Here is a 57,671-nt window from a genome sequence, read left to right as displayed (position 1 = left end):
TCAGGTTACGCTCAATGTGCTCCAGTGAGACGTTTTTGGTCTCCGGGATCAGCACCAGCGTCAGGACAATAAAGAACAGGTTGAGGCCGGCGTAGACCCAGAAGGTCGGTGCGTTGCCCAGCGTGTTCAGCATAGTCAGGAAGGTAGCGCCCACGATCATATTGGCGATCCAGTTCGTGGTGGTCGAGACGGTGATCCCGAAATCGCGTCCTTTCAGCGGCTGAATTTCAGAGCAGAGCACCCAGATCAGCGGGCCGGCAGACATCGCAAAGCCAATGATAAACATCAGCAGCATCGCCACGGCGAAGTACTGTGCGCCCTGCGAGTGGATGCCGAGGTGCAGCATGGTTCCGAGAACGCCCATGCCGGCCGCCATGACCATAAAGCCCAGCACCAGCGTCGGCTTACGGCCCCAGCGATCGACCAGACCGATAGCGATGAAGGTCGCCAGGACGTTGACCAGACCAACAATCACCGTACCCCACATCTGCTGCGTGGTGTTAGCGAAGCCGGCAATTTCAAAAATCTTCGGCGCGTAATACATAATGACGTTCATACCGGTGAACTGCTGCATGACCTGCAGCAGCACGCCAAGGAACACCGCACGACGGAAGTTGCTATTGCCCTGGAACAGCTGCCAGCCAGACTGTTTAACTTTCAGGCTTTCACGGATCTCATCCAGCTCGCGTTTGGCCTGCTCGCTGGTATCACGCAGGCGATCGAGTACGCGCTGCGCATCACGGAAGTTACCTTTCGCAGCCAGCCAGCGCGGGCTGTTTGGCAGGAAGAAGACGCCCACCAGCAGCAGAATCGCAGGGATGGTGATCACGCCCAGCATCCAGCGCCATTCTCCGGAGGCACTGAACGCGGTATCAGAGAGGTAGGCACCCAGAATACCGATGGTGATCATCAGCTGATAGAGTGAAATCATACTGCCGCGAATTTTCTCTGGTGCAATTTCAGAGAGATAGAGCGGAGCGGTGTAAGAAGCCACGCCAACAGCCAGGCCCAGCACAACGCGGGCAGCAATCAGCATCTCCGGATTGGGCGCCATAGCGGACCACAGCGACCCGATAACAAACAGGACAGAGCCGGCCATCAGGCTCTTTTTACGACCCAGGTGCGATGACATCCAGCCGCTGCCGATTGCACCGACCGCCGCGCCAAACATCATTGAGCTGACAATCCACTCCTGCTGATGGGCAGTGACGTTGAAATCTTTAGCGATAAAGGGCAGGGCACCTGCGATGACACCGATATCCAGCCCGAACAGCAGGCCGGCTAACGCCGCCAGAAAGCAGACAAACAGGGTCATCGCCTTGTTTGAGGTTCTGCTTTTGTGAGTATTACCAGGCATAAAGCCTCCGAAAGTTATTTGTCTTGTTTTTTATTAATGCTAAGAGACCTGTACACGATAAAAAGTGAGGGCGATCACATGAATGTAACCGCTTACACACGCCGAAACCCTGTAATCCAGCATTTTTTGCCCGGAACAGTCTCTTCGCCAGTAAGGTATAGCACCCTACAAGTTTCTGACATCGCTTTAAATATTGCCTATCAGACGACGCTGAAAATAACGCATTTTCAGAGTGATGACTACGCTGAAAAATCTCTAAATTACAGATAAAAAAAGAGTTTTAGAATGTAATCGTTAACACTTTGTTATCACAGCGGTGAGTAGAGTGTAGTCAGTGAAAAATTTTATGCCTGAGAAAGCCGGAGGCCGGCCAGTACGAAGGATCTGGCACGGTACGCAGGGGGCGCATTACGCAGGGGGCGCATTCCGTAGGGGGCGCATTCATGCGCCCCTGGGTTCAGGTGATGTACGCGGCCAGGGCGGCATAAATGCCGCCCCTACAATGGCACGGCATGCAGGGGCGCATTCATGCGCCCCTGGGTTCAGGTGATGCATGCAGCCAGGACGGCATAAATGCCGCCCTGCAAAAATATTCCGTAGGGGGCGCATTCATGCGCCCCTGGGTTCAGGGGATGCACGTGGCCAGGACGGCATAAATGCCGCCCTGCAAAAATATTCCGTAGGGGGCGCATTCATGCGCCCCTGGGTTCAGGTGATGCACGCGGCCAGGGCGGCATAAATGCCGCCCCTACAATGGCACGGCACGCAGAGGGCGCATTCATGCGCCCCTGGGTTCAGGTGATGTACGCGGCCAGGGCGGCATAAATGCCGCCCCTGCAAAAATATTCCGTAGGGGGCGCATTCATGCGCCCCTGGGTTCAGGGGATGCACGTGGCCAGGGCGGCATAAATGCCGCCCCTGCAATGGCACGGCACGCAGGGGGCGCATTCATGCGCCCCTGGGTTCAGGTGATGTACGCGGCCAGGGCGGCATAAATGCCGCCCCTGCAAAAATATTCCGTAGGGGGCGCATTCATGCGCCCCTGGGTTCAGGGGATGCACGTGGCCAGGGCGGCATAAATGCCGCCCCTGCAATGGCACGGCACGCAGGGGGCGCATTCATGCGCCCCTGGGTTCAGGTGATGTACGCGGCCAGGGCGGCATAAATGCCGCCCCTGCAAAAATATTCCGTAGGGGGCGCATTCATGCGCCCCTGGGTTCAGGGGATGCACGTGGCCAGGGCGGCATAAATGCCGCCCCTGCAATGGCACGGCACGCAGGGGGCGCATTAATGCGCCCCTGGGTTCAGGTGATGTACGCGGCCAGGGCGGCATAAATGCCGCCCCTGCAAAAATATTCCGTAGGGGGCGCATTAATGCGCCCCCTGGAATCAGATGATTTACGAAATCAGAGCGGCGGGGTACGTTCAGGCACAAAAAAGCCCGCTCAGAGCGGGCTATTACATAAAGGAGTGTGCGCTTACAGGCCGGCGGCTTCGCGCAGCAGGGCGGCTTTATCGGTCTGCTCCCACGGGAAGTGCTCGCGACCAAAGTGACCGTAGGCGGCGGTCTCTTTATAGATAGGTTTCAGCAGATCCATCATCTGAATGAGACCATAAGGGCGCAGGTCAAAGAATTCACGAACCAGCAGCGTCAGCTGTTCGGTCGCTACTTTTTCAGTGCCAAAGGTTTCTACCATGATTGACGTTGGCTCTGCCACGCCGATAGCGTAGGAAACCTGAATCTCGCAGCGATCGGCCAGGCCGGCAGCAACAATATTTTTTGCCACATAGCGCGCTGCGTAGGCTGCAGAGCGGTCAACTTTTGACGGATCCTTACCGGAGAAAGCACCGCCACCGTGACGAGCCATACCGCCGTAGGTATCAACGATGATTTTACGGCCGGTCAGGCCACAGTCACCCATCGGGCCGCCAATAACAAAGCGACCGGTCGGATTGATATGGTATTTAGTGCTGGCGTTGATCCACTCAGCAGGCAGCACCGGCTTAATGATCTCTTCCATCACGGCTTCACGCAGATCGGCCTGAGAAACCTCTTCCGAATGCTGGGTTGAGAGCACGACAGCGTCGATACCAACAATTTTGCCACCGTCATACTGGAAGGTGATCTGGCTTTTGGCATCCGGACGCAGCCACGGCAGTGCGCCATTTTTACGCACTTCGGCCTGACGCTGCACCAGACGGTGCGCATAGGTCACCGGCGCGGGCATCAGTACATCGGTTTCGTTGGTTGCGTAACCAAACATCAGGCCCTGATCGCCTGCACCCTGTTCCAGCGGATCGGTACGGTCTACGCCCTGATTAATATCAGGTGACTGCTTGCCAATAGCGCTTAGTACGGCGCAGGAGTTGGCATCAAAGCCCATATCAGAATGAACATAGCCGATCTCACGTACGGTGTTGCGGGTGATCTCTTCGATATCGACCCAGGCGCTGGTGGTGATTTCACCGCCCACCAGTACCATACCGGTTTTGACGTAAGTTTCGCAGGCCACGCGCGCTTTAGGATCCTGTTCGAGGATGGCATCCAGCACGGCATCGGAAATTTGGTCAGCGATCTTATCAGGATGTCCTTCTGATACGGACTCAGATGTAAAAAGGTGTTTAGCCATTCTGTTCTTTACCTTAGAAATGGGTTGAATTCGACTGCATAGCGCCAGTGAAAAACCTGCTTAGCGCCCCTTCAGGCAAAGCCACGAGCAGCAGGGAGTGTCAGCACGCCAGGCTCACACCGCCTGGAACTTATTCAGTTTAGATGGAAAACCATCTGGACGGCTATTTTAGGTTACCCGATGTGCATTTTACCAGAGCTTTTTCTGATTCCGGTTGTTTCAAAAAGCGGCTTGCTGGAAGCTTTTGCTGACAGCGCGCGCAGGGCGGGGACAAAGATTTTGCAATTTTACGCGGCTGGCGGTATAAAACGCCGCTATTGTTGCCAGAACGCCGTCAGGCGTTGCACGATCAGATGCCGTGTCTGATTTTTTTCCGCTCCGTTTCCGCATGCTGCCCGCAGGCGCTGGAGGTGAGTAAAGTAATGAACCGTCCCGATCTGCTCTCTGGTTCACAGCGCATATTGTGCGCGCTGGCCTCTCTTTCTGCTGTTCACTCTTCCTGTTCTTTCTGTCGATGTTTGCCGTCGTGCAGTCACCCTTGCGACACGCATAGCCACTAAACTGCGGCTGATATCAGACGCCGGCACACGTGCACGGTTTACCCTTGCAGCCATACCAAATCCGCACGGATTTTTACTGACTGCAGCACGATGTTTTACACTTACTGGCAGTAACACCCAGGGCAACCTGATGAGGCGGGACACGCAGGATGAATAAGTTTTTAGCCGCAAACGCACCAGCAGTACCTGATAACTCTCTATTATTTCAACAGAAAACTGAGGTTCGCGATGTCTGACGACATGAAGAATATCAAGGGTTCGTCAGCTGGCGAACAGGGTGTCCTCCGCTCCATGCAGGAGGTGGCGATGAGCGATCAGGAAGCGAGCCGTATGCTGCGCACCTATAACATCGCCTGGTGGGGCAACAACTATTACGACGTAAACGAGCTGGGTCATATCAGCGTTTGCCCGGATCCCGATCGGCCCGAGGTGCGCGTTGACCTGGCAAAGCTGGTCAAAGAGCGCGAAGCAGACGGTCAGCGTCTGCCGGCACTGTTCTGCTTTCCGCAGATCCTGCAGCATCGCCTGCGCTCCATCAACGCGGCGTTTAAGCGCGCGCGTGAATCCTATGGCTATAAAGGCGACTACTTCCTGGTTTATCCGATCAAGGTCAACCAGCATAAGCGCGTGATTGAGTCACTGGTTAACTCCGGCGAACCCCTGGGCCTTGAGGCGGGTTCAAAAGCAGAGCTGATGGCGGTACTGGCACACGCGGGCAAAACGCGTACTGTCATCGTCTGTAATGGCTATAAAGATCGTGAATATATCCGACTGGCACTGATCGGTGAAAAGCTGGGCCATAAAGTCTACCTGGTGCTGGAAAAAATGACCGAGGTGCGTCTGGTACTGGAAGAGGCAGAGCGTCTGAACGTGGTGCCGCGTCTCGGTATCCGTGCGCGCCTGGCCTCGCAGGGCTCCGGTAAGTGGCAGTCCAGCGGCGGTGAGAAATCGAAGTTTGGTCTGGCAGCGTCTCAGGTGCTGCAGCTGGTTGATATCATGCGCAAAGCGGGACGCCTCGACAGCCTGCAGCTGCTGCACTTTCATCTTGGCTCGCAGATGGCGAATATCCGCGATATTGCCACTGGCGTGCGTGAGTCAGCCCGCTTCTATGTTGAACTGGCTAAGCTTGGCGTCAACATCAAATGTTTCGATGTGGGCGGCGGCCTGGGAGTGGACTACGAAGGAACCCGCTCTCAGTCTGATTGCTCGGTGAACTATGGGCTGAATGAATATGCCAATAATGTCATCTGGGCTATCGGCGACGCCTGTGAAGAACATGGTCTTGAACATCCTACGGTGATCACCGAGTCAGGACGAGCCGTAACGGCTCACCACACCGTGCTGGTCTCTAACATTATTGGCGTAGAGCGTAATGAATTCAGCACGCCGGTCGCGCCTGATACGGATGCACCGCGTCCGATTCAGAGCCTGTGGGACACCTGGCAGGAGATGCATGAGCCCAACGTGCGCCGCTCGCTGCGTGAATGGCTGCACGACAGCCAGATGGATCTGTTTGATATCCATACCGGCTACTCATCAGGCACCTACGATCTGGGGCAGCGCGCCTGGGCCGAACAGCTTTATCTGAGCATTTGTCACTACATCCAGCAGCATCTGGATCCGAGCAATCGTGCGCATCGCCCGATTATCGATGAGCTGCAGGAGCGTATGGCAGATAAAATCTACGTTAACTTCTCGCTGTTTCAGTCGATGCCGGATGCCTGGGGTATCGATCAGCTTTTCCCGGTAATGCCGCTGGAAGGCCTGAATAAGATGCCACAGCGCCGCGCTGTGCTGCTGGACATTACCTGTGACTCCGACGGGACAATCGATCATTACGTTGACGGTGACGGGATCGCCACTACCATGCCGATGCCTGAATATGATGTGGATAATCCGCCGATGCTGGGCTTCTTTATGGTCGGCGCCTATCAGGAGATCCTCGGCAACATGCATAATCTGTTTGGTGACACTGAAGCGGTGGATGTATTTGCTTTTGAGGATGGCAGCGTTGAAGTGCAGTTATCAGACGAAGGGGATACGGTGGCTGACATGCTTGAGTATGTGCAGCTCAACCCGAACGATCTCATGACCCTGTTCCGCGATCAGGTGAAGCAGCAGCAGGATATAGATGAAGATCTGCGATCGCAGTTCCTTGCCGAGTTTGAAAGTGGTCTGTATGGCTATACCTATCTTGAAGATGAATAATCGATAATTGATAATCGATAGCGGGCCCTGCGGGGCCCTTTTTTTTAACGTGAATTTTTTCTGATTTGTGACGTAATACGCTATTTACACAATTACTGCTTTTTATTTCCTGCCATTGTCTCTGCTTTATCAGTTTGGCTTAAAAATCAATATCCTCTGTCAGCAGTGCTCCCTGTGCTCATCCCTCTCCTGATTTAATGACAACTTTTTTAATGTTTCGCTTATTTTTATCTCAGCATTTATTTATGATTTTTATGAATGTTATCTTTTTTACGCACGGTTTTATCTGGCGTATTTATTGGAGCGCGCTTTCTGAAAGTAACACTGTTATTGCTCAGGCGCGCCATGGCTCACGCTACGTTTCCAGCACAAATTTAGCTTAAAATCAGCAATGTAGTCTGTTTTACGGCGCAGATGCTCAGGTTCAGCAGGATACGTGTCTTTATTTTTATGCCATTTATAGAAACTTACCGGAGCGGTTGTCTGAAAATGATTGGTTTTGACTATTGTTTCAGGGCCATTTTTAGCTGAAAAAAATTTTTCAAAATGTAAATTGCAGGCTAGTCTTCAGTTGCTATAGTAAGTTTTGTCGATATTTTATTTTGAATTACATCAGCAGGTCTGATCTTTCAGGCTTCGTCCGCAGCGTCTTCAGGAAGGGTGCCATGACCGAGCGTTTTAATCCGGTTTTCTTGCTGGAACCTGTTTACAGCCTGACTGGCGAGATTATTTCATGGGAGCTGCTGACACGTTTTAAAGCAAAAGAAGCGATAACTACACAATACGATCCCGACAGAGAAGAGCGTTTTTTCTCTCTGCTTTCTGCCGATGAAAAATGGCAGCTATTCCTTCACCAGGTCGAAAATATTATTCAGCTTAGTCAGCAGGGGTTTAACCAGGTTATCAGCGTAAACGTAGATAGAGATATTGTTGCCGGCATATTTGCAGACAAAGTCATTCAGGAAAAACTGGCGTCTGTTGCATTATTGCGGCTGGAAATTTCTGCATTTTTCACTTCGCGTTTTAGCAGCGAAGATCTGCTAACCCTGAAAGGCGTAGCAAAAATTACGCCGGCTCCTCTCTGGCTTGACAACTTTGGTCCGGGTTATTCAAGCCTGACCATGCTTGACAGCGGAATATTTGAGATCGTCAAGATTGATAAAGCGTTTTTCTGGCAATTCAGCGAAGACCGCACCTTTGACATTCTGCTTAATCACCTTAATCAATTATGCCGCGGCGTTATTGTTGAGGGTGTGGAAAATCAACACTATGTTGACCTGCTTGCGCGTAAGCCTGTTTATGGCATGCAGGGCTATCACTGGCCGAGTGTTTATCTTGATGATTTATTTGCGTAATTCAGCACACAGCTTTGCGATTATGGTCTGCGCAGAAAGTGATCTTTGGTGAAATGATAAGAGAACCTGCTTCGCTTATTACCCCGCCTGAATAACGCTTCTGTATCCCGCATAACGCCTGATGTCCTTTCTGAATCCGCAATTAAACCTGTTCAGCGCTGTGCTTATTCGCTTACTGAAATAAGAACGGCCGATGAAGAATGTGAGTAATTCCCTGAATTACTCGCGATAGCAAGCGGTATCTGATGATACCGGGCGTGCTATTCACGCTCATAAACTTATATCTGCGCGGGATCCCGATAACATGAACAATATCTCTATCACGCCTAAAGGCGGGACAATTGCTAATGAAGTGAGCGGTAATCAGATTACGCTGAACGCACCCAGTGTGGTTAAACTTAATCTGAATCAGGCTGACATTAAGGCTTTCACACGCAATGGCAATGATTTAGTAGTGACTACTAAATCGGGTGAAACACTTGTTATTCATGATTTTTACAGCGCCAATGGCGACAGCGATCTGGTCCTTCAGGACGATCGCGGTGCGCTATGGTGGGTTGAGGATCCCGGCACAGAGGGTTTTCAGTATGTGTCAATCGACAGCACAGAAGGCCTGCTGGCAGAAAACGTAACGGATAACGGCACGATTGCGGCCTTCGGTATCGGCGGGGCGGCTCTGGCAGGTATCGGGGCGCTGTTTGCGACAGGCGGTGGCGGCGGTGGTGGTGGCGGCGGTGATACGGATAATCCCGGCGGCGGCACCAATCCCGGTAACGGGGGCAACAATCCCGGTGGCGATCCTGGCAATGGCGGAACCGATCCCGGCAATGGCGATACCACAGCTCCTGCTCCGGCTGGCGATATCGTCGTCAGCGATAATGTCGGCAGCAGCCAGGGTCCATTACTCAACGGGCAAACCACCGATGATAATACGCCAACCCTGACCGGCACGGCAGAAGCGGGTGCCACTGTCAGGGTGTATGACGGGTCTGTTCTGCTTGGCAGCGTCACAGCAGGAGCCGACGGGCGCTGGAGCTTTACCACACCAGCACTGAATAACGGCAGCCACACGCTGAGCGTGACGGTCACCGATGCGGCCGGCAATGTCAGTCCCGCCACCAGCGGGTTCGTGATTAATGTAGCGGCAGGCATTGCACCGACCAGCAGCACCCTGGAGATTACTGACGACAGCAGCCCTGCGCTGCGTACGCTTCCTGACGGTGCCAGCACGCGTGATACCACGCCGACCCTGAGCGGGCTGGCTGGCGCCAATGAGCTGGTGACGCTCTATAACGGTACTACCGTGCTTGGCAGCACGCTGGCCGATGCGAGCGGGCAGTGGAGTTTTACGCCGGCAGCCCTGCCGGATGGCAGCTACGCCTTCCGTGCCGTTGCCACTGATGCCGCCGGGAATACCGCTTCCTCCGTCACGCTCATCATTACTATTGATACGGTGCTGCCGGCCGCCGCGGCCGATCTGCTGCTCAGCAGCGACAGCAGCGGCACTATTACCCCTATTGCCACTAACGGCGCTACCCGTGATACCACGCCGGTATTCAGCGGCAGCGCCGAACCAGGCAGCGTCATCACCGTACGCGACGGCACAACGGTACTGGGGAGCGCGATTGCAGACAGTGACGGGCGCTGGAGTTTTACCACCCCGGCGCTGAGTGAAGGAAACCATACGCTTACCACCACCGTGACAGACGCCGCAGGCAATACCGGACCCGCCTCCGCGCCTCTGCAGCTGACAGTTGATATCACGGCTCCGGAGGCGATAACCGATCTGCAGGTCTTTGACGACGCAGGCGACAGCCAGGTTGAGCTGGCGCAAAACGCCACCACCGATGACAATACGCCCGTGCTGAGCGGCAGCGGAGAGCCGGGTGCCTCGGTCAGCATTTATGACGGTAACGTGCTGCTCGGGGTTGCGCTGGTCGATGTTAACGGCAGCTGGCAGTTTACCACGCCTGCGCTCAGCAACGGCGCACACACCCTCACCGTTACCAGCACTGACGCGGCCGGTAATACGGGGCCGGCGAGTGCGCCTTTTGCGCTCAATGTTCAGGCGGATTTGCCGCCTGCGACGACACCGCTGGAGGCGACAGGCACCGGTGATAATACACTGCAGCCGCTGACCGATGGTGCGACCACGCGCAGTGATGAGATAACGCTGAGCGGCGTCAGCACACCGGGCAACCTGATTACGCTCTTTGACGGGACAACGGAAATCGGCAGTGTCGTAGCCGACAGCAACGGCCAGTGGTCGTTTGCCCTGCGCAGTCTGTTCCAGGGCCTGCACAGTTTCTACCTGCGCACCACCGATGCCGCAGGCAACTTTACACAAAGCGCGCCGCTGAATATCACCGTTGATAGCGTGGCGCCGGCGGCGGCTGACGATCTGACCTTAACCGGCAGCAACGGCAGCAGCGTGGTCAGCATTACGCCGGACAGCACCGTTAACGACGCCCGGCTGGTGCTGAGCGGCACGGCGGAGCCGGGGGCGCTGGTGACAATTCGTGATGGCGACACCGTGCTGGGCAGCGTAACCACCAACAGCGACGGCAGCTGGCGCTTTACCACGCCGCCGCTGAGCGAGGGCGGCCACAGCCTGACCTCCACCGTGACCGATCTGGCTGGCAACAGCAGCCCCGCCTCTGCGCCACTGAATTTTACCGTAGATACCGTCGCGCCAGCGGCAGTCAGCGATCTGCAGGTTACTGATAATGCGGGCAGTAATACCGGTCCGCTGACCTCAGGCCAGTTCACCGATGACAATACGCCAACGCTGAGCGGAACGGCTGAAGCGGGCAGCGTGGTGCGCGTTTATGACGGCGACGTGCTGCTTGGCAGCGCCGCCACTGATAGCGACGGCAACTGGAGCCTGACGCTGCCGGCGCTGAGCAATGGACAGCATAATCTCACCACCACCGTCACCGATGCCGCAGGAAATGTCAGTCCGGCGTCACCGGCGTTTACGCTGGCGGTTGATGCCGGCAGCGTGCCGGCAACCAGTTCGCTGGAGATAACGGATGACAGGGGCAGCACGCTGGTTACGCTGGCAGATAACGACAGCACTGGCGATAACACCCCGGTGCTGAGCGGCGTCGCCACCGCCGGTGATGTGGTCAGACTTTATAACGGCACCACGCTGCTGGGCAGCGTGGTCGCTGACGGAGACGGCCAGTGGCGCTTTACGCCTGACGCGTTAGCCGACGGCACCTATGCATTCCGTGCCGTGGCAACCAGCACGACGGGGGCAGAGACCTCCTCGCCGGTCATTAATATCACCATCGATACCACCGTGCCTGCCGCGCCGTCCGGCGTCCAGCTCGGCAATGAGAACGGCGATCCGGTTGCGCCTGGCAGCAGCACAAATCTCACTACGCCGACGCTGAGCGGCACCGCGGAGCCTGGCTCCACGGTGACTGTCCGCGACGGGGATACGGTACTGGGTACCACGACCACGGATGCCGACGGCAACTGGAGCTATACCACGCCGCCGCTCAGCGATGGCGATCACGCGCTGACCAGCACCGTCACCAATGCGGCCGGTAATACCGGCCTCGCCTCTGCTCCGGTGGCGGTCACAGTCGATACGCAGCCACCTGCCGCTACCAGCGGTCTGCAGCTGAACAACCAGGACGGTAACGCCCTGCCGGCGGGCGGCGCCACGAATGAAACCAGCCCGACCCTCAGCGGCAGCGCCGAGCCGGGCAGCATCGTTACCGTTTCAGATAATGGCGACGTGCTGGGCAGTGCCGTGGCAGACAGCGACGGCAACTGGAGCTTTACGCCACCGCAGCCGCTGGATGAAGGCCCGCACAGTCTCACCACCACCGTGACCGATGCGGCGGGCAACACCGGGCCGGTCAGTGCACCGGTTAATATGGTTGTCGATACCACTGCACCAGCGAGCGCCGGCGAATTGCTGCTGAGCAACGGGCAAAGCGGCAACGAAATTACCGGCATCACCAACAGCACCACGCCGGTACTCAGCGGAAGCGCAGAGCCGGGCAGTACCGTCACCGTCTCTGATGGCGATAACGTGCTGGGCAGCACCACCGCCGGCAGCGACGGCAGCTGGAGCTTTACGTCACCGGTACTGCAGCCGGGTGAGCATAGCCTGACCACGGTCGTTACCGATCCGGCTGGTAATAGCGGAGAAGCCTCCACGCCAGTGGTGTTTACCATCGATACGACTGCCCCGGCGGCGCCCGCTGCGCTGCAGGCGGCTAACGATGAAGGTAATACGCCGGTTCCGGTCAGCAATGGCGTGACGAATGACGCCACCCCGCGGCTGAGCGGCAGCGGCGTGGCCCCCGGTAGCGTAGTGACGGTTTCTGATGGTGATGAGGTACTGGGCTCCGTTACCGTGGGAGAAGGGGGAACCTGGAGTTTTGTGCCAGACGAACCGCTTTCTGACGGCGATCACAGCCTGACGGCCGTCACCACCTCACCGGCGGGGAACAGCAGTGCGCCTTCCGCACCGCTGGTGCTGACTGTCGATACCGCACCGCCTGCTGCGGCAAACGGCCTGCAGCTGAATAACGATCAAAACGGTAACGCCATTAATGCGGGTGGCGTAACTAACGATACGTCACCGGCGCTGAGCGGCAGCGCTGAACCCGGCAGCACGGTCCGCGTCTATGATAACGGCACGCTGCTGGGCAGCGTCAGCGCAGGCAGCGACGGAGCGTGGCGCTTTACGCCGGAAACGCCGCTGGCAGCCGGGCCACACAGCCTCACTACCACGGTCACGGATGCAGCGGGTAACAGCGGCGATGACTCTGCGCCGCTTAACTTTACGATTGAAACCACGCCGCCGGCAGCAGCGGATGAACTGGTGCTGAGCAATGACAGCAACGGCACGCTGGTGGCGGTCACCAGCGGTGCCACCAGCGATACCACGCCGGTGCTGAGCGGCACGGCGGCTGCGGGCAGCACGGTAACGGTACGGGATGGCACCACGGTGCTGGGCAGCGTGGTCGCGGAGGACGGCGGCACGTGGCGCTTTACGCCTGAGTCGCCGCTCAGTGAAGGTCAGCACAGCCTGACGGCTACGGTAACCAGCCCGGCGGGCAATGTCAGCGAACCTTCACCGGCGCTGGTGTTTACCGTCGATACCATTCCGCCTGCGGCTGCAGGCGGGCTGCAGCTCAGTAACAACGACGGAGAAACGCCGCTGCCGGTGAATAACGGCGTGACCAACACGACGTCGCCGGTGCTGAGCGGCAGCGCCGAACCGGGTGCGCTGATCACCGTTTCCGATGGCGACACGGTACTGGGCAGCGTGACCGCCGATACACAAGGCAACTGGAGTTTCACACCGGAGGCGGCACTGTCTGAGGGCGATTACAGCCTGACCACCACCGTCACCGATCCGGCGGGTAACGTCAGCGCACCGTCGGCACCGCTGAATTTTACCATCGATACCACGCCACCCGCCGCTGCGGGCGATCTGCAGGTCAGCAACGAGGCGGGCGGCGTGGCGCGCCCTGTCGACGAGGCAGGTGCGACGAATACCACCACGCCGGTGCTGAGCGGCACGGCGGAAGCGGGCAGCCTTGTAACCGTGTATAACAACGGCGAGGTGCTGGGCAGCGTGACCGCAGGCGATGACGGCAACTGGCGCTTCACGCCGGATGCGCCGCTGGCTGAGGGCAATTACAGCCTGACCACGCGGGTGACTGACACCGCCGGCAACACCGGCGCGGCGTCGCCTGCCTATAGCTTCACTATCGATACCACCCCCCCTGGTGCAGTGGTCAATCTGGCAGCGACAGATGACAATAATGCACCGCTTACCGGCGTAACCAATGACGCCACGCCGGTGCTGAGCGGCAGCGCGGAGCCGGGCAGCCTGGTAACGCTTTATGACGGAACAACCGCTATCGGCTCTGTGCGGGCGGACGCGAACGGGGCCTGGCGCCTGACCGACACCGCCCTGACCGACGGTGAGCATACTTTGCGTGCGACCGCGACCGATGCCGCAGGTAACGTCAGTGCCACCGGCAACTCGGTGACCCTGACGGTGGATACCAGCGTGCCGGCTGCACCTGTCTTCGCTGTTACCACCGGGGAAGGCGCGCCGGTCGCCAGCAACGGTTATACCAGCGACAGTACGCCGCAGCTCAGCGGCACCGCCGCCGCCGGCAGTCTGATCACGGTTTATAACGGTGATACGGCCATCGGCAGCGTAGTCGCCGATGGCGATGGCGGCTGGCAGTTTACGCCCGCTGCGCTGGATGACGGCAGCTATGCGCTAAGCATCACGGAGACCACCGCAGCAGGCAACGTCAGTCCGGCATCGGCGATAACCACAATCAATGTGGATACGCAGGCACCGGAAGCAGCGCAGAACGTGCTGGTTAACAACAATGAAGGCAGTACGCTGGTGCCGATCAACAGCGGTGACGTGACCAACGACGCGACGCCGCAGCTGATCGGTTCAGCCGAGCCGGGCAGCGTGGTGCTGATCTATGACGGCGCTACGCAAATCGGTTCGGTTACCGTGAACAGCAGCGGCAGCTGGCAGTTTACAGCTGGCGTGCTGACGCAGGGTGAGCACAACCTGAGCACCGTTGTCAGCGACGCCGCCGGGAATACCAGCCCCGCTTCACCCACGATAACCTTTACCGTGGATACGGTCGCACCGGGCGCGGCCACTGCGACCACGCTGGTGAACAACAATGGCGCCACGCCGCAGGTGATCGCGCCCGGTTCCACCACCGGTGACAACACGCCTGAGTTCTCTGGTCGCGCAGAGCCTGGCAGCACCATCGTTGTATCTGATGGCAATCTGATCCTCGGTACCACCACGACCGATGCGCAGGGCAACTGGAGCTTCTCGCCGATCCTCAGCGACGGCCCGCACAGCCTGAGCGTGACGGTCACCGATGCCGCCGGTAACAGCAGCGCGCCGGGTGCGCCGATCGCCTTTACCGTGGACACCACGGCGCCTTCCGCCGTTACGCAGCTGACGCTGAGTAATGATAACGGCACTGCACCGGTAGCCGTTCCCAATGGCGGTCTGACTAATGACGGCACGCCGCTGTTCAGCGGTCGCGGGGATGCGGGCAGCATTATTACCCTTACCGATCAGAACGGTACGCTGCTGGGTTCCGCCACGGTAAACGGACAGGGAAGCTGGAGCTTTACGCCTGCCACCGCGCTGGCGGACGGCAGCTACACCTTTACCGCCACGGCATCCGATACGCTTGGCAACGTCAGCGCACCGGTGACTTTCAGTGCGATCGTTGATACCACGCCGCCGGCGGTGGCAGCGAACATCGCGCTGACGAACAACGACGGCACCACGCCGGTGGCGATCGCCACCGGCAGCATCACTACGGATAATACGCCGTTCCTCAGCGGCACCGCAGAGCCGGGCAGCGTGGTAACGATTCTGGACGGAAACGACATTGTTGGCAGCGTGACCACCGGCAGTAACGGACAGTGGAGCTATCAGCTGCCGCAGCTGGACGATGGCAGCTACAGCCTCACCACCACGGTGACCGATACGGCCGGTAACACCGGTCCGGCTTCTGATCCTGTCGCCTTTACCGTGGACGCCACGCTGCCGGATGCCACATCGCTGGTGGTCAGTAACGACAACGGTACGACACCGCAGCCTCTGACAAACGGCGCGCTGACCACGGACAATACGCCACTGCTGAGCGGCACCGCGGAACCCGACAGCCTGATTACGCTGTATGACGGCGGAGTGGTGATTGGCTCCGTGACGGCGGACGGCGACGGCAACTGGAGCTTCAGCTCACCGGTACTGACCGACGGCCAGCACACGCTGAGCGCCACGGTCACCGATGAAGTGGGCAACGTCAGCGCACCGTCCGGTGCGCTGACCATCAATATTGATGCCACTGCGCCGCAGCCGGCAGGCGATCTGCTGCTGCAGAATGATATACAAGCGACGCCGGTAACCATCAATAGCAACAGCGTAACTCCTGACGCGACGCCGCTCATCAGCGGTACCGCAGAGGCAGGGGCGACCATCATTGTGTATGACGGTGCGCAGGAGGTTGGCAGAACCACCGCTAATCCTCAGGGGGCCTGGAGCCTCAACACCACTGCGCTGGCAGAAGGGGCGCACACTCTGACGGTGACCGCCACCGATGTAGCGGGCAACGTCAGCGAGGTGGCGTCGACGGTCAGCTTTACGGTCGATACCAGTACGCCAGCCGCGGTGCTGAGCTTTGATATCTACAACAACGCCAGCAACACGCCGGTGCTGGTCGCGAACAACGGCTTCGCCAGTGACAGCACGCCGGTGCTGCGCGGGACCGGCGTCGCCGGCACGGTGGTTAATATCATTCAGGATGGCGATATTGTCGGCAGCACCACCGTGGGTGAGAACGGCGTCTGGCGTTATGAATCCGCGGCGCTGGACGATGCAACCTACGCTTTCAGCGTCTCAGTCAGCAACGCGGCGGGCACCACTGGACCGGTTACCGGGCCGGTCAGCATCACTATTGATACGGCGGTGCCGGACGCTATCCCGGATCTGCTTGTCACCGACAGCGTCGGCGGCGCTGAAGGTCCGCTGACGTCAGGCGCGATCACTGATGATAATCTCCCGGTCTTCAGCGGCACGGCGGAAGCGGGCAGCACGGTAACGGTTTATGACGACAACGTGCTGCTGGGAACGGCCACCGCTGGCGAAAACGGCAGCTGGAGCTTTACGCCAGACACTGCGCTCTCAAACCGCGTGCATAGCTTTACGTTCACCGTGACCGATGCGGCGGGTAACGTCAGCCCGGCTACTGACGCCTTCACGCTGACCGTTGAAGCCAATCTGCCACCGGTCAACAGTACGCTGCAGATCACCGATAACAGCGGCAGCACGCTGGTAACGGTAGCAGACGGGGCCGATATCCGTGACAACACGCCGGTCCTGCAGGGAACGGGCCCGGCAAATGGCACTGTAACCATTTCTGATAACGGTACAGTGCTGGCTACTCTGCCGATAGACGCGAACGGACAGTGGAGCTATACGCCAGATCCGGTACTGGATGAGGGCGCGCACGCGATTTCTGTCGTCAGCACGGATGAAACCGGCAATCCTGGCGATCCGTCAGAGGTGATTAATTTTATCGTCGATACCGTTGTGCCTGATGTCGTAACCGATCTCGCGGCGGCCAATAACAACGGCGCCACGCCGGTGCCGGTAGCCGATAACAGCGTGACTAACGACAGTACGCCGCAGCTCAGCGGCACGGCGGAAGCGGGCGGCCTGGTGACCATCTACGATGGCAATACGGTAATTGCTTCGGTCACTGCTGACGGTGACGGCGCATGGAGCACCACGCTGCCGCTGCTGAGCCAGGGCGCGCACGCGCTTAGCGTGACGGTGACCGATGCGGCGGGCAACGTCAGCGATCGCTCCGGCGCGCTGAACATCACGGTCGATACGGTAGCCCCTGCGGCCGGCACGGTGAACGTCACCGCGGGTGATTCGGATACGCCGCTCACCAGCGGGGCAACCATCAATGACAGTACGCCAGCGCTGAGCGGCACCACGGAGGCAAACGCCACGGTCAGCGTGTATGACGGCACCACGCTGCTCGGTACCGCTATCGCCAGCGGCGCGGGCGCCTGGAGCTTTACCCCTGCCACGCTGGGCGAGGGCAGCCACGCCCTGAGCGTGCGCGTCACCGATGTGGCCGGTAATACCGGTATCGCCTCTGCCGTCACCACGGTGGTGGTGGATACCGTGGCGCCTGCGGCTATCTCCGGCCTGACGGCGGTCAATAACAACGGCAGCACGCCGCTGACTATCGCGGCTGGCAGCACCACCAGCGACAACACGCCGCAGCTGAGCGGCACCGCTGAGGCAGGCAGCATCGTTACCGTGCGGGACGGCACCACCGTGCTCGGCTCGGTAACCGCCGGCACCAACGGCGCGTGGAGCTTTACCACCGCCGCGCTGGCGGATGGTCCGCACACGCTGAGCGTGAATGCCGCCGACGCGGCGGGCAACGTCAGCCCGGTGAGCGATATCAGCTTTACCGTGCTGACCGCAGCGGTCGCACCGGTTACGGGACTGACGGTAACGGATAACGCCGGCGCAATTCAGGGCGTGCTGACCAGCGGTACGCCGACGGACGACACCACGCCAACGCTCTCCGGCAGCGCAGCGGCAAACAGCGTGGTAGTGATCAGCGAAGGCACTACGGTGCTGGGATCGGTAGTGGCAAACGGCGACGGAGCCTGGAGCTTCACCCCTGCCGCGCTGAGCGAAGGCACGCATCCGCTCAGCGTCACGGTACGCGATGCGGCGGGCAGCAGCAGTACACCGGTGAACTTTACCGTAGTGGTGGATACCACTGCGCCAGCGACCTCAACGCTGGTGGTGACTAACGATGTGACCAGCGCAACCATACCGGCGGGTGGCTACAGCAGCGATGCGACGCCGACCTTAAGCGGCGTGGCGGAAGCGAACGCCGTTGTCACGGTACGCGACGGCAACGCGGTGCTGGGCTCGGTGACCGCTGATGCGGACGGACGCTGGAGCTATGCCAGCACTACGCTGAGTCAGGGGCTGCATACCCTGAGCGTCACCGCCACCGATGTGGCAGGCAACGTCAGCGGCGCGACCAGCACCACGCTGATTGTTGATAACGTGGCGCCGGTTGCCGTAAGCGGTCTGAACGCGGCCAACAACAACGGCAGCGCGCTGGTGGCGATTGCCGCCGGCGGTACCACCAGTGACGCCACGCCGCTGCTCAGGGGAACGGCAGAGGCGGGCAGCGTGGTGACGATCCGTGACGGCAATACCGTGCTCGGATCGGTAACGGCGGGCAGCGGCGGGGCGTGGAGTTTTGTCACGCCGGCGCTGGCAGAGGGGGCACACACCTTTAACGTTACGGCCAGCGATGCGGCCGGTAACGTCAGCCCGAATGCAACGCTGACGCTGACGGTTGATACTACTCCGCCAGCCGCAGTGAGCAACCTGGTGGTCACTGATGACGCCGCGCCAAATACCGGACCTCTGGTTAACGGTGCCGTAACCAACGACGCCACGCCGGTGCTGAGCGGCACGGCAGAGGCGGGGGGCATTGTCACCGTCTATGACGGCACCGCGGTACTGGGGTCCGTTGCTGCCGACGGCAGCGGCGCGTGGAGCTTTACTTCGCCCGCGCTGAATAACGGCCCGCATGCGCTGAGCGTGACGGTCCGTGATGCGGCGGGCAACGTCAGCCCGGCGTCGCCCACGGTCGCGATCACCGTGGATACCGTGGCACCGGCTGCGCCAACGCTGGTTGTGACCAACGACGTGGCGAACACCACGGTGGCGAACGGCGCGGCAAGCGGCGACAGCACGCCAACCCTGAGCGGCAGCGCCGAGGCCAATAGCCTGGTGATTATCCGCGACGGCACCACGCTACTCGGTTCCGTCACCGCCAGCGGTACCGGCAGCTGGAGCTTTACGCCAGCTACAGCGCTGAGTGAGGGATCGCATACCTTCAGCATCACTGCCACCGATGCAGCAGGCAACGTCAGCAGCAGCGTCAGCTCAACGGCGATCATTGATACCGTTGCGCCAGGTGCGGTTACCGGCCTGGCTGCCGCCAACAACAACGGCAGTACGGCGATCGCTATCCCCAACAACAGTGTAACCAGTGACAGCACGCCGCTGCTGACCGGCTCCGGCGAAGCGGGCGCACGCGTGACTATCCTTGACGGGAATGTTGCGCTGGGTACGGCAATTGTCAGCAGCAATGGCAGCTGGAGCTTTGTCAGCCCGGTGCTGAGTGAAGGCATCCACACCCTGAACGTAACCCAGACCGACGCCGCCGGGAACGTCAGTCCGCCAGCCAGCATTACGCTGACGGTGGATACGGTGGCACCGGCAGCCGTCAGCAACCTGACGATCACGGATGATGTGGCGCCGGTGACCGGACCGCTGGCAAATGGCGCGGTCACTAATGACGCCACACCAACGCTGAGCGGCACGGCAGAGGCGAACGCGGTTGTTACCGTGTATGACGGCAGTACGACGCTGGGCTCTGTGGTGGCAGGCAGCGACGGTGCATGGAGCTTTACGCCAGGCGCGCTGAGCAACGGCGTGCATTCGCTGAGCACCACGGTACGCGATGCGGCAGGCAACGTCAGCCCGGCGACGCCGGCGGTAGCGATTACCGTGGATACCGTGGCGCCTGCTGCGCCTTCGCTGGTGGTCACGAACGACATCAACAATACAACGGTGGCAAATGGCGGCGCGACGCGCGACAGCACCCCAACGCTGAGCGGTACGGCAGAGGCAAACAGTCTGGTGATTGTGCGCGATGGCACTACCGTGCTGGGTTCAGTGACTGCCAGCGGCAGCGGCAGCTGGAGCTTTACGCCAGGAACAGCGCTCTCCGAGGGATCGCATACCTTCAGCATCACCGCTACTGATGCCGCGGGGAATATCAGCAGCAGCATCAGCTCAACGGCGATTATCGACACCACGGTGCCGGTTGCCGTAACCGGACTGACGCTGGCTAATAACAATGGCAGCACGGCGATCGCGATCCCCAATAACGGCGTGACCAATGACACCACACCGCTGCTGAGTGGATCGGGCGAGGCGGGCGCACGCATCAGCGTTTACGACGGTACTACGCTGCTGGGAACCGCGACCGTCGGCGGCAGCGGCAGCTGGAGCTTTATCACACCTGCGCTGAGTAACGGCGCTCATACGCTGAACGTGACGCAGACCGACGCAGCGGGCAACGTCAGTCCGCAGGCTTCGGTCACGCTGCGGATTGACACCGTGGCACCGGTGGCCAGCACGCTTACCATCACCGATGATGCGGGCAGCACGCCGGTGACGCTGACCAGCGGCGCCTTTACGCGTGATACCACGCCGACGCTGAGCGGCACGGCAGAAGCGGGCACGCTGGTGACCATTTTTGACGGCACGACTGCGCTCGGTTCCGTCACGGCGGGCACCGGCGGCAGCTGGAGCTTTACCACTGCGGCGCTGAGCAACGGGGCGCATACCCTGAGCACCACGGTGACCGATCCGGCAGGTAACGTCAGCAGCAGTAATGTGGCGACGACGGTTACCGTGGATACGGTGCCGCCGGCGGCGGTATCCGGGCTGCTGATCAACAGCGCCGGTACCAGCGTCACCGGCAGCGGTGAGGTCGGCGCAACGGTGACGGTGCGTGATGCCAGCGGTGCCTCGCTCGGGACCACCACGGTGGGCACCGGCGGCAGCTGGTCAGTGGCGCTGAGCACTGCGCAGACCACCGGTGCTACGCTCTCGGTGACGCAGAGCGACAGGGCGGGCAACGTTTCGCCGTCGGCGTCGCTGCTGGAGGCCATTCGCGTTGTGGCGACCAGCGATGTTAACGAGGTCGATTACACTACCACCCAGGCCACCGTTAATAACGGCACCGTGAACTCTTCGCACACTGCACTGCTTACTCTGGGAGTCGGATCCATACTGGGTGCCAGCGTGCTCAATAACGGCAACGCCTATATCTTCAATGTGGGTCAGGACGATTTCCGCACGGTAACGCTCTACGGTTCCGTAAACAGCATCGGGGTGGCGGCTAACTACTCGCTGAACCTCTACACGCAGCTGAGTAACGGCTCCTGGCAGCTGGTGAGTTCGCAGAGCAACTACATCAGTTCTCTGCTCTCAATCGGAACGATTCGCGGCGGTAACGTGACCTACAGCAACCTGGGGACCGGCAACTACGCGGTAGTGGTCGGCGCGAACACCAACCTCAGCATACTGCCCACCACTATCGTGAGCACGGTGTCAGACTACACCACGCTGGCGGTGACCACGGCGGCCACCGTCACCGGTAATCTGCTGGCGAATGACACCAGTTCGATAGCCGGTACGGTACCGGCCGGCGTGGCGGTTACAACGGCGGGCGGCGCAACGGTTGCCGGCACGGGTAATACGGTGATCACCAGCAGCTACGGTACGCTGACCCTGGATGCGAGAGGTAACTACACCTATGCGCTGAAAGCGGGCCTGAATATCGATACGCTGCCAGCGACGGATACCTTTACCTATTCGGTAAGGGACGCCAGCGGCACAGTGACCTCCGCCACGCTAACGGTAACGCTGCATAACGGCCCGGCGGCCACGCTGTTTGCCGCTACCAGCCTGCTGGCGGAAAGCAGCAGCGCTGAGCATGACGCGAGCGGCAGCATCTGGGCCGATAGCGCCGGTACGCACAGCGGAACCTTAACCATCACTAATGCTCTGGGGGCAGAAACCACGGTAGGAGCGGCCGGCATGACGCAGGTGGCCGGTGAGTTCGGCGTGCTGCAGGTCAGCGCCAGCGGAAGCTACACCTATTCACTGAATGCGGATGTTAACGTACAGAACATTACGCATAAGGAGGTGTTCAGTTACACCCTGGCGGGCCGGGACGGCACCCTGACCAGTCACAGCTTTACCATTGAGCTGCACCCGACCATTAACGGCACCCGCGGTAACGATACGCTGACCAGCAGCGCCTACGATGACACCATCGCCGGTGGCACCGGCACGGATACGCTGGTTTACCATCTGCTGGATCGCGCTGACGCCACTGGCGGCAACGGTCACGACACCTGGACCGACTTTAACGTCGCCCAGGGAGACAAGGTTGATATCAGTGAACTGCTGATCGGCTGGAATGATTCCACAAGTAATATTAATGATTTCGTGAAAGTGGACCATACTTCTGATGGCAACACCGTACTCTCAATCGATCGTGACGGTAGCGGGACGGGCTACAGCACTACGCAGCTGATTACGCTGGAAGGCGTTAACGTGTCACTGGAGGAGCTGCTGCAGCAACCGCACCAAAACCACACGGCATAGTGGTGTGTGACGCAGGGAAGCATCACGGGCACAGGAGGTGCCCTTTCTCTATACTGACTGGTGGATAATCGATGGATCTGATGCAATCCGGCGCACCCTTTCGCCGTTCCTCTCTGCCCGCCGCAGTAAGCGCGGGCTTTCTCTTGTTTTACAGTGTGCATCTCAGTGCCGCCAGTGACACGCTGATGCGTGCAGGTTCTATTACCCAAAGCGAGCTGGTTCAGCAGCAGGAACTGCCATCGCTTGCCGGTGAAGTCGCCGGACCCGCGCTGGCCAGCGTGCCGGATACCCTGACAATTGAACAGGCGGTACAGCGCGCGGTGCAGTGGCATCCGGATATTGCGCAGGCGATCGGCACCATGCTGGAGCAGGCGAATCAGGTCGACGTGGCCAAAGCAAAATATTATCCGCAAATCAGCGGGGGCATGAATAACGGCTATAGCAACAGTTACAGCGGCAGCGGCTTCAGTCCGTCATTTGTGCTGTCGGTGTCGCAGATGCTCTATGACTTTGGCAAAGTCAGCAGCTCGGTGCGCTCTGCTGAAGCGGGCGTGGCGCAGGAGCAGGCCAACGTGCTGGTGAGCATCGACAGCGTGGCGCACGATACCGCAGCTGCCCTGGTTCAGGTGCAGGGCTATCAGCAGCTGGTAAAGATTGCCCGCGATCAGCTCAGCGCCCTGAGCCGGATTGGTGTCCTCGCACGGCAGCGTAATGAGGAGGGCGCCGCTTCGCTCTCCGACGCGACCCAGACCGATGCGCGTATTGAAGGCGCGCGCACCACCCTGACGCAGTATCAGGCGAGCCTTAACCGCTGGCGCGCAACCTTAGCTACCTATCTGGGCTGGCCGCTGGTAAAGCAGGTCAGCGACCAGTTTCCCGCGACGCTGACCCGCGGCTGCGCCAGTGGCAAAGCGGATGACAAAAGCAACCCGGCGGTGCTGGCCGCGTGGGCGCAGGCCAGTCAGGCGCAGGCCAAACTTGATAATGCCAGCGCACAGAACCTGCCGACCATCTCGCTGGAACCGCAGGTCACGCACTATCTCAACGATCACTACGCCGGCAATCAGTCGCTGGATCGCACGCAGTACTCTGCTTTTATCAAAGTAGAGATGCCGCTTTATCAGGGGGGCGGGATTACCGCTGCGCGCGACGCCGCCGCCAGCGCGCTGCAGGCGGCGAACGCTGCGGTCAATTCCGCGCGGCTGAAAGCGCGTCAGCAGCTGAGTGAGTCGCAGAATGAAGCGCTTAGCCTGTCGCAGAGTCTGGCGATCATGGGGCGTCAGCAGGCGCTGGGCGAGAAAACCCGCCAGCTTTATCAGGATCAGTATCTGCAGCTCGGCACGCGCCCGCTGCTGGACGTGCTGAATGCAGAACAGGAGGTGTGGCAGACCCGCTTTACGCTACAGCAGACCATCAGCCAGCTGCGATCGCTGCAGCTCGACTGCCTCTACAGCACCGGACAAATACGTTCAGCCTTTACGCTTAATCATCAGCGCATCCAGACCGTGGAGATCCAGCCATGACCCAATTACCGATCCCGGACGCGCCTGAGGGCCAGCCCGCCAGCGGCGGCGGCGAGCTGCCGCTTAACGGCTGGGCCACGGCAATCATTCAAATCGCCACCCACTACCGGCTGCCCTGTTCGCCGGGCATGATCATGGCGGCGGCAGAGTGGCAGGGCAAACAGACGCGCGATAAAGCGCTGCGCCATCTGGCGCGCCAGGCGGGCCTGTCGCTGCAGCTGTTTGCAGAGGAGAGCCATGAGATCACGCGCTGGCGCCTGCCGCTGGCGGTAGAGCTGAATGACGGCCAGGTCGGCGTGATCACAGCATTTGATGGCGATGACCGCGTACGGGTCCACTTTTCCGGCGATGAACAGCCGACGCCGGTGATGCTCACCGATCTGCTGCCCGCCCTCAGCGTGGTGGCGGCGCTGCGGCCGGTGGCGGCGGCGAAAGATAGCCGGGTCGATCGCTATCTGGCTACCGTGCGCCCGGACTGGCTGCGGCGGCTGGTGCTGCACGATCTGCGTCCCTATGGCTACGTGATGCTGGCGTCCTTTTTGATCAACCTGCTGGCGCTGGTCGGGATCGTCTTTTCGATGCAGGTGTATGATCGGGTGATCCCGGCGCAATCCTACCCCACGCTCTATGTGCTCTATGCTGGCGTGATCATCTCCGTGGTGTTTACCTATATTCTGCGCGTGGGCCGCGATCACGTCACCGATCTGCTGGGCAAGCGCGCCGATATGCGCGTCTCCGATCGGGTTTTTGGCCATGCGCTGCGGCTGCGCAACAGCGTGGTGCCTCGTTCTACCGGAACTTTTATCTCTCAGCTGCGTGAGCTGGAGGCGATCCGGGAAATGGTGACCTCGACAACCGTTACCGCGATCGTTGATATGCCATTTTTCCTGCTGTTTCTGCTGGTGATGGCCATTATTGCGCCGCAGCTGGCGTGGATCGCCCCGGTGGCGGTGCTGCTGATGGTGCTGCCGGGTCTGCTCAGCCAGAAAAAACTGGCGAAGCTGGCGCAGCAGGCGCTGAAAGAGTCCACGCTGCGTAATGCGGTGCTGGTGGAGAGCGTGCAGGGGCTGGAGGATATCAAGCTGATGCAGGCGGAAGATCGCTTTCTGCAGCAGTGGAATAGCTATATCCGTATCACCGCGCAGTCAGGGGTCGAGATGCGTAAAGTGATGCACTCGCTCATCAGCTGGGGCGTAACGGTGCAGGGCCTGGTTTATGCCAGCGTCATTGTGGTGGGCGCACCGATGGTGATCAACGGTGATATTACGACCGGGGCAATTGTGGCGGCGTCGCTGCTCTCCTCACGCATGATTGCGCCGATGGCGACGCTGTGCGGCGTGCTGGCGCGCTGGCAACAGGTCAGGGCAGCGAAAACCAGCCTTGACGGCCTGATGCACCTGCCGGTAGAGAACAGCAGCGATGAGACGCGTATCCACTGCCCGGTGCTGTTTGGCCATTATCAGTTTACCGACGCCATGTTTCGCTACTACAGCGACTCGCTGACCCTGGCGCTGCGCATTAAATCCCTGACTATTCAGCCAGGCGAGCGTATTGCGGTACTGGGCCGCAACGGCTCCGGTAAATCCACGCTGCTGCAGGCGATGGCGGGCGGCATGGATCTGGTCAGTGGTGAACTGCGGCTTGATAACCTTAGCCTGCCGCATATTGACGTGGCTGACGTGCGGCGCAATGTCGGGCTGCTGACGCAAAACGCGCGTCTGTTTCACGGTACGCTGCGCGAAAATCTGACCCTCGGCGCGGCGCACGCTACCGATGACGCCATATTCTCTGCGCTGACGGTGAGCGGCGGGGCGGAGTTTATTCGCCGTCTGCCGCTGGGGCTGGATCACCCGATCATGGAGGGGGGAACCGGTCTTTCCGGCGGGCAGCGGCAGTCGCTGCTGCTGGCGCGTATGCTGCTGCGCGATCCCAATATTGTGCTGCTGGATGAACCCACGGCCGCGCTCGACGACCACACTGAAAAAGAGTTTATTGAGCGCCTCGGCGCGTGGCTGAATGGCCGCACGCTGATCGTTGCGACGCATCGTGCCGCGATTCTGTCGCTGGTGGATCGGATACTGGTGCTGAAAGAGGGGCAGCTGGTCATGGACAGTCCGAAAGAGAAAGCGCTGCCGCCGGCGCGCAGCGGCGGAAATCTGCCGGAGGTGAACGCATGAAGCAGCTGCCGGCAAAACTGCGGCTGATAACGGCTGCTGAAACAGACGCGTCAGACGATCTGCTGGGCGAACTGAAGTCGGAGACCCACTACAGCGGTGCCGTGCGGCTGATTGTGATCAGCGCCGCGCTGATGCTGGTCGCGCTGATCTGGGCGTGGTTTGGCGTGCTGGATGAAGTCTCAACCGGGACCGGCAAGGTGATCCCCAGTTCGCGCGAACAGGTGCTGCAGTCGCTGGAGGGGGGGATTCTGACGGAGCTGTATGTGCATGAAGGCGATCAGGTGCAGGCGGGTGAGGTGGTGGCGCGCCTCGATCCTACCCGTTCGCAGTCAAGCGTAGGGGAGAGTGCGGCACGCTACCGTGCCGCACTGGCGGCGGCGTCGCGCCTGCGGGCAGAGGTCAACGATACCCGGCTGACCTTTCCGGACGAGCTCAGCGGCTGGCCCGATCTGATCGCGGCAGAAACCCGCCTCTATACGACTAAACGGGCACAGCTCAACGACGCCACAAAGCAGTTTAAGGCGTCGCTGGCGCTGGCTAACCGCGAGCTGGCGATTACGCAGCGGCTGGCAAAGAGCGGGGCAGCCAGTAACGTGGAGGTGCTGCGCCTGCAGCGTGAGAAATCCGATCTGGAACTGAAGCTGACCGATATGCGCTCACAATATTATGTCCAGGCGCGCGAGGAGCTGGCCAAAGCGAGCGCCGAGGCGGACAGCCTGGCGGAAGTGATTAAAGGGCGGGAAGATACGGTGACGCGCCTGACGATTCGTGCACCGATGCGCGGCATCGTTAAAAATATCAAAGTATCCACGGTTGGCGGCGTGGTGCCGCCTAATGGCGAACTGATGAACATTGTCCCGCTCAACGACAGGCTGCTGGTGGAGGCGCGCCTCTCGCCACGCGACATCGCTTTTATCCATCCGGGGCAGCGCGCGGTGGTGAAGATCTCCGCCTATGATTACGCCATTTATGGCGGTCTTAATGGCGTGGTGGAGAGCATCTCGCCGGACACCATTCAGGATGAGGTTAAACCAGAAATTTACTACTATCGGGTGTTTATCCGTACCGATAACGACTATGTGCAGAACAAAGCGGGCCGGCGCTTTTCTATCACGCCCGGTATGGTTTCCACGGTGGATATCAAAACCGGCGAGAAAACCGTGATGGATTATCTGGTCAAGCCGTTTAACAAAGCCGAAGAGGCGATGCGCGAACGCTAAGCGGATGAGGATTGCAGGGGAGAATATTCCCGGCGATAATCACGCCATCAATCCCTTCCCCGTCACGCCTGACGACGCGGAAGGGATTTTTTTATACCTGACCCGTAATCAGGCCGGTGAGGCCTGACGTAAAGAGGATGAATTATGTACAACACCCTGGGCAATCAGTATGACAACTCCCTGGTTTCCAACGCCTTTGGTTTCATGCGTTTTCCGCTCAACTTCCAGCCGTACGACAGCGACGCAGAGTGGGTGATCACCGGTGTGCCGTTTGACGCCGCTACGTCGGGCCGTCCGGGCAGCCGTCTGGGACCGGGAGCAATTCGTCAGATCTCAACTAACCTGGCGTGGGAAGGGTGCCGCTGGCCGTGGGACTTCGACCTGCGTCAGCGCCTGAAAGTCGTGGACTGTGGCGACCTGGTTTACGCGTTTGGTGACTCACAGGATCTCTCTGACAAACTGCAGGCGCATGCGGAAAAACTGCTGGCCAGCGGCAAGCGCATGCTGACCTTTGGCGGCGACCACTACATTACGCTGCCGCTGCTGCGCGCCCACGCGAAGCATTTCGGCAAAATGGCGCTGGTGCATTTCGATGCGCACACTGACACCTATTCCAACGGCCCGACCTTTGACCACGGCACCATGTTCTTCACCGCGCCACAAGAGGGGCTGATCGATCCGCAGCACTCGGTGCAGATCGGTATCCGTACTGAATTTGATAAGAGTCTGGGCTTTAACGTGCTGGATGCGGCACAGGTTAACGATCGCAGCGTGGATGATATTCTGGCGGAAGTGAAGCGCACCGTGGGCGACCTGCCGGTCTACCTGACCTTTGATATTGACTGCCTCGATCCGGCGCACGCGCCAGGCACCGGTACACCGGTAATTGGCGGGCTGAGCAGTGACAAAGCGACCAAACTGGTTCGCGGCCTGCAGGGGATGAATATCGTCGGTATGGATCTGGTGGAAGTGGCGCCAGGCTACGATCACGCCGATCTGACCTCGCTGGCGGCGGCCACGCTGGCGCTGGATATGCTGCACGTGCAGGCAGCGAACAAAGGCTGATAGTGGCAGCCCTTCTCCCGGCGGGAGGAGGGCTGCATCAGGCGCTTATTTACCGTCTGCGGCGATACGATCGCGGATATGCTGCGCGCGCGCTTCTGAATCAGGATGGGAGTCAAACATCGAACTCTGATGTCCCTGATCCATCTTCGCCAGCTTCTCAAAACTGGTGGCTAAACCAAGCGGGTTGATACCGCGCTTTTTCAGCAGATCATACGAGTAGTCATCTGCCTGCGACTCCTGGGTCTGCGAGAACTGCGCGTTAACCAGCTTCTCGCCGATATCGCCCAGCTGCGACTGCGACAGCGAACCAATAATACCGCCAACCGATGCGGCGGCACCGCGTGCGGCTTCGGTGGCAAAGGCAACCTGCATCGCTTTACGCGTGTGGCCCAGCGCGACGTGCCCCATCTCATGGCCCAGTACGCCTTCTACTTCATTGTCGGTCATCATATCCATCAGGCCGCTGTAAACGCGGATGCAGCCGTTAGCCATCGCCCAGGCGTTGACGTCTTTGGTGACGTACACCTTGTAGTTCGCCGGCGTGCCGTTGATATTGTCGCCCAGTGCGGCAGCGATCTTATTCAGGCGCTGCTGATAACTGCTGTTTGCGGCTGCCACCTGATTGTCTTTATCCATTTGCGCACAGGACTGATCGCTCAGCTGTTTTACCTGCGCATCACTGAGTGAATAGGCCTGGTACGCCTGCGCGCCCGACTGCAGCAGCGCGTTGTTATCAAACCCCTGACAGCCGCTCAGTAGCGCTGCCACTCCCATTGCCGTAACCGTAGCCCGGATTTTCATATCATCATCCTTTAAGTCACTCGTCGTAAAAACACACACCTGAAAGCAGGCCAGATGTATAAACCCGATGTTTATAGCGCGCCCGTTTCGCGGTTGCTAGCAGACGCGGCTTAAAATGCAATCGCAGCCATGATAATTAGCACGCGGATGCATGTACTTTTGTGCCGATTTTCATGTACATTGATGGGCGACTTCTTTCACGCTTCGCCTTATAACTGATTAATTACAATACGTTAAGCGCGGCGGAGCCTTAATCCGATCTGGAGTAGAACATGCCCTCTCGTAAAGAGCTTGCCAACGCCATTCGTGCGTTAAGTATGGACGCAGTACAGAAAGCTAAATCGGGACACCCGGGTGCCCCGATGGGCATGGCGGATATCGCTGAAGTGCTGTGGCGCGACTTCCTGAATCACAACCCGGTTAACCCGCAGTGGGCAGATCGCGACCGCTTCGTGCTCTCGAACGGGCATGGCTCTATGCTGATCTACAGCCTGCTGCACCTTGCCGGCTACGATCTGCCAATGAGCGAGCTGCAGAACTTCCGCCAGCTGCACTCTAAAACCCCAGGTCACCCGGAATATGGCTACACGCCAGGCGTGGAAACCACCACCGGCCCGCTGGGTCAGGGCATCGCCAACGCCGTGGGCTTTGCGATCGCCGAGCGTACGCTGGCCGCACAGTTCAACCGCCCGGGTCATGATATCGTAGACCACCATACCTATGTTTTCATGGGCGACGGCTGCATGATGGAAGGGATTTCGCACGAAGTCTGCTCTATCGCCGGCACGCTGAAGCTGGGCAAGCTGGTCGCGTTCTATGACGACAACGGTATCTCAATTGATGGTCACGTTGATGGCTGGTTCTCCGACGACACCGCAGCACGTTTTGAAGCCTACGGCTGGCATGTTGTGCGCGGCGTGGATGGTCACGACGCAGAAGCGATCAAACAGGCTGTGGAAGAGGCGAAGCGCGTCTCTGACAAGCCGTCACTGCTGATGTGCAAAACCGTTATCGGCTTCGGCTCACCCAACAAAGCGGGCACGCACGATTCACACGGCGCGCCGCTGGGCGACGATGAAATTGCGCTGACACGTAAGCAGCTGGGCTGGAGCCACGCACCGTTTGAGATCCCGGCCGATATCTATGCGCAGTGGGATGCCAGAGAGGCAGGCCAGGCGAAAGAGTCCGCGTGGAATGAGAAGTTTGCAGCCTATGCGGCAGCTTTCCCGGCGCTGGCGGAAGAGTTTACACGTCGCGTTAACAATGAGCTGCCTGCTAACTGGCAGGCAGAGTCGCAGCAGTTTATTGAGCAGCTGCAGGCGAATCCGGCTAAAATCGCCAGCCGTAAAGCGTCACAGAATACGATTGAAGCCTTTGGCAAGCTGCTGCCGGAGTTCCTCGGCGGTTCCGCCGATCTGGCACCCAGCAACCTGACGATGTGGTCCGGTTCTAAACCGATCAACGAAGACACAGCGGGTAACTACATCCATTATGGCGTGCGTGAGTTCGGTATGACCGCCATTGCCAACGGCATTGCGCTGCACGGCGGTTTCCTGCCTTATACCGCGACCTTCCTGATGTTTGTTGAATATGCCCGCAACGCGGCGCGTATGGCGGCACTGATGAAGATCCGCCAGATCATGGTTTACACCCACGACTCCATCGGTCTGGGTGAAGATGGCCCGACGCACCAGCCGGTTGAGCAGATGGCCAGCCTGCGTACGACGCCAAACATGAGCCTGTGGCGTCCCTGTGACCAGGTTGAGTCTGCTGTCGCGTGGAAATATGCCATTGAGCGCGTGGATGGCCCGTCAGCGCTGATCTTCTCCCGCCAGAACCTGGCGCAGCAGGATCGTACCGCTGAGCAGCTGGCAAACGTGGTCCGCGGTGGCTATGTGCTGAAAGATTGCAACGGCACCCCGGAACTGATCCTGATCGCTACCGGCTCTGAAGTTGAGCTGGCGGTGGCTGCCGCTGACAAACTCAGCAGCGAAGGCCGCAATGTGCGCGTGGTCTCCATGCCATCAACGGATGCGTTCGATAAGCAGGATGCCGCCTACCGTGAAGCGGTGCTGCCGAAAGCAGTTGGTGCGCGCGTTGCCATTGAAGCGGGTATTGCCGATTACTGGTTCAAATACACCGGCCTGCACGGCGCGGTGGTCGGTATGACCTCATTTGGTGAATCTGCGCCGGCAGAGCTGTTGTTTAAAGAGTTCGGCTTCACCGTTGAGAATGTGGTAAATACCGCAAAATCTATTCTGTAATCCGTGTTCGCCTTAACGGGCGACTTAACAAACCGGATATCGTGAGCTACAGGGTGCGCATTGATGCGCACCCTGTTTTATTTCATATTCTTTCGCCGCCTGAAACGTTTCAATTATTCCTGCAGTAATTGTTTAATCGCCTCATTTTTGTGACGCAGATCCAATAATCATCACCATCCTTGATCGCAATCATTCCGGTTATTCCCCGCATGCTTTATTCTGGCTGAACCGTTTCAGTTGCTGCCGAATCCCTGCGCATCACGTCAGGCGCTGCGGAAGAATTCCCTGTACAAAATGGCATGAAACGCTCAAGGTATCTGGCACATTTCAGAGGTGCAGTTGCAGGAAAAGCGATGACCATTCGTATTGCTATCAATGGCTTTGGTCGTATCGGACGCAATGTGTTGCGTGCGCTATATGAAACGGGACGCCGGGCGGAAATCACGGTCGTTGCGATTAATGAGCTGGCAGACGCCGCCGGCATGGCGCATCTGCTGAAGTACGATACCAGCCACGGTCGCTTCGCCTTCGACGTGCGTCAGGAGCGCGATCTGCTGTGGGTAGGGGAAGACACCATTCGCATCCTGCACCAGGCAGAGATCGGCACGCTGCCGTGGCAGCAGCTGGACGTTGATGTTGTGCTGGATTGCACCGGCGTTTACGGCAGCCGCGCCGACGGTGAGGCGCATCTGCAGGCGGGCGCCAGAAAAGTTCTGTTTTCGCATCCGGGCGGCAACGATCTGGACGCAACCGTTGTGTTCGGCGTAAACGAACAGGCTCTTAAACAAACTGACCGCATTGTGTCTAACGCATCCTGTACCACCAACTGCATTATTCCGGTGATCAAGCTGCTGGATGATGCCTTTGGGATCGAGTCCGGTACAGTGACCACGATCCACTCAGCGATGCACGATCAGCAGGTGATCGACGCCTATCACAGCGATCTGCGCCGCACCCGTGCAGCGAGTCAGTCGATCATTCCGGTCGATACGCGGCTGGCGGCCGGCATCACCCGCATTTTTCCGAAATTCAACGATCGCTTCGAAGCGATCGCGGTGCGTGTACCCACTATCAACGTTACGGCGATTGATCTGAGCGTCTCGGTGCGGGCGGCGGTAAAGGCGTGTGAGGTCAATGCGCTGCTGCAAAACGCATCAGCAGGGGCATTTCGTGGTATAGTTGACTATACGGAATTACCGTTAGTCTCAGTAGATTTTAACCACGATCCGCACAGTGCCATCGTTGATGGTACGCAGACGCGGGTCAGCGGTCATCACCTGATCAAGACGCTGGTCTGGTGTGACAACGAATGGGGCTTTGCTAATCGGATGATCGATACTACGTTAGCAATGGCCGCAAGCGGTTTCAGGTAAGACGCGGATGGCGTCTGGCAAAACTTACGAGAATCAACGAGAGGATTCACCATGTCTGTAATTAAGATGACCGATCTGGACCTTGCTGGTAAGCGTGTTCTGATCCGTGCCGATCTCAATGTGCCAGTGAAAGAAGGAAAAGTGACATCTGACGCACGTATCCGTGCTTCCCTGCCTACCATTGAAGCGGCACTGAAACAGGGCGCAAAAGTGATGGTTACCTCTCACCTCGGTCGCCCGACTGAAGGTGAATACAATGAAGAGTTCTCGCTGCTGCCGGTTGTTAACTATCTGAAAGAGAAACTGAACGGTACCCAGGTTACGCTGGCAAAAGAGTATCTTGACGGCGTTGAAGTGGGAGCGGGCGAGCTGGTAGTACTGGAAAACGTACGCTTTAACAAAGGCGAAAAGAAAGATGACGAGACGCTGGCGAAGAAATATGCCGCGCTGTGCGACGTCTTTGTAATGGATGCGTTTGGTACCGCCCACCGTGCACAGGCTTCAACCCATGGCGTAGGCAAATTTGCGCCAGTCGCCTGCGCCGGCCCGCTGCTTTCTGCTGAGCTGGAAGCGCTGGGTAAAGTAATGAGCAATCCGGAGCGTCCGCTGGTTGCCGTCGTCGGTGGTTCAAAAGTATCGACCAAATTTGATGTCCTGCAGTCGCTGGTCAAAATTGCGGATACCGTGATTGTTGGCGGCGGCATCGCAAACACCTTCGTGGCTATCGACAACAACGTCGGTAAATCACTCTACGAGCCGGACTTCGTTGAAGCGGCTAAAGGCCTGCGTGACCAGTACGGTATTCCGGTTCCGACCGATTCCCGTGTGGGCACGGAATTCTCTGAAACTGCACCTTCTACCGTGAAAAAGGTTTCAGAAGTGCAGGATAACGAAGAGATTATGGACTTCGGTGATGAAACCGCACAGAACATGGCGAAGATTCTGAAAGAGGCCAAAACGATTCTGTGGAACGGTCCGGTAGGCGTATTTGAGTTCCCGAACTTCCGTAAAGGCACCGAAATCGTGGCTAATGCGATTGCAGACAGCGAGGCATTCTCTGTTGCAGGCGGCGGTGACACCCTGGCGGCTATCGATCTGTTCGGTATTGAAGACAAGATCTCTTACATCTCAACCGGCGGCGGGGCGTTCCTGGAGTTTGTGGAAGGCAAAAAACTGCCTGCAGTGGCGATGCTGGAAGAGCGCGCTAAGCAGTAATTCTGGGGGCAGCGCTCCGGCGCTGCCTTAAAACTGGCCCCGTCCGGGGCAAATAAATCCCATTCCCTTCGGGAATGAACGGTAACGAAACGGGACACAACCATGTCTAAAATTTTTGATTTCGTAAAACCCGGCGTTGTCACTGGTGATGACGTTCAGAAAGTCTTCAAGGTAGCGAAAGAGCACAAATTCGCTCTGCCTGCAGTTAACTGCGTCGGCACGGACTCCATTAACGCGGTACTGGAAGCGGCTGCCAAAGTTAAAGCGCCGGTCATCGTTCAGTTCTCCAACGGCGGTGCTGCATTTATCGCCGGTAAAGGTTTCAAAACCGACAAACCACAGGGCGCAGCAATTTTCGGCGCTATCGCCGGTGCGCACCATGTGCATCTGATGGCAGAGCAGTATGGTGTGCCGGTTATTCTGCACACTGACCACTGTGCGAAAAAACTGCTGCCGTGGATCGACGGTCTGCTGGATGCCGGTGAAGAGCACTTCAAAAAAACCGGTAAGCCACTGTTCTCTTCACACATGATCGACCTCTCTGAAGAGTCGCTGGAAGAGAACATCGAGATCTCCAGCAAATATCTGACGCGTATGGCGAAAATTGATATGACGCTGGAAATCGAACTCGGCTGTACCGGGGGTGAAGAAGATGGCGTGGATAACAGCCATATGGATGCTTCAGCCCTCTACACCCAGCCAGAAGATGTGGATTACGCTTACACCGAGCTGAGCAAAATCAGCCCGCGTTTCACTATTGCGGCCTCTTTCGGCAACGTGCACGGCGTGTACAAGCCAGGCAACGTGAAGCTGACCCCAACCATTCTGCGCGATTCACAGAAATATGTGTGCGAGAAGCATGGTCTGGAGCATAACGCGCTGGATTTCGTATTCCACGGCGGTTCCGGTTCTTCTGCGGCAGAGATTGAAGAGTCTATCAGCTACGGCGTGATCAAAATGAACATCGATACCGATACCCAGTGGGCAACCTGGGACGGTATTCTGCAGTATTACAAATCTAACGAAGCGTACCTGCAGTCGCAGCTGGGCAACCCGAACGGCCCGGACAGCCCGAACAAGAAATACTATGACCCACGCGTCTGGCTGCGTGCGGCACAATCCTCAATGGTTGTGCGCTTAGAGCAGGCGTTTAAAGAGCTGAACGCAGTCGACGTACTGTAAGTTCGCTGCAGTAAAAAGGCCCCTGCAGGGGCCTTTTTTTATGCGTTTCCGCGGCACTCTCTTCCAGACAAACGCACACGCCAGTCCGTCTCATTCTGATGCACAGTTACCGCCAGTCTGCAGGTTACTCTGCTCTGATCTGCATCGATTCCGGTATGTTTTCTCCCCAATATAATGTTAAATCAGCTTAATTTTGGCGCTTCCCCCTGTTTTTGTTTAACCTTGTAGCCTGGAGTGCCGGAGTCAATCTGGCCGTTTTTGTAATTTCCCGCGGGAAACTCAACAACAGGGCTGACAAATGGAAGATTTAGATGTCGTAAATGGCATTAACAGTGCAGGTGGCTGGCTGGTGCGTAACCAGGCGCTGATCCTGAGCTATGCGGTCAATATCGTGGCAGCAATCGCGATTATTATCGTTGGCATGATCATCGCGCGTATTGTCTCAAAAGGCGTGAATCGTCTGCTGGTGGCACGCCATATCGACGCGACCGTGGCCGATTTTCTTTCAGCCTTAGTCCGCTATGGCGTTATCGCATTTACTATCATCGCAGCGCTGGGGCGCGTTGGCGTACAGACCGCGTCAGTGATCGCCGTGCTGGGTGCGGCCGGTCTGGCCGTGGGTCTGGCGCTGCAGGGCTCGCTGTCCAACCTGGCGGCAGGTGTACTGCTGGTGACTTTCCGTCCGTTCCGTACCGGCGAATTTGTTGATCTCGGTGGCGTGATGGGAACGGTTCAGAATGTGCAGATCTTCTCAACCACGCTGAAAAGCGCAGACGGTAAAATGGTGGTGGTGCCGAACGGCAAAATCATCGCCAGCAATATCATTAACTTCTCCCGTGAGCCGATCCGCCGCAACGAATTTATTATTGGCGTGGCCTACGATGCGGATGTCGATCAGGTGATCGCTCTGCTGCGTGACGTCGTGGAAGCGGATGAGCGCGTGCTGAAAGATATGGGTATCCAGATCGGCCTGAATGAACTGGCGGCTTCGTCACTGAACTTTGTGGTGCGCTGCTGGAGCAAAAGCGGTGACCTGCAGAACGTTTACTGGGACCTGATGAAAAACTTTAAGCGTACGCTGGATGCGAACGGCATCGGCATCCCTTATCCGCAGATGGATGTGCATCTGCACCAGGTCAGGCGCGAAGAGCAGGAGCAGCCGGTTAACCTGACAAAATAACATCAGCATAAGGCACCTGCGGGTGCCTTTCTTATTAATCGAACTAATGGCCGATTAAATCTTTCAATTTCCGCTAATATCCTCCTGCTAATATACTGCGCCCATCTTCTTCTCTTTCCAGGTTATTCAGCATGTTAGCAATTTATCTGCAGGGGCTGGCGCTGGGCGCTGCCTTGATCCTGCCACTGGGCCCGCAAAACGCTTTTGTGATGAATCAGGGCATCAAGCGTCACTATCATCTGATGACCGCTACGCTCTGTACCCTGAGCGACATTGCCTTGATCTGCGGCGGCATATTTGGCGGCAGCGCGCTGCTGCATCAGTCACCGCTGCTGCTGACGCTGATCACCTGGGCAGGCGTTGCGTTTCTGCTCTGGTATGGCTGGGGAGCATTACGCAGTGCATGGCGCGGCGGTATTGCGCTGGAGCAGGACAGCGCGCTGAAACAGGGACGCTGGCGCATTGTTGCCACGATGCTGGCTGTGACCTGGCTCAATCCGCATGTCTATCTGGATACGTTTGTCGTACTGGGCAGCCTCGGCAGTCAGCTGCCTTCTGCCGATGCCCGTCGCTGGTTCGCGCTGGGCACCGTCAGCGCCTCCGTTATCTGGTTTTATGGTCTGGCGCTGCTGGCGGCCTGGCTGTCGCCACGACTGCGCACCGCGCGTGCGCAGCGCATTATTAATCTGCTGGTTGGCAGCGTTATGTGGCTTATCGCTTTCCAGCTGGCGCAGCAGGGGCTGACGGATTAAAAAGTAAAACGCGCAGGGGGGCATTATTGACGCGGCGAGGCTGTTAAGATTGAGTTTTTAGCGCCCGGAGGTGACCCATGTCTTCTCAACCTAACCAGAGCCTGATTGACGGCATCCGCTGTCTGCAGTACCTGGTCTCCAGCGACAGAGCCATTGGCGGGCGTGAGCTGGCGCGTCAGATGGGAATGAACAGCACGCGCGTTAACCGTCTGCTGATGACCATGGCATCGATCGGCCTCACCGTTCAGGATGAGCAGCGTCGCTATCTGCCGGGCCCGGGCGTTCACGCGCTGGCCGCGCAGGCAATTCGGGGGTCCTCACTGTTTGCGCAGGCGCTGCCGCAGCTGGAGCTCTATGCACCGCACGATATCGTGGTGGCGCTGGGCGTGCTGTGGGAGGATCAGGTCATCTATATCTGGCACTCGGAACCCGGTGAACGTACCCGCACCAGTCAGGCGCTGGCCGGATTTCGCATGCTGCCAGCGTGGCAGTCGGTGATTGGCATGGCGCTGCTGGCCGCAGAGCCTGATGTGCAGCTGCAGCCGCGTTTTGACCCGGCGCAGTGGACGCAGATGGCACCTCTGCTGGCACGCAAACGCCAGAGCGATCATCTTATCTGGCAGCGTGATGATGGTGAGATTGGTATGGCGCTGCCGATCACGCATAATCGCGCGGCGCTGGCGTTCGCTAAAATCTGGCAGAAGGATGATGAGCATCTGGCGCAACGGGTGGCGCAGCTGAAAGCGCTGGCGCAGAAGATCACCGGCGAGCAGTAATCTCTTCGGGGCGGCCAACGATAAACAGATAGCTGCCGATCCCCACCAGCGCCAGCGCAGCGATGAACATCAGCGCCGGAGCAAAATCACTGCCGTCGATCAGTGCGCCAATCGCAACCGGCACAACGATTGCGGAGAGCGCACCGGTAAAGTTAAACATGCCGCCTGCCAGCCCGACCAGATGACGCGGTGCCAGCGTGGTGACAAACACCCAGGTAATGGTGGCCAGTCCGTTGCCGAAAAAGGCCAGCGACATAAACAGAACGATCAGCGTGGTATTATCCGTGTAGCTGGCACCGAGAATAAACAGCGTCATCGTCAGTCCGAGCAGTATCGGCAGCTTGCGCGCCACGCCCGCTGAAACGCCGCGCCGCATCAGATAATCGGAGATAAATCCCGCCAGCAGTACACCGCAAAACGCCGCCAGATAAGGCAGCGAGGCGACATAGCCGCTTTTAATGAAATCCATATGCCGGTACCGGACCAGATAGGTCGGAAACCACGTCAGAAAGAACCAGAACGTGGCGGAAATCGAAAACTGGCCCAGACAGATGCCCAGCAGCTGGCGGTTGCGCAGCATCTGCTGCATATCACTCAGGCGCAGCGGTGTACGCCCGGCCGATGCGCTGTCGGGCAGCGCACCGTTCTCCAGCAGCCAGGCGCGCTCTGCGGCGGATACACGTTTATGTTCGCCAGGCTCGCGATAGAACGCAAACCAGACCCCTGCCCACAGAATGCCGGTCAGACCGGTGATAGCAAACAGCCCGCGCCAGCCAAACGCAGCCTCGATATGAAACAGCAGCGGCGTCACGCAGGCCAGGCCAGCAAACTGCGCTGAAGAGTAAATGCCAATGGCGCTGGCGCGCTCGTGTAGCGGAAACCAGCCGGAAATAATACGGTTGTTAGCCGGCATCACCGGGGCTTCAAGCGCGCCGACGCCCAGCCGCAGCCCCACCAGCGCCGCTGCGCTGCTGGCGCAAACATGCAGCAGGGTAATGAGCGACCAGCCGATCATCGCTACGCCATACACCATACGCGCACCGAACCGATCAATCAGCCAGCCGCCCGGGATCTGCAGTGCAGCGTAGATCCAGCCAAATGCAGAAAAAACCAGCCCCATTTGCAGTGGAGTGAGCTGCAATTCAGCACTCAGCGCTGGCGCTGCCACGGCCAGATTAGCGCGATCCATATAGTTGATAATGATGTTCACAAATACCAGCGTCAGCATCAGAAAACGCGTACGTCCGACGCGCACGCCAGCAGCAGGCGCGTCAGGGCTTAATGGATCGGGTGCCATGAGCAGAGCTCCTGAAAACAAAAAGTATTTATCAAGCGAAACGTACAATACTCTTTTTGGCAACTCTGTAGTGATAAGTTTGCAGCCGGCAGCAGGTTAAAACGCAGCGCGAACGAACTTTTCTGTCGGCGTAAACTCAGAGCATCACGCATAGTAAAGTGTTAGCGGCTTCGCCATAGTGGCAGCCGGTAACCCGATTTCCAAGGAGGAGTTTGTGAAACTGAAAGCACTGGCGCTGGTCGCCGCAATGAGTACGGGCGCACTGTCGGGCATGGTTCAGGCCGGAGAGGTTCCTGAAGGACCGCATGTGGTCACTTCCGGTCAGGCTAGCGTGGATGCGCGTCCGGATATGGCGACGCTCTCAATCATGGTCAGCGTCGCCTCTAAAGAAGCCGCTGATGCCAAAAAGCAGGCTGACGCGCGCGTGGCGCAATATTTTGATTTCCTGCAAAAGAGCGGTATTGAAAAGAAAGATATCGATGCGGCTAATCTGAGTACTCAGCCAGAATATGACTATACCAAAGAGGGTAAGTCGGTACTGAAAGGCTACCGCGCGGTACGCCAGGTGGAAGTGACGCTGCGTCAGCTGGATAAGCTGAACGATCTGCTGGATGGCGCGCTGAAGTCAGGTCTGAACGAAATCCGCACCGTTGAACTGGGCGTGGCAAACGCAGAAAGCTACAAAGAGCAGGCGCGTAAAGCCGCCATTGCTAACGCTACGCAGCAGGCCAGTGCGCTGGCTGAAGGTTTCAACGCGAAGCTGGGTCAGGTCTACAGTATTCGCTATCACGTGGCTAACTATCAGCCAATGCCGATGGCGCGCATGTATAAAGCGGCCGCCGCACCCGCGGATACCACTGCGCAGCAGACGTATGAACAGCAGAGTATCCACTTTGACGATCAGGTCGATGTAGTGTTTGAAATTAAGCCAAACGCCGCTACGCCCTGATAGCTGACTGCCGCAGCGGCGCCTGCCGCTGCGCTATGCTCAGGCTGTGACCTCATCCTGACGCAATACCCGATGTCCGTGGGCAATCAGCGCATCGGTGACGCTGCGCATCAGCCGGCTTTCTGGCGCAAAGCGGTGCCAGTAGAGCATTCGGCGCTGATAAAGCCCGGGTGTCAGATCCACCAGCTCGCCCTGGGCCAGTTCGCGCTCAATCTGCAGATGCGGGATCATACAGCAGACCGATCCCTGCCGCGCCAGCTGCACAAACGCCTCTGACGAGTTGACGATATGGCAGGGTACGCTGCCCGGTGACAGATCAAAATTCTGCTGCAAAAACGCCTGATGCATATCATCCAGATGGTCAAACGCCACCGCCGGTGCCTTGAGCAAAGCAGAGCGCGTGACGCCGTTAGGGAAGTAGCGGGCGGCAAAATCGGGCGAGGCGCAAAACAGATAGTCGAGCGCCCCCAGCTGATCAACCAGGCAGCTTGGCAGCGGCTGCGGCTGGATACTTACGGCGCCTACCACTTCGCCACGACGCAGCCGTTCCTGCGTGCGCGTTTCATCTTCCACCTGCAGATTCAGCCGTACCGGGGAGTCCGCCAGTACATCTTTCAGTGCCGGCAACAGCCAGGTCGCAAGACTGTCGGCGTTAACCGCCAGCGAGAGCAGCAGCGGCGTGGTCCCGCTTTGATCGTCACCCAGCCACTCCTCTTCCAGCAACTCAACCTGATGCAGCAGCGCCAGCAGCTTCTGCCCCTGTTCAGTGGGGCGGGGCGGAACAGTGCGTACCAGCAGCGGCTGACCAAACAGGTTTTCCAGCTGCTTGATACGCTGCGATACGGCTGACTGGGTAATACAAAGCTTCTGTGCAGCGCGCTCAAAGCCGCGCTCACGAATAACTGCATCCAGCGCCTGAAGCGTGCGGTAATCCGGGCGTTTCATTATGGTTCTCTCTCGTTCAGGGTGGAAAGTACTATGCCACAAAATGGCCGCACTGTGCGGCAGCTGTATTTTTGCGGACTGGCTTCCAAAGGTATAAATCGGTGGCGCGTGAGTCGCGCACTTTTACAGCGCGTTGTTTTATACTACGCGCACTTTGATGTCGCACAGGTTTTAAACATACCATGACCCAGGATGAACTGAAAAAAGCGGTAGGGTGGGCGGCGCTGCAGTATGTGCAGCCAGGCACCATTGTTGGCGTAGGCACCGGATCAACGGCCGCGCATTTTATCGACGCGCTGGCCACCATGAAGCACCAGATTGAGGGGGCGGTCTCCAGTTCTGAAGCCTCCACCCTGAAGCTGAAATCGCTGGGCATACCAGTTTTCGATCTTAACGATGTGGATGATATTGCGGTCTATGTCGATGGTGCCGATGAGATCAACCCGCATATGCAGATGATCAAGGGCGGTGGCGCAGCGCTGACGCGCGAGAAGATTGTGGCAGCGGTCGCGCAAAAGTTTGTCTGTATCGCGGATGCGTCCAAAGAGGTTGATATTCTTGGTCGTTTCCCGCTGCCGGTTGAGGTGATCCCGATGGCGCGAGCGTATGTCGCGCGCGAGCTGGTGAAGCTTGGCGGCCAGCCAGAGTATCGGCAGCAGGTGGTGACCGATAATGGCAACATCATTCTCGACGTGCACAACCTGCAGATCCTCGATCCCGTCACCATGGAGAAAAACATTAATGCGCTGGCGGGCGTGGTCACGGTGGGTCTGTTTGCCACCCGGGGCGCTGATGTCGCGCTGATTGGCACACCGGATGGCGTCAAAACTATTCTCAAATGATCTCTCCGGCGCGCCTGACGCGCCGTTTTTTTACCCGGCTAATTCTGCTTTTCTTTACCGGCCTGAATTTAGTGACTTATGTCACAAACAGGGCATGGAGAGCCGATTCCTGCTCTCTGCTTCCGGCATCCTGCGATTTTGTATGGATTTGTGCTGCCCGAAAGCCGGAGCGTGCTGCTGCAGTCGCAATCGTTTGTATTGCCGCATTGCCAGAATTTGTTATTTTGGCAGAAGGTAATCTTATGGCACTCCACGTTGAATTCTGAATAGGGTCGGGAAATGGCAAAGGTATCACTGGATAAAGACAAAATTAAATTTCTGCTGGTGGAGGGCGTGCATCAGAGCGCGCTGGAAAATCTTCGCGCGGCAGGCTATACCAACATCGAGTTTCACAAAGGGGCGCTGGATGCAGAATCGCTGAAAGCCTCAATCCGTGATGCGCACTTTATCGGTATCCGCTCCCGCACCCAGCTTACGGAAGAGATTTTCGCCGCAGCAGAGAAGCTGGTAGCGGTTGGCTGCTTCTGCATCGGCACCAATCAGGTCGATCTTAACGCCGCTGCGCAGCGCGGTATTCCGGTATTTAACGCACCTTTCTCTAATACCCGCTCCGTAGCTGAGCTGGTGATCGGGGAGATGCTGCTGATGCTGCGCGGCATTCCGGAAGCGAACGCCAAGGCGCACCGCGGTATCTGGAACAAAGTGGCAACCGGCTCCTATGAAGCGCGCGGCAAAAAGCTGGGCATCATTGGCTATGGGCATATCGGCATGCAGCTTGGCGTGCTGGCAGAAGGCCTGGGCATGCACGTTTTCTTTTACGATATTGAAAACAAACTGCCGCTGGGGAACGCTACGCAGGTTCGTCACCTGTCAGATCTGCTCAATATGAGTGATGTGGTCAGCCTGCATGTGCCGGAGACCGCCTCAACCCAGAACATGATTAGCACAGAAGAGCTGGCACTGATGAAGCCGGGCGCGCTGCTGATCAACGCTGCTCGCGGCACCGTCATCGATATTCCGGCGCTGTGTCATGCGCTCTCCAGCAAACATCTGGCGGGTGCAGCCATTGACGTCTTCCCGACTGAACCGGCAACCAACAGCGATCCGTTCAATTCACCGCTGTGCGAGTTTGATAACGTTATTCTGACGCCGCACATTGGCGGTTCCACGCAGGAAGCGCAGGAGAATATCGGCCTGGAAGTCTCGGGTAAGCTGGCAAAATACTCTGATAACGGCTCAACGCTCTCTGCGGTTAATTTTCCGGAGGTGTCGCTGCCAATGCACGGCGCCAGCGCCAGTCGTCTGCTGCACATTCACGAAAACCGTCCGGGTATTCTCACTGCGATTAACCAGATTTTCGCTGAGCAGAATATTAATATCGCGGCCCAGTTCCTGCAGACCTCGCCTCAGCTCGGCTACGTAGTAATTGATATCGACGCCGAAAAAGATGTTGCGGATAAAGCGCTGCAGCTGATGCGTGCGATTCCGGGCACGATGCGCGCCCGTCTGCTCTACTGATAAGTGACGGGCAGGCGCCCGTCAGAACGACGCATCCCACTGCCACAGTTTTGCCGGCGTGAGCACGGCCGGTAGCGGGATGTCCCATGCGGCTGCCGGCAGCGCCTCAACGCGCTGGCAGTCGTGAGCAATGCCTATCGGCAGGCAGCCATGGCGCTGCCAGTTCTGCAGCGTGCGGTCATAAAAGCCGCCGCCCATTCCCAGCCGTTGTCCACTCTCATCAAACGCTACCAGCGGAACCAGCATGACATCCAGCCGATCCAGCGTCGCCATCTGCGTAATATCCAGCGGCGGCTCCGGAATGCGCAGCTTATTCATGACCAGCTGTGTTTCAGGGGTATAAAGCAAAAACAGCAGATTCCCTGGCGCAAACGGATGCAGTACCGGCAAATAAACCGCTTTTTTTTGCTGCCAGAGGCGGGCAATCAGCGGCCGGGTATTGATTTCACCGTCGGTGGAGAGAAACAGCGCAATATGTTGTGCTGCTGAGACGGGCGCCAGGTTAACCGCATGTTCAGCCAGCCGTTCGGCAGCGTCAGCCTGCTGTTCAGGCGTCAGATGCCGGCGCAGATGGCGAATGTGCTGACGCAGCAGCTGACGTTCGGTGTAATCAGTAGCTGACATAATGTTCCCTGCAGAAATGGGTTAGCGTGCGCTGACTATATCATGCAAAAGAGGGGGGAGGGGGGCTGACTTCAGGTGGCAGCGGCAGTCGCGTCTGCCGCTGTGACACCACCTGTAATGATGCCGGGTAAAACAGAAAAGAGATCTCCGAGATGCCGCCGCAGGCTGTAACCCTTGAACCCTTGGTTCAAGGTGAGTATGCCGTCGCAACCATCAGGCTTCTCGGACGAACCGAGCATGCTCACAGGCTACAGAGCGTCACACTCTGTTGGTATGAAATATCGGCTCAGGGGACTGGCCCGCTTGCAAACATCTCAGAGAAACAGGACTTCATCGTTGCTCTGGCATGAGAACCATGAAGTATTATTCGAATTTAGGGCCCTGGCGGTCGGTAATACGACCCTGCTCAACTAAAGCCTGTTCAATCGTCTGCTGCAGCATGCGGATACGTTGTTCCATGTTTGCTGCATAGTCGCGCGTTTTACCTTTCTCTTGCGCCAGCTCGTGGCAGATGTTTAACGCGGCGATGAACACCAGTTGCTCTGTATTTGTGACTCTAGTGCGAACTTTTAAATCTTGCAACCGTTGATTGAGGTCCTCTGCGGCAAGATTTAGCGCATCCTGCTGTTCAGGCGGACAATTTACTCTCAAAGAACGACCAAAAATTTGTATATCTACCGGTTGTGCAGACATGCCACCATCCTGACTGATTACTTCGTTCGCTCCACCCGGCTCGCCATTGGTCCGGAAGGTGCGCAACTATATAGACGCGGGTAAGAAGATACAACCCCTTTTCTGGAAACCCTGAGGCACCTGGTGGTAGCATATCACGAACTTATTCTGCCAACGACGACCAAAGCTTATGTCTTTACAGAACGCAACACCCACTTACAACGCGCTGGCCGCAGCCCTCTCTCAGCAGGGTGTGGGCATGACGCCTGCCGAAATGCATGGACTGCTGTGTGGCATCCTGTGTGGCGGCAATCAGGACGCCAGCTGGAAGACGCTGGTGCACGATCTGGCTAACGAAGGCATGGCCTTCTCACAGAGCCTGGCACAGCCGCTGCAGGCTCTGCATGACAGTCTGACCAGTACGCTGGAAGAGGATGGCTTTCTGTTTCAGCTGATGCTGCCGGATGAAGAAGATATTACCGTTTTTGACCGGGCTGACGCGCTGGCGGGCTGGGTAAACCATTTCCTGCTTGGCCTGGGTGTGACGCAGCCTAAACTGGATAAAATCACCGGTGAAACCGGCGAAGCGATTGACGATCTGCGTACGATTGCTCAGCTCGGCTACGAAGAAGATGAAGATCAGGAAGAGCTGGAGCAGTCGCTGGAAGAGGTGATTGAGTATGTGCGCGTCGCAGCGCTGCTGTGCCACGACACTTTCACGCGTCCGCATACGCCAACCGCACCGGAAGTGCAGAAACCTACGCTACACTAAGCGCGTCATCGCGGGCAGCCTGGCTGCCCGTTATCAACAGGGAGTGCAACTATGATCACACTGGAACAGTTCCATCAGCGTCGTCAGGCGCTGATTGCGCAGATGGCCCCCGGCAGCGCGGCGCTGATTTTTGCAGCACCTGAAGTCACGCGCAGCAACGACACCGAATATAGCTACCGGCAAAACAGCGACTTCTGGTATTTCACCGGGTTTAACGAGCCACAGGCGCTGCTGGTGCTGATCAAAAGCGATGAACATCATAACCACAGCGTGCTGTTTAACCGCATACGCGATCTCACTGCCGAAGTGTGGTCTGGTCGCCGACTGGGGCAGGATGCGGCGCCAGCGAAGCTGGGTGTTGATCGCGCACTGCCGTGGGATGATATTAGCGAACAGCTGCACTTGCTGCTGAACGGCCTCGACGTGGTGTACCACGCACAGGGCGAATATAAGCACGCTGACCAGCTGCTGTTTAGCGCGCTGGACAAGCTGCGTCGTGGTTTCCGGCAGAATCTTAGTGCACCGGCTAGCGTGACTGACTGGCGTCCCTGGGTGCATGAGATGCGGCTGTTTAAGAGCGCGGAAGAGATTGAGATCCTGCGCCAGGCGGGAAAAATCAGCGCGCTGGCGCATACCCGTGCCATACAGCAGTGTCGCCCTGGCATGTATGAGTATCAGCTTGAAGGGGAGATCCATCATGAGTTTTCCCGCCACGGTGCGCGCTTTCCCTCCTATAACACCATTGTCGGATGTGGCGAAAACGGCTGCATCCTGCACTACACCGAAAACGAAAGCGCAATGCGCGATGGCGATCTGGTGCTGATTGACGCCGGCTGTGAGTTTCACGGTTACGCAGGGGATATTACCCGCACCTTTCCGGTAAACGGCAGGTTTACGCCGGCGCAGCGGGAAGTCTATGACATTGTGCTGGCCTCGCTGCATAAAGCGCTGTCGATGTTCCGGCCTGGCGTCAGTATTCATGATGTGAATGATGAAGTTGTCCGCATCATGATCACCGGCCTCGTTGATCTCGGTATTCTTGACGGCAATATCGATGAGCTGTTTGAAGCGCAGGCGCATCGCCCTTTCTTCATGCACGGTCTGGGCCACTGGCTGGGGCTGGATGTGCATGACGTCGGTGATTACGGTACGCCAGGCCGTGACCGGGCGCTGGAGCCCGGCATGGTGCTGACGGTCGAGCCTGGCCTCTATATAGCGCCTGATGCCAGCGTGCCGCCGCAGTATCGCGGCATCGGCGTGCGCATCGAGGATGACATTGTGATCACGGCGACGGGCCACGAGAATCTTACCGATAGCGTGGTGAAAGATCCGGACGCGATTGAAGCGCTGATGGCAGCGGCGCGCGGCGTATGACGATTCTGATTGCAGGCGGGGGTATGACCGGTGCCACGCTGGCGCTGGCGATCTCGCATCTTACGCAGGGCAGGCTGCCGGTCACGCTTATTGAGCGCAGCGAGCCGGGCAGTCGTGCGCACCCCGGTTTTGATGGCCGGGCGATTGCGCTGGCTGCCGGCACCTGCCAGCAGCTGGCAGCGATTGACCTCTGGCGTTCGCTGGCGGACTGTGCCACGCCGATCACCCGCATTCACGTCTCCGATCGCGGTCACAGCGGTTTTGTACAGCTCAGCGCAGAGGCGTATCGGCTGGCTGCGCTCGGGCAGGTGGTAGAGCTGTTTGATGTCGGACAGCGCCTGTTTGAGCGTCTCCGGCAGGCGCCCGGCGTAACATTGCGCTGCCCGGATTACGTGACGCAGGTGACGCGTGACAAAGCGCGTGTGCAGGTGACGCTTAACAGCGGCGACACGCTGGAAGGTTCGCTGCTGGTCGCTGCAGATGGATCGCGCTCATCGCTGGCTGCATCATGCGGTATTCAGTGGCAGCGCGACGACTATCAGCAGCTGGCGGTGATTGCTAATGTCTCTACTCAGCTGCCGCACCAGGGACAGGCATTTGAGCGATTTACGCCACACGGGCCGCTGGCACTGCTGCCGATGTCCGGCAATCGGATGTCGCTGGTGTGGTGCCATCCGGCAGCGACAGAAGGCGGCGTGCGGGCGTGGGATGAGGAAACCTTCCTGCGCGAACTGCAGCGCGCATTCGGCTGGCGGCTGGGACGCTTTACCCATGCCGGGCAGCGTGAAATTTATCCGCTGGCGCTGCAAACAGCCGATCGTCAGGTCACGCACCGGCTGGCACTGGTCGGTAACGCCGCCCAGACGCTGCATCCAATCGCTGGTCAGGGCTTTAACCTTGGTCTGCGCGATGTCATGTCACTGGCGGAAACGCTGGCCGGCGCCTGGCGCCAGCGGCAGGATCCCGGCAGTTATGCGGTGCTGCAGCATTTTGCCGCCCGGCGTCAGGCCGATCGCGCGGCAACAATTGGCGTGACAGACGGCCTGGTGCGCCTGTTCGCTAACCGTTATGCACCGCTGGTTGCAGGACGAAATATCGGGCTGGTGGCGATGGATCACCTCCCCTGGCTGCAACATCCGCTGGCCGCGCGTACGCTCGGCTGGGTAAAGCGTTAATAAAGAGGCAGCAATGCAAACATTTGATGTGGTGATTGCCGGTGGCGGCATGGTCGGTCTGGCAGTGGCCTGCGGTTTGCAGGGAAGCGGGTTGCGCGTCGCGGTACTGGAAAAAGCGGCGGAACCGCAGTTTGATCCGGCAGCGGCAGCGTCGATCCGGGTATCCGCTATTAATGCCGCCAGTGAACGGCTGCTGCAGAAGCTGGATGTCTGGTCATCCATCCTCGCCCTGCGCGCCAGCGCCTACCACGGTATGGAAGTGTGGGATCAGGATAGCTTTGGATCCATCAGCTTTGATGATGAGCAGCAGGGGCTGTCACATCTTGGTTATATTATCGAGAATGAGGTTATTCACAGTGCGCTGTGGCAGCGCGCCAGCCAGTGCAAAGACGTCACGCTGTTTGCACCGGCCCGGCTGCAGCAGGTCGCGTTTGGTGATAATGAAGCGTTTATCACGCTGGAAGATGGCACCATGATGACCGCCCGGCTGATGATTGCCGCCGACGGCGCCGGCTCCTGGCTGCGTGAAAAAGCGGATATCCCGCTGACGTTCTGGGATTACGAGCACCATGCGCTGGTCGCCAATGTGCGCACTGATATGCCGCATGATGCCGTCGCGCGTCAGGTGTTTCATGGCGAAGGCATTCTCGCTTTTCTGCCAATGCAGGATCCGCATCTGTGCTCAATCGTCTGGTCACTTGCTCCGCAGGAAGCGGCTCGTCTGCAGTCGATGCCGGCAGCGCTGTTTAATCAGCAGCTCTCAGTGGCTTTTGATATGCGCCTGGGATTATGCAGCGTTGAGAGCGAACGTAAAACGTTCCCGCTGACGGCACGCTATGCGCGCAATTTTGCCGCTCACCGTCTGGCGCTGGTCGGCGATGCCGCGCACACCATTCATCCGCTGGCCGGGCAGGGCGTGAACTTAGGCTTTATGGATGCGGCCGAGCTGATTGGCGAGATCCGCCGGCTGCATCAGGCGGGCCGTGATATCGGCGAGCACCTCTCGCTGCGCCGCTATGAACGCAGCCGCAAGCACAGCGCAGCGCTGATGCTGGCCGGCATGCAGGGATTCCGTGAGCTGTTTGCCGGCACCCATCCGGCGAAAAAGCTGCTGCGTGACGTCGGGCTGAAGCTGGCCGATACGCTGCCAGGCGTCAAGCCGCGTCTGCTGAAGCAGGCGATGGGACTGAACGATCTGCCTGAGTGGATCCGCTAGCTAACCAGGGCGCTGTCGTTTCGTATCCGCCTTACCACAGGGGGCGCATTAATGCGCCCCGGTTTAGACCCATCCGCGGACGTCACATTTCGCACCCGCATTAACCCGGGCGCCATAAATGGCGCCCCTACGAAAACCCAATGCAGGGCATCATTGTTTCGCACCCATTTTGCCGTAGGGGGCGCATTAATGCGCCCCGGTTCAAATCCATCCGCGGACGTCACATTTCGCACCGTCCTATTGTAGGGGGCGCATTAATGCGCCCCGGTTAAAATCCATCTCCAGACGTCACATTTCGCACCCGCATTATCCCGGGCGCCATAAATGGCGCCCCTACGGCTACAGAGGAAAATGTAGGGGGCGCATTAATGCGCCCCGGCAAAAAATCTTCCCTGACTCCCTGTTCGCACTAAAACAGAGCGCTTTGCATCATAATGATGCCTCGTTTGATTTATTCTAATTTCACTGCCTTATTCGCATTAGTTATTTTCATGCATAATGCATCACCCTTTTATACCCTTTCACTTATCAACAACGTCTGCGTGTTTTATTTACTGAAATATGACCTGAACGTTGCATAATCTGCGCGGTTAATCACACAAAGGCAGCGAATTATGCTGCATGCTACAGGACGCACTGCAACTGTGAGGTCCGGCTTCGACCTCGTTTTGCTTATGGTTAAATCTGTTTTTCAGTGGTAACGTCAGCGAAAAGAGAACGTTTGCGTTGCCGTGTATTCTCGCGCAGACGAGCCCGCTTATTTGTTTTCACAGGATGGTTATGACTCAGCAAACGCCTCTGTTTAACCAGCACCAGCGCGATGGTGCACGCATGGTGGACTTTCATGGCTGGATGATGCCGCTGCACTACGGCTCGCAAATTGATGAGCATCACGCAGTGCGCAGCGACGCCGGCATGTTTGATGTATCGCACATGACCATTGTTGACCTGCACGGTGTACGCACCCGCGAGTTTTTACGCTATCTGCTGGCAAATGATGTTGCAAAACTGACGCAGCCTGGCAAGGCGCTCTACAGCGGCATGCTTAACGCTTCAGGTGGCGTGATAGACGACCTGATCGTCTATTTTATGCAGGAAGACTTCTTTCGGCTGGTAGTGAACTCTGCCACACGCGAGAAAGACCTCGCCTGGATAACGCAGCACGCCGCACCGTTTGGCGTAGCGCTGACAGAGCGTCGCGATCTGGCGCTGATTGCCGTTCAGGGCCCGAATGCGCAGCAGAAAGCTGAGACGCTGTTTGATGACACTCAACGCGCCGCCGTTGCCGGCATGAAACCATTTTATGGCGTGCAGTCAGGCGACCTGTTCATTGCCACCACCGGCTACACCGGTGAGGCGGGCTATGAAATTGCGCTGCCAGCTGACCAGGCTGAAGCGTTCTGGCAGCAGCTGCTGGCTGCCGGTGTAAAACCCGCCGGCTTAGGCGCACGCGACACACTGCGTCTGGAGGCAGGTATGAATCTCTATGGCCAGGAGATGGATGAGGGCGTTTCGCCGCTGGCCGCGAATATGGGCTGGACCATCAGCCGGGAGCCGGCCGACCGCAATTTTATCGGACGTGAAGCGCTGGAAGCGCAGCGTGAGCAGGGCAGTGAAAAACTGGTAGGCCTGATCATGACGGAGAAAGGCGTACTGCGCGGAGGCCAGACGGTGCGCTTCACCGATGAGCAGGGTGTACCGCAGCAGGGTATGATTACCAGTGGTTCCTTCTCGCCGACGCTGGGCTGCAGCATCGCCCTGGCGCGCGTGCCTGCCGGTATTGGCGAGCAGGCCATTGTGGAGATCCGCAATCGCGAAATGCCGGTAAAAGTAACTAAACCCGTTTTTGTTCGCGCCGGTAAGCCGGTCGCTCAGTAAATTTTTCAGGAGAAATGGCGATGAGCAATGTGCCAAATACGTTGAAATACCGCGACAGCCACGAGTGGGTGCGTAAAGAGGAAGATGGCTCTTACACCGTGGGGATCACCGAGCATGCGCAGGAGCTGCTCGGTGATATGGTGTTTGTCGACCTGCCAGACGTTGGCGCTACGTTTAGCGCGGGCGATGACTGCGCAGTGGCAGAATCGGTTAAAGCCGCTTCCGATATCTATGCGCCGCTGAGTGGTGAAATTGTGGCGGTGAATGAGGCGCTGACCGACTCCCCCGAGCTGGTGAACAGCGCGCCTTATGGCGATGGCTGGTTGTTCCGCCTGAAAGCCAGCGATGAAGCTGAACTCGACAGCATGCTTGATGCTGACGCCTATAAAGCCAGTATTGATGAGTAACCGGTAGTCTCTGAAGGTGTCGCGGCGCGGCACCTCTTCTTTATCTGCCTGTTGTAAGTCCTTTGTGTAACCCAGCCCGATGCAGGATTGACTGTAATGACCCAGACTCTCAGCCAGCTTGAACATAACGGTGCATTTATTGAGCGCCATATTGGTCCCACCGCCGCACAGCAGGCCAGCATGCTGGAAGCGATTGGTGCCCGTTCGCTCAGTGAACTCATTAGCGCCATCGTACCCGCGGATATTCAGCTGCCTGGCCCGCCCGCCACGGGTGACGCTGCGACCGAGCAGCAGGCGCTGGCGGAGCTGAAAGCGATTGCCAGTCAGAATCAGCGCTACAAATCCTGGATCGGCATGGGCTACAGTGCGGTGATCACTCCGCCGGTGATCCTGCGCAACATGCTGGAAAATCCTGGCTGGTATACCGCCTATACGCCTTATCAGCCCGAGGTATCGCAGGGGCGCCTGGAGGCGCTTCTGAACTTCCAGACGCTGACGCTGGATCTGACCGGTATGGATATCGCCTCTGCATCTCTGCTGGATGAGGCTACCGCCGCTGCTGAAGCGATGGCGATGGCAAAACGCGTCAGCAAGCTGAAGAGCGCTACGCGGTTCTTTATCGCCGATGATATTCATCCGCAGACGCTGGATGTCGTACGCACCCGCGCAGAAACATTTGGCTTTGATCTGATCATCGATCGGGCAGACAAAGCGCGCGATCATCAGGATCTGTTTGGTGTACTGCTGCAGCAGGTGGGAACCGGCGGTGAAGTACATGACTACCGCGATCTGATCGCAGAGCTGAACAGTCGCAAAGTTGTGGTAAGCGTGGCCGCTGATTTCATGGCGCTGCTGCTGCTGGAGGCACCCGGCAAGCAGGGCGCTGATATTGTGTTCGGTTCTGCACAGCGCTTTGGCGTGCCAATGGGCTATGGCGGGCCGCACGCGGCCTTTTTTGCCAGCCGCGATGAGCACAAACGCTCAATGCCGGGCCGCATTATCGGCGTCTCACGCGATGCGGCGGGTAATACCGCGCTGCGCATGGCGATGCAGACGCGTGAGCAGCATATCCGGCGTGAAAAAGCGAACTCCAATATCTGTACTTCACAGGTCCTGCTGGCCAATATCGCCGGTCTCTATGCGGTCTGGCACGGTCCGCAGGGTCTGCAGCGCATCGCCTCACGCATTCACCGCCTGACCAGTATTCTGGCAACCGGCGTGCAGCAAGGCGGGCTGACGCTGCGTCACGCCAGCTGGTTTGACACGCTGACCGTTGAGGTTGCTGACAAAGCCGCCGTACTGAACCGTGCGCTGAGTTTTGGCGTAAACCTGCGCAGCGATATGCATAACGCTGTGGGTATTACGCTGGATGAGACGACCTGCCGTGAAGATGTACAGGCGCTGTTTGCTATTTTTCTGGGCGACGCACATGGCCTGGATATTGAGGCGCTTGATGCAGCCGTATCCGCGGAGAGTACTGCCATCCCGGCAGGCCAGCAGCGCCGCAGTGACTACCTGACGCATCCGGTATTTAACCGCTATCACAGCGAAACCGAAATGATGCGCTATATGCACAGCCTGGAGAAAAAAGATCTGGCGCTGAATCAGGCAATGATCCCGCTCGGCTCCTGCACCATGAAGCTGAATGCCGCCGCAGAGATGATCCCGATCACCTGGCCGGAGTTTTCTGAACTGCATCCATTCTGCCCCGCTGAACAGGCCACTGGCTATCTGCAGATGATTGGACAGCTGTCGCAGTGGCTGGTACAGCTCACCGGCTATGACGCACTCTGCATGCAGCCTAACTCCGGGGCGCAGGGGGAATATGCCGGCCTGCTGGCGATCCGCCGCTATCACGAAAGCCGCAATGAAGGCCGGCGCAACCTCTGCCTGATCCCGGGTTCGGCACACGGCACCAATCCGGCGTCGGCGCAGATGGCGGGCATGTCGGTTGTTGTGGTCGCCTGCGATAAACAGGGCAACATCGATCTCGGCGATCTGCGTGAAAAAGCGGCTCAGGCAGGCGATGCGCTCTCCTGCATTATGGTGACTTATCCGTCCACTCACGGCGTCTATGAAGAGACCATCCGTGAGGTGTGCCAGATTGTGCATCAGTATGGTGGTCAGGTGTATCTGGACGGCGCCAACATGAACGCTCAGGTGGGCATTACTACGCCTGGCTACATCGGTGCTGACGTCTCGCATCTTAATCTGCACAAAACCTTCTGCATTCCGCACGGCGGTGGCGGACCGGGGATGGGACCGATTGGCGTAAAAGCGCATCTGGCTCCGTTTGTGCCGGGGCACAGCGTGGTGCAGATCGATGGCGTACTGACGCAGCAGGGGGCCGTGTCGGCCGCCCCGTTTGGCAGCGCTTCAATTCTGCCTATCAGCTGGATGTATATCCGCATGATGGGCGCAGAAGGACTGAAACAGGCAAGCTCAGTGGCAATCCTTAATGCCAACTACATTGCGCGTCGTCTGCAATCGGCCTATCCGATCCTCTACACCGGACGCGACGGCCGCGTAGCGCACGAATGTATTCTCGATATTCGTCCGCTGAAAGAGCAGACCGGTATCAGCGAACTGGATATTGCCAAGCGCCTGATCGATTACGGCTTTCACGCCCCGACCATGTCTTTCCCGGTCGCAGGCACGCTGATGGTAGAGCCGACTGAATCAGAGGGCAAAGCAGAGCTGGATCGCTTTATCGATGCGATGCTGGCGATCCGCATGGAGATCGATCGCGTCGCCGCCGGTGAGTGGCCTGCTGATGACAATCCGCTGGTCAACGCACCGCATACGCAGATGGAAATCGTGGGTGAGTGGCAGCATCCCTATACGCGTGAGCTGGCGGTATTTCCGGCAGGCAGCGCGAACAAGTACTGGCCAACGGTAAAACGGCTTGATGATGTCTTTGGCGATCGCAACGTTTTCTGCGCCTGTGTGCCGATGAGCGAATATCAGTAAGTGCTGTAAACTGACCCTGGAAGGACCGGATGCCGGTCCTTTTCTTTTGGAGGCATATATGGATCTGGCACTGGTCACCGGCGGCAGCCGGGGCATCGGACGCGCCACCTCGCTGCTGCTGGCGCAGGCGGGCTACCGCGTGGTAATCAACTATCGTCAGCGGGCCGCCGATGCAGAACAGCTGGTTGCGGAGATTGTCAGCCAGGGCGGCAGCGCCTGCGCGCTGCAGGCGGATATCGCCGACGAGGCGCAGGTGGTGAGGCTGTTTGCACAGCTGGATGAGCAGCCGGGCGCGCTGCGGATCGTGGTGAACAATGCCGGAATTCTGTTTACGCAGTGCCGGGTAGAAGCGCTGAGCGCTGAGCGCATTCAGCGCGTGCTGGCCACGAACGTCACCGGGACCTTTATCTGCTGTCGTGAAGCGGTGAAACGCATGAGCAGGGCGTATGGCGGGCAGGGTGGCGTGATTGTGAACGTTTCATCAGGTGCCGTGCACAGCGGCGCGCCGGACGAGTATGTGGATTACGCAGCGTCAAAAGCGGCGGTGGATACGCTGACCCGCGGGCTGGCGCGCGAGGTGGCCGCACAGGGGATCCGGGTAACCGGCGTACGTCCTGGTTCCACTTATACCGACATGCATGCGGATGGCGGCGAGCCGGGGCGGGTTGATCGGGTGGCGCAGCGCATTCCGCTGGGCCGCGGTGCACAGCCAGAAGAGATCGCCCGTGCGATCCTCTGGCTGAGCAGCGATGCCGCCGCTTACGTCACCGGCAGCATGCTGGATGTGACGGGCGGACTCTGATATCCGCCGCGCTATTCTGTCAGAGCGTGGCACCATTGCTGGCGATCACCTGCTGATACCAGCTAAAGCTCTTTTTCTTTGAGCGCGCAAAGGTGCCGCTGCCGTCATCGTTTTTATCGACGTGGATAAAGCCGTAGCGTTTGCTGTACTGGCCGGTAGTGAACGAGACGCAGTCAATACAGCCCCACGGCGTGTAACCCAGCAGCTCTACGCCATCCAGCGCCACCGCTTTTTTCATCTCTTCGATATGCGCCCGCAGATAGTCGATGCGGTAGTCATCGGCAATAAAGCCCTCTGCATCAGCGTTGTCGATCGCGCCAAAACCGTTTTCCACAATAAACAGCGGTTTCTGGTAGCGCTCATAGAGCGAATTCAGCACATAGCGCAGGCCAACCGGATCGATCTGCCAGCCCCAGTCTGAGGCTTTGACATGCGGATTGGGCACCACACCGTCAAAGCCGGTAATCGGGTCATCCACGCCGCTGGCGCGGGTATCCACCGCGTTGCTCATGTAGTAGCTGAAGCCGATATAATCACAGCAGCCCTGCTGCAGGGTTTCAGCATCCTCTTCAGCCATCTCAATGTGATAGCCTTTGCGCGCCCACTCTTTCAGCGTGTAAGCGGGATAAGCACCGCGCATCTGTACATCGCTGAAGACGTAGCGCTGATGCATCGCCTCCTGCGCGCGCATGACATCGTCCGGATGGCAGGAGAAGGGATAGACCGGCACCATGGCGATCATGCAGCCAATCTGAAAATCGGGATTGATCTCATGCCCGCGCTTCACCACTTTTGCACTGGCGACAAACTGATGATGCATGACCTGGTACATCGTCTGCTCTGGCTTCTCATGGTCGGTAAATACCACGCCGGAACAGCAGTAGCCAAACAGCGGATATTGCCAGTTGCGCTGGTTATTGATCTCGTTAAAGGTCATCCAGTACTTCACTTTATGCTGATAGCGCGTCATCACCACATCGCTGAAGCGTACAAAGAAATCGACCAGCCGGCGGTCAGCCCAGCCGCCATACTCTTTTACCAGATGATAGGGCATCTCAAAATGCGACAGGGTGATCACCGGTTCGATACCATATTTCAGCAGCTCATCGAACAGGTCATCATAGAACTGCAGGCCCGCCTCGTTAGGCTGCGCTTCATCCCCGTTAGGGAAAATGCGCGTCCACGCGATAGACGTGCGGAAGCACTTAAAGCCCATCTCAGCAAACAGCGCAACATCCTCTTTGTAGTGCGAATAAAACTCCACCGCCTGGTGGTTAGGATAGTGTTTGCCCGGCTGTACGCCGTCGGTGATCACGCGGTCAACACCGTGTGCACCGCCGGTCAGCACGTCAGCAATGCTGACGCCTTTGCCGCCCTGATCCCAGCCGCCCTCAACCTGATGCGCGGCTACCGCGCCGCCCCAGAGAAACCCTTGTGGTAACTGCAAATCATCACGCATTGTTCAGCCTCATCATACGTCAGGTGAAAACAGAATTTTTCGCAGTGTAACAAGCAGCCGGCGAATGTCACGCTATAACACCGCACGCCATATGTAACCTGTTACAGCCAAAAAACAAGGTGTTTTCAGGGAGATAGCATACGCGCCAGCGTGCGTCCCAGCGTTTCGATGATATACATTACCGGGACCTGTGTGGTGAGGTCATGCTGCCCGGCCAGCGTGATCTGCGGCACATGATAGGAGAGGGTAAAGTCTGCCATTTTTGCCAGCGAGCTGCTGTCGTGATTGGTGATG

At 58.3% G+C, this 57,671-nt stretch carries 34 protein-coding genes and 1 other RNA gene (2 of these 35 cut by a window edge); 25 read left to right on the top strand and 10 right to left on the bottom strand.

Annotation, left to right across the window (positions count from 1 at the left end; all coding sequences use genetic code 11):
- Both SB719_RS06270 and metK read right to left on the bottom strand, forming a co-directional pair.
- Positions 1-1,357 carry the 5' portion of a sugar porter family MFS transporter gene (locus tag SB719_RS06270; RefSeq protein ID WP_065648236.1) on the bottom strand. The gene continues 38 nt to the left of window position 1, outside the view, so the window shows 1,357 of its 1,395 coding nt (coding positions 1-1,357); it begins with the start codon at positions 1,355-1,357; its stop codon lies off the left edge, out of view.
- Between the two features lie 1,478 nt (positions 1,358-2,835).
- Positions 2,836-3,987, bottom strand: coding sequence for a methionine adenosyltransferase (metK, locus tag SB719_RS06265; RefSeq protein ID WP_065648237.1), 1,152 nt, complete (start codon positions 3,985-3,987; stop codon positions 2,836-2,838).
- Between the two features lie 788 nt (positions 3,988-4,775).
- Here metK and speA point away from each other — a divergent pair.
- From speA to speB, 7 genes are all read left to right on the top strand, one after another.
- Positions 4,776-6,755 (top strand): biosynthetic arginine decarboxylase, encoded by a 1,980-nt coding sequence (gene speA, locus SB719_RS06260; RefSeq protein ID WP_075050711.1) that lies wholly within the window; start codon positions 4,776-4,778, stop codon positions 6,753-6,755.
- 665 nt (positions 6,756-7,420) lie between these two features.
- Positions 7,421-8,110 carry an EAL domain-containing protein gene (locus tag SB719_RS06255; protein WP_412159043.1) on the top strand — a complete coding sequence of 230 codons (690 nt, stop codon included), beginning with the start codon at positions 7,421-7,423 and terminating at the stop codon, positions 8,108-8,110.
- Between the two features lie 304 nt (positions 8,111-8,414).
- The gene (locus tag SB719_RS06250; RefSeq protein ID WP_412159042.1) at positions 8,415-22,949 is read left to right on the top strand and encodes an Ig-like domain-containing protein; all 14,535 of its coding nucleotides are present in this window, start codon (positions 8,415-8,417) and stop codon (positions 22,947-22,949) included.
- A 71-nt stretch (positions 22,950-23,020) separates the two neighbouring features.
- Positions 23,021-24,472: a TolC family outer membrane protein gene (locus tag SB719_RS06245; RefSeq protein ID WP_304235163.1), complete on the top strand. Its 1,452-nt coding sequence runs from the start codon at positions 23,021-23,023 to the stop codon at positions 24,470-24,472.
- Entirely contained in the window at positions 24,469-26,649 is a 2,181-nt protein-coding gene (locus tag SB719_RS06240; RefSeq protein WP_304235165.1) for a type I secretion system permease/ATPase, read from the top strand. Before SB719_RS06245 ends, SB719_RS06240 begins: the two co-directional genes overlap by 4 nt.
- A 23-nt stretch (positions 26,650-26,672) precedes the next feature.
- Positions 26,673-27,869: an HlyD family type I secretion periplasmic adaptor subunit gene (locus tag SB719_RS06235; RefSeq protein ID WP_412159094.1), complete on the top strand. Its 1,197-nt coding sequence runs from the start codon at positions 26,673-26,675 to the stop codon at positions 27,867-27,869.
- A gap of 144 nt (positions 27,870-28,013) precedes the next feature.
- The gene (speB, locus tag SB719_RS06230; RefSeq protein ID WP_065648243.1) at positions 28,014-28,934 is read left to right on the top strand and encodes an agmatinase; all 921 of its coding nucleotides are present in this window, start codon (positions 28,014-28,016) and stop codon (positions 28,932-28,934) included.
- Between the two features lie 45 nt (positions 28,935-28,979).
- Here the strand turns inward: speB and SB719_RS06225 are convergent, their stop codons facing one another.
- Positions 28,980-29,735 carry a M48 family metallopeptidase gene (locus tag SB719_RS06225; RefSeq protein WP_065648244.1) on the bottom strand — a complete coding sequence of 252 codons (756 nt, stop codon included), beginning with the start codon at positions 29,733-29,735 and terminating at the stop codon, positions 28,980-28,982.
- A 272-nt stretch (positions 29,736-30,007) separates the two neighbouring features.
- Here SB719_RS06225 and tkt point away from each other — a divergent pair, with 272 nt between their 5' ends.
- The 7 genes from tkt (at position 30,008) to SB719_RS06190 (ending at position 38,477) form a co-directional block, all read left to right on the top strand.
- Positions 30,008-31,999 carry a transketolase gene (tkt, locus tag SB719_RS06220; protein WP_314687363.1) on the top strand — a complete coding sequence of 664 codons (1,992 nt, stop codon included), beginning with the start codon at positions 30,008-30,010 and terminating at the stop codon, positions 31,997-31,999.
- Between the two features lie 353 nt (positions 32,000-32,352).
- Positions 32,353-33,372: an erythrose-4-phosphate dehydrogenase gene (epd, locus tag SB719_RS06215; RefSeq protein WP_039380059.1), complete on the top strand. Its 1,020-nt coding sequence runs from the start codon at positions 32,353-32,355 to the stop codon at positions 33,370-33,372.
- Positions 33,373-33,423: 51 nt separating this feature from the next.
- Positions 33,424-34,587, top strand: coding sequence for a phosphoglycerate kinase (pgk, locus tag SB719_RS06210; protein ID WP_065648246.1), 1,164 nt, complete (start codon positions 33,424-33,426; stop codon positions 34,585-34,587).
- Between the two features lie 102 nt (positions 34,588-34,689).
- A complete protein-coding gene (fbaA, locus tag SB719_RS06205) occupies positions 34,690-35,769 on the top strand; it encodes a class II fructose-bisphosphate aldolase (protein ID WP_065648247.1) in 1,080 nt (359 codons plus the stop codon).
- A gap of 298 nt (positions 35,770-36,067) precedes the next feature.
- Positions 36,068-36,949, top strand: a complete 882-nt coding sequence (gene mscS, locus SB719_RS06200; protein ID WP_065648248.1) for a small-conductance mechanosensitive channel MscS — start codon at positions 36,068-36,070, stop codon at positions 36,947-36,949.
- 131 nt (positions 36,950-37,080) lie between these two features.
- Positions 37,081-37,701 carry an arginine exporter ArgO gene (argO, locus tag SB719_RS06195; protein WP_304235173.1) on the top strand — a complete coding sequence of 207 codons (621 nt, stop codon included), beginning with the start codon at positions 37,081-37,083 and terminating at the stop codon, positions 37,699-37,701.
- 77 nt (positions 37,702-37,778) lie between these two features.
- Positions 37,779-38,477, top strand: coding sequence for an IclR family transcriptional regulator (locus SB719_RS06190; RefSeq protein WP_314687367.1), 699 nt, complete (start codon positions 37,779-37,781; stop codon positions 38,475-38,477).
- Here SB719_RS06190 and SB719_RS06185 read toward each other — a convergent pair.
- A complete protein-coding gene (locus SB719_RS06185; RefSeq protein WP_292968544.1) occupies positions 38,461-39,774 on the bottom strand; it encodes an MFS transporter in 1,314 nt (437 codons plus the stop codon). The two genes, SB719_RS06190 and SB719_RS06185, sit on opposite strands and share 17 nt — an antisense overlap.
- A 214-nt stretch (positions 39,775-39,988) precedes the next feature.
- On the opposite strand from SB719_RS06185, the gene SB719_RS06180 reads away from it, so the two are divergent.
- Positions 39,989-40,723, top strand: a complete 735-nt coding sequence (locus SB719_RS06180) for an oxidative stress defense protein (RefSeq protein ID WP_065648252.1) — start codon at positions 39,989-39,991, stop codon at positions 40,721-40,723.
- A gap of 39 nt (positions 40,724-40,762) precedes the next feature.
- On the opposite strand, the gene SB719_RS06175 is transcribed toward SB719_RS06180, so the two are convergent.
- Positions 40,763-41,668 (bottom strand): LysR family transcriptional regulator ArgP, encoded by a 906-nt coding sequence (locus SB719_RS06175; RefSeq protein ID WP_039380043.1) that lies wholly within the window; start codon positions 41,666-41,668, stop codon positions 40,763-40,765.
- Between the two features lie 182 nt (positions 41,669-41,850).
- Here SB719_RS06175 and rpiA point away from each other — a divergent pair, with 182 nt between their 5' ends.
- Together rpiA and serA are read left to right on the top strand one after the other, a co-directional pair.
- On the top strand, positions 41,851-42,510 hold the full coding sequence (gene rpiA, locus SB719_RS06170) for a ribose-5-phosphate isomerase RpiA (RefSeq protein ID WP_065648253.1): 660 nt from the start codon (positions 41,851-41,853) through the stop codon (positions 42,508-42,510).
- A gap of 279 nt (positions 42,511-42,789) precedes the next feature.
- Entirely contained in the window at positions 42,790-44,028 is a 1,239-nt protein-coding gene (gene serA / locus SB719_RS06165) for a phosphoglycerate dehydrogenase (RefSeq protein WP_065648254.1), read from the top strand.
- A gap of 21 nt (positions 44,029-44,049) precedes the next feature.
- Here the strand turns inward: serA and SB719_RS06160 are convergent, their stop codons facing one another.
- The 3 genes from SB719_RS06160 to zapA form a co-directional block, all read right to left on the bottom strand.
- Positions 44,050-44,652 (bottom strand): 5-formyltetrahydrofolate cyclo-ligase, encoded by a 603-nt coding sequence (locus tag SB719_RS06160; RefSeq protein WP_304235180.1) that lies wholly within the window; start codon positions 44,650-44,652, stop codon positions 44,050-44,052.
- 140 nt (positions 44,653-44,792) lie between these two features.
- A non-coding RNA gene (gene ssrS, locus SB719_RS06155) (6S RNA) lies at positions 44,793-44,976 on the bottom strand.
- A gap of 39 nt (positions 44,977-45,015) precedes the next feature.
- Positions 45,016-45,345, bottom strand: a complete 330-nt coding sequence (gene zapA, locus SB719_RS06150; RefSeq protein ID WP_034823204.1) for a cell division protein ZapA — start codon at positions 45,343-45,345, stop codon at positions 45,016-45,018.
- A gap of 169 nt (positions 45,346-45,514) precedes the next feature.
- On the opposite strand from zapA, the gene SB719_RS06145 reads away from it, so the two are divergent.
- From SB719_RS06145 to SB719_RS06110, 8 genes are all read left to right on the top strand, one after another.
- Positions 45,515-46,096 (top strand): YecA family protein, encoded by a 582-nt coding sequence (locus tag SB719_RS06145; protein ID WP_293005931.1) that lies wholly within the window; start codon positions 45,515-45,517, stop codon positions 46,094-46,096.
- A gap of 51 nt (positions 46,097-46,147) precedes the next feature.
- Positions 46,148-47,470, top strand: coding sequence for a Xaa-Pro aminopeptidase (pepP, locus tag SB719_RS06140; protein ID WP_412159041.1), 1,323 nt, complete (start codon positions 46,148-46,150; stop codon positions 47,468-47,470).
- Entirely contained in the window at positions 47,467-48,645 is a 1,179-nt protein-coding gene (gene ubiH, locus SB719_RS06135; protein WP_304235186.1) for a 2-octaprenyl-6-methoxyphenyl hydroxylase, read from the top strand. The genes pepP and ubiH overlap by 4 nt, the downstream gene beginning before the upstream one ends.
- A gap of 13 nt (positions 48,646-48,658) precedes the next feature.
- Positions 48,659-49,861 (top strand): FAD-dependent 2-octaprenylphenol hydroxylase, encoded by a 1,203-nt coding sequence (gene ubiI, locus SB719_RS06130; RefSeq protein WP_292968562.1) that lies wholly within the window; start codon positions 48,659-48,661, stop codon positions 49,859-49,861.
- A 780-nt stretch (positions 49,862-50,641) separates the two neighbouring features.
- Complete coding sequence (gcvT, locus tag SB719_RS06125) at positions 50,642-51,739, top strand: glycine cleavage system aminomethyltransferase GcvT (RefSeq protein WP_065648259.1); 1,098 nt, start codon at positions 50,642-50,644, stop codon at positions 51,737-51,739.
- A 20-nt stretch (positions 51,740-51,759) separates the two neighbouring features.
- On the top strand, positions 51,760-52,146 hold the full coding sequence (gcvH, locus tag SB719_RS06120) for a glycine cleavage system protein GcvH (protein ID WP_304235189.1): 387 nt from the start codon (positions 51,760-51,762) through the stop codon (positions 52,144-52,146).
- A gap of 96 nt (positions 52,147-52,242) precedes the next feature.
- Positions 52,243-55,116 carry an aminomethyl-transferring glycine dehydrogenase gene (gene gcvP, locus SB719_RS06115; RefSeq protein ID WP_314687380.1) on the top strand — a complete coding sequence of 958 codons (2,874 nt, stop codon included), beginning with the start codon at positions 52,243-52,245 and terminating at the stop codon, positions 55,114-55,116.
- Between the two features lie 58 nt (positions 55,117-55,174).
- Positions 55,175-55,918 carry an SDR family oxidoreductase gene (locus tag SB719_RS06110; RefSeq protein ID WP_412159040.1) on the top strand — a complete coding sequence of 248 codons (744 nt, stop codon included), beginning with the start codon at positions 55,175-55,177 and terminating at the stop codon, positions 55,916-55,918.
- A gap of 19 nt (positions 55,919-55,937) precedes the next feature.
- Here the strand turns inward: SB719_RS06110 and SB719_RS06105 are convergent, their stop codons facing one another.
- Both SB719_RS06105 and SB719_RS06100 read right to left on the bottom strand, forming a co-directional pair.
- Positions 55,938-57,377, bottom strand: coding sequence for a 6-phospho-beta-glucosidase (locus SB719_RS06105; protein WP_292968569.1), 1,440 nt, complete (start codon positions 57,375-57,377; stop codon positions 55,938-55,940).
- A 125-nt stretch (positions 57,378-57,502) separates the two neighbouring features.
- Positions 57,503-57,671, bottom strand: partial view of a MurR/RpiR family transcriptional regulator gene (locus SB719_RS06100; protein ID WP_065648264.1) — the 3' end only. It continues 563 nt past the right edge of the window; 169 of the gene's 732 nt are visible here — the last part of the coding sequence; its start codon lies off the right edge, out of view; it ends in the stop codon at positions 57,503-57,505.

Source organism: Pantoea sp. SIMBA_079 (genome assembly GCF_046940275.1).
Taxonomy (GTDB): Bacteria; Pseudomonadota; Gammaproteobacteria; order Enterobacterales; family Enterobacteriaceae; genus Pantoea; species Pantoea borealis.
This window is presented reverse-complemented; position numbering and strand designations above follow the sequence as displayed.

What these genes read in the sequence shown, in the direction of transcription:
- metK (WP_065648237.1), bottom strand. Translation starts at nt 3,987, where the DNA reads ATGGCTAAACACCTTTTTACATCTGAGTCCGTATCAGAAGGACATCCT.
- speA (WP_075050711.1), top strand. Translation starts at nt 4,776, where the DNA reads ATGTCTGACGACATGAAGAATATCAAGGGTTCGTCAGCTGGCGAACAG.
- SB719_RS06255 (WP_412159043.1), top strand. Translation starts at nt 7,421, where the DNA reads ATGACCGAGCGTTTTAATCCGGTTTTCTTGCTGGAACCTGTTTACAGC.
- SB719_RS06250 (WP_412159042.1), top strand. Translation starts at nt 8,415, where the DNA reads ATGAACAATATCTCTATCACGCCTAAAGGCGGGACAATTGCTAATGAA.
- SB719_RS06245 (WP_304235163.1), top strand. Translation starts at nt 23,021, where the DNA reads ATGGATCTGATGCAATCCGGCGCACCCTTTCGCCGTTCCTCTCTGCCC.
- SB719_RS06240 (WP_304235165.1), top strand. Translation starts at nt 24,469, where the DNA reads ATGACCCAATTACCGATCCCGGACGCGCCTGAGGGCCAGCCCGCCAGC.
- speB (WP_065648243.1), top strand. Translation starts at nt 28,014, where the DNA reads ATGTACAACACCCTGGGCAATCAGTATGACAACTCCCTGGTTTCCAAC.
- SB719_RS06225 (WP_065648244.1), bottom strand. Translation starts at nt 29,735, where the DNA reads ATGAAAATCCGGGCTACGGTTACGGCAATGGGAGTGGCAGCGCTACTG.
- tkt (WP_314687363.1), top strand. Translation starts at nt 30,008, where the DNA reads ATGCCCTCTCGTAAAGAGCTTGCCAACGCCATTCGTGCGTTAAGTATG.
- epd (WP_039380059.1), top strand. Translation starts at nt 32,353, where the DNA reads ATGACCATTCGTATTGCTATCAATGGCTTTGGTCGTATCGGACGCAAT.
- pgk (WP_065648246.1), top strand. Translation starts at nt 33,424, where the DNA reads ATGTCTGTAATTAAGATGACCGATCTGGACCTTGCTGGTAAGCGTGTT.
- fbaA (WP_065648247.1), top strand. Translation starts at nt 34,690, where the DNA reads ATGTCTAAAATTTTTGATTTCGTAAAACCCGGCGTTGTCACTGGTGAT.
- mscS (WP_065648248.1), top strand. Translation starts at nt 36,068, where the DNA reads ATGGAAGATTTAGATGTCGTAAATGGCATTAACAGTGCAGGTGGCTGG.
- argO (WP_304235173.1), top strand. Translation starts at nt 37,081, where the DNA reads ATGTTAGCAATTTATCTGCAGGGGCTGGCGCTGGGCGCTGCCTTGATC.
- SB719_RS06190 (WP_314687367.1), top strand. Translation starts at nt 37,779, where the DNA reads ATGTCTTCTCAACCTAACCAGAGCCTGATTGACGGCATCCGCTGTCTG.
- SB719_RS06185 (WP_292968544.1), bottom strand. Translation starts at nt 39,774, where the DNA reads ATGGCACCCGATCCATTAAGCCCTGACGCGCCTGCTGCTGGCGTGCGC.
- SB719_RS06175 (WP_039380043.1), bottom strand. Translation starts at nt 41,668, where the DNA reads ATGAAACGCCCGGATTACCGCACGCTTCAGGCGCTGGATGCAGTTATT.
- rpiA (WP_065648253.1), top strand. Translation starts at nt 41,851, where the DNA reads ATGACCCAGGATGAACTGAAAAAAGCGGTAGGGTGGGCGGCGCTGCAG.
- serA (WP_065648254.1), top strand. Translation starts at nt 42,790, where the DNA reads ATGGCAAAGGTATCACTGGATAAAGACAAAATTAAATTTCTGCTGGTG.
- SB719_RS06160 (WP_304235180.1), bottom strand. Translation starts at nt 44,652, where the DNA reads ATGTCAGCTACTGATTACACCGAACGTCAGCTGCTGCGTCAGCACATT.
- zapA (WP_034823204.1), bottom strand. Translation starts at nt 45,345, where the DNA reads ATGTCTGCACAACCGGTAGATATACAAATTTTTGGTCGTTCTTTGAGA.
- SB719_RS06145 (WP_293005931.1), top strand. Translation starts at nt 45,515, where the DNA reads ATGTCTTTACAGAACGCAACACCCACTTACAACGCGCTGGCCGCAGCC.
- pepP (WP_412159041.1), top strand. Translation starts at nt 46,148, where the DNA reads ATGATCACACTGGAACAGTTCCATCAGCGTCGTCAGGCGCTGATTGCG.
- ubiH (WP_304235186.1), top strand. Translation starts at nt 47,467, where the DNA reads ATGACGATTCTGATTGCAGGCGGGGGTATGACCGGTGCCACGCTGGCG.
- ubiI (WP_292968562.1), top strand. Translation starts at nt 48,659, where the DNA reads ATGCAAACATTTGATGTGGTGATTGCCGGTGGCGGCATGGTCGGTCTG.
- gcvT (WP_065648259.1), top strand. Translation starts at nt 50,642, where the DNA reads ATGACTCAGCAAACGCCTCTGTTTAACCAGCACCAGCGCGATGGTGCA.
- gcvH (WP_304235189.1), top strand. Translation starts at nt 51,760, where the DNA reads ATGAGCAATGTGCCAAATACGTTGAAATACCGCGACAGCCACGAGTGG.
- gcvP (WP_314687380.1), top strand. Translation starts at nt 52,243, where the DNA reads ATGACCCAGACTCTCAGCCAGCTTGAACATAACGGTGCATTTATTGAG.
- SB719_RS06110 (WP_412159040.1), top strand. Translation starts at nt 55,175, where the DNA reads ATGGATCTGGCACTGGTCACCGGCGGCAGCCGGGGCATCGGACGCGCC.
- SB719_RS06105 (WP_292968569.1), bottom strand. Translation starts at nt 57,377, where the DNA reads ATGCGTGATGATTTGCAGTTACCACAAGGGTTTCTCTGGGGCGGCGCG.